General features: G+C 71.6%; 52 protein-coding genes (2 of these 52 only partly in view). 29 read left to right on the forward strand and 23 right to left on the reverse strand.

Annotation, left to right across the window (positions count from 1 at the left end):
* The 5 genes in view from BJY16_RS20990 to BJY16_RS21010 are tightly spaced (each overlapping or abutting the next) and all read right to left on the reverse strand, a layout consistent with a single transcriptional unit that may run on beyond the window.
* Positions 1-409, reverse strand: the start of a protein-coding gene (locus BJY16_RS20990) for an alpha/beta fold hydrolase (RefSeq protein ID WP_185041290.1). The gene continues 431 nt to the left of window position 1, outside the view; only the first 409 of its 840 coding nucleotides appear in the window; its start codon is at positions 407-409; its stop codon lies off the left edge, out of view.
* Positions 406-1275 (reverse strand): SDR family NAD(P)-dependent oxidoreductase, encoded by an 870-nt coding sequence (locus BJY16_RS20995; protein WP_185041291.1) that lies wholly within the window; start codon positions 1273-1275, stop codon positions 406-408. The genes BJY16_RS20990 and BJY16_RS20995 overlap by 4 nt, the downstream gene beginning before the upstream one ends.
* Positions 1272-2732: a flavin-containing monooxygenase gene (locus tag BJY16_RS21000; protein WP_185041292.1), complete on the reverse strand. Its 1461-nt coding sequence runs from the start codon at positions 2730-2732 to the stop codon at positions 1272-1274. Before BJY16_RS21000 ends, BJY16_RS20995 begins: the two co-directional genes overlap by 4 nt.
* Complete coding sequence (locus BJY16_RS21005; protein ID WP_185041293.1) at positions 2725-3027, reverse strand: DUF4873 domain-containing protein; 303 nt, start codon at positions 3025-3027, stop codon at positions 2725-2727. The genes BJY16_RS21000 and BJY16_RS21005 overlap by 8 nt, the downstream gene beginning before the upstream one ends.
* Positions 3024-3707 carry a TetR/AcrR family transcriptional regulator gene (locus tag BJY16_RS21010; RefSeq protein ID WP_185041294.1) on the reverse strand — a complete coding sequence of 228 codons (684 nt, stop codon included), beginning with the start codon at positions 3705-3707 and terminating at the stop codon, positions 3024-3026. Before BJY16_RS21010 ends, BJY16_RS21005 begins: the two co-directional genes overlap by 4 nt.
* Positions 3708-3760: 53 nt before the next feature.
* Between BJY16_RS21010 and BJY16_RS21015 the strand changes: the two genes are divergently transcribed.
* The 11 genes from BJY16_RS21015 (at position 3761) to BJY16_RS21065 (ending at position 15867) form a co-directional block, all read left to right on the forward strand.
* Entirely contained in the window at positions 3761-4663 is a 903-nt protein-coding gene (locus BJY16_RS21015) for an AurF N-oxygenase family protein (RefSeq protein ID WP_185041295.1), read from the forward strand.
* Between the two features lie 293 nt (positions 4664-4956).
* Complete coding sequence (locus tag BJY16_RS21020) at positions 4957-5484, forward strand: hypothetical protein (RefSeq protein WP_185041296.1); 528 nt, start codon at positions 4957-4959, stop codon at positions 5482-5484.
* On the forward strand, positions 5474-5677 hold the full coding sequence (locus tag BJY16_RS21025; protein WP_185041297.1) for a hypothetical protein: 204 nt from the start codon (positions 5474-5476) through the stop codon (positions 5675-5677). The genes BJY16_RS21020 and BJY16_RS21025 overlap by 11 nt, the downstream gene beginning before the upstream one ends.
* A gap of 367 nt (positions 5678-6044) precedes the next feature.
* Positions 6045-6278 (forward strand): hypothetical protein, encoded by a 234-nt coding sequence (locus BJY16_RS21030; RefSeq protein ID WP_185041298.1) that lies wholly within the window; start codon positions 6045-6047, stop codon positions 6276-6278.
* 646 nt (positions 6279-6924) lie between these two features.
* Positions 6925-8025, forward strand: a complete 1101-nt coding sequence (locus BJY16_RS21035) for a uroporphyrinogen-III synthase (RefSeq protein WP_185041299.1) — start codon at positions 6925-6927, stop codon at positions 8023-8025.
* A 199-nt stretch (positions 8026-8224) separates the two neighbouring features.
* Positions 8225-8908, forward strand: a complete 684-nt coding sequence (locus BJY16_RS21040; protein ID WP_239177864.1) for a sirohydrochlorin chelatase — start codon at positions 8225-8227, stop codon at positions 8906-8908.
* A 95-nt stretch (positions 8909-9003) separates the two neighbouring features.
* A complete protein-coding gene (locus tag BJY16_RS21045; protein ID WP_185041301.1) occupies positions 9004-11091 on the forward strand; it encodes a molybdopterin oxidoreductase family protein in 2088 nt (695 codons plus the stop codon).
* On the forward strand, positions 11088-13550 hold the full coding sequence (nirB, locus tag BJY16_RS21050; protein WP_185041302.1) for a nitrite reductase large subunit NirB: 2463 nt from the start codon (positions 11088-11090) through the stop codon (positions 13548-13550). The genes BJY16_RS21045 and nirB overlap by 4 nt, the downstream gene beginning before the upstream one ends.
* Positions 13547-13858, forward strand: coding sequence for a Rieske (2Fe-2S) protein (locus BJY16_RS21055; protein ID WP_185041303.1), 312 nt, complete (start codon positions 13547-13549; stop codon positions 13856-13858). Before nirB ends, BJY16_RS21055 begins: the two co-directional genes overlap by 4 nt.
* 1 nt (position 13859) lies before the next feature.
* Complete coding sequence (locus BJY16_RS21060) at positions 13860-15209, forward strand: MFS transporter (protein ID WP_185041304.1); 1350 nt, start codon at positions 13860-13862, stop codon at positions 15207-15209.
* A 259-nt stretch (positions 15210-15468) separates the two neighbouring features.
* Positions 15469-15867, forward strand: a complete 399-nt coding sequence (locus BJY16_RS21065) for a hypothetical protein (protein ID WP_185041305.1) — start codon at positions 15469-15471, stop codon at positions 15865-15867.
* A gap of 199 nt (positions 15868-16066) precedes the next feature.
* Here BJY16_RS21065 and BJY16_RS21070 read toward each other — a convergent pair whose 3' ends face one another.
* Together BJY16_RS21070 and BJY16_RS21075 are read right to left on the reverse strand one after the other, a co-directional pair.
* On the reverse strand, positions 16067-17917 hold the full coding sequence (locus tag BJY16_RS21070; protein WP_185041306.1) for a hypothetical protein: 1851 nt from the start codon (positions 17915-17917) through the stop codon (positions 16067-16069).
* Positions 17914-18675: an ABC transporter ATP-binding protein gene (locus BJY16_RS21075; RefSeq protein WP_185041307.1), complete on the reverse strand. Its 762-nt coding sequence runs from the start codon at positions 18673-18675 to the stop codon at positions 17914-17916. The genes BJY16_RS21070 and BJY16_RS21075 overlap by 4 nt, the downstream gene beginning before the upstream one ends.
* 149 nt (positions 18676-18824) lie before the next feature.
* Here BJY16_RS21075 and BJY16_RS21080 point away from each other — a divergent pair, with 149 nt between their 5' ends.
* The 4 genes from BJY16_RS21080 (at position 18825) to BJY16_RS21095 (ending at position 26026) form a co-directional block, all read left to right on the forward strand.
* On the forward strand, positions 18825-21707 hold the full coding sequence (locus BJY16_RS21080; protein WP_185041308.1) for an FtsX-like permease family protein: 2883 nt from the start codon (positions 18825-18827) through the stop codon (positions 21705-21707).
* Complete coding sequence (locus BJY16_RS21085; RefSeq protein WP_185041309.1) at positions 21704-24346, forward strand: FtsX-like permease family protein; 2643 nt, start codon at positions 21704-21706, stop codon at positions 24344-24346. The genes BJY16_RS21080 and BJY16_RS21085 overlap by 4 nt, the downstream gene beginning before the upstream one ends.
* Positions 24343-25275, forward strand: coding sequence for an ABC transporter ATP-binding protein (locus tag BJY16_RS21090; protein ID WP_185041310.1), 933 nt, complete (start codon positions 24343-24345; stop codon positions 25273-25275). Before BJY16_RS21085 ends, BJY16_RS21090 begins: the two co-directional genes overlap by 4 nt.
* 73 nt (positions 25276-25348) lie before the next feature.
* On the forward strand, positions 25349-26026 hold the full coding sequence (locus BJY16_RS21095) for an ABC transporter ATP-binding protein (protein WP_185041311.1): 678 nt from the start codon (positions 25349-25351) through the stop codon (positions 26024-26026).
* A gap of 233 nt (positions 26027-26259) precedes the next feature.
* Here BJY16_RS21095 and BJY16_RS21100 read toward each other — a convergent pair whose 3' ends face one another.
* Positions 26260-26631: a MerR family transcriptional regulator gene (locus BJY16_RS21100; RefSeq protein ID WP_185041312.1), complete on the reverse strand. Its 372-nt coding sequence runs from the start codon at positions 26629-26631 to the stop codon at positions 26260-26262.
* 64 nt (positions 26632-26695) lie between these two features.
* Between BJY16_RS21100 and BJY16_RS21105 the strand changes: the two genes are divergently transcribed.
* Positions 26696-27316: an NADPH-dependent FMN reductase gene (locus BJY16_RS21105; RefSeq protein ID WP_185041313.1), complete on the forward strand. Its 621-nt coding sequence runs from the start codon at positions 26696-26698 to the stop codon at positions 27314-27316.
* A complete protein-coding gene (locus tag BJY16_RS21110; protein WP_185041314.1) occupies positions 27316-28896 on the forward strand; it encodes a DHA2 family efflux MFS transporter permease subunit in 1581 nt (526 codons plus the stop codon). The genes BJY16_RS21105 and BJY16_RS21110 overlap by 1 nt, the downstream gene beginning before the upstream one ends.
* 95 nt (positions 28897-28991) lie before the next feature.
* Here the strand turns inward: BJY16_RS21110 and BJY16_RS21115 are convergent, their stop codons facing one another.
* From BJY16_RS21115 to BJY16_RS21130, 4 genes are all read right to left on the reverse strand, one after another.
* Positions 28992-29903, reverse strand: a complete 912-nt coding sequence (locus BJY16_RS21115) for a carbohydrate ABC transporter permease (RefSeq protein WP_185041315.1) — start codon at positions 29901-29903, stop codon at positions 28992-28994.
* The gene (locus BJY16_RS21120; RefSeq protein ID WP_203759184.1) at positions 29903-30844 is read right to left on the reverse strand and encodes a carbohydrate ABC transporter permease; all 942 of its coding nucleotides are present in this window, start codon (positions 30842-30844) and stop codon (positions 29903-29905) included. The genes BJY16_RS21115 and BJY16_RS21120 overlap by 1 nt, the downstream gene beginning before the upstream one ends.
* A 132-nt stretch (positions 30845-30976) precedes the next feature.
* Positions 30977-32350 carry an ABC transporter substrate-binding protein gene (locus tag BJY16_RS21125; RefSeq protein ID WP_185041317.1) on the reverse strand — a complete coding sequence of 458 codons (1374 nt, stop codon included), beginning with the start codon at positions 32348-32350 and terminating at the stop codon, positions 30977-30979.
* 354 nt (positions 32351-32704) lie between these two features.
* Complete coding sequence (locus tag BJY16_RS21130; RefSeq protein ID WP_185041318.1) at positions 32705-34069, reverse strand: UDP-glucose dehydrogenase family protein; 1365 nt, start codon at positions 34067-34069, stop codon at positions 32705-32707.
* A gap of 332 nt (positions 34070-34401) precedes the next feature.
* Here BJY16_RS21130 and BJY16_RS21135 point away from each other — a divergent pair, with 332 nt between their 5' ends.
* The 4 genes from BJY16_RS21135 (at position 34402) to BJY16_RS21150 (ending at position 42485) form a co-directional block, all read left to right on the forward strand.
* Entirely contained in the window at positions 34402-37053 is a 2652-nt protein-coding gene (locus tag BJY16_RS21135) for a cellulose binding domain-containing protein (protein ID WP_185041319.1), read from the forward strand.
* 30 nt (positions 37054-37083) lie between these two features.
* On the forward strand, positions 37084-39999 hold the full coding sequence (locus BJY16_RS21140) for a glycoside hydrolase family 48 protein (protein ID WP_239177863.1): 2916 nt from the start codon (positions 37084-37086) through the stop codon (positions 39997-39999).
* 4 nt (positions 40000-40003) lie between these two features.
* Positions 40004-41077, forward strand: coding sequence for a lytic polysaccharide monooxygenase auxiliary activity family 9 protein (locus tag BJY16_RS21145; protein ID WP_185041320.1), 1074 nt, complete (start codon positions 40004-40006; stop codon positions 41075-41077).
* 100 nt (positions 41078-41177) lie between these two features.
* Positions 41178-42485, forward strand: a complete 1308-nt coding sequence (locus BJY16_RS21150; RefSeq protein WP_239177862.1) for an SGNH/GDSL hydrolase family protein — start codon at positions 41178-41180, stop codon at positions 42483-42485.
* Positions 42486-42501: 16 nt separating this feature from the next.
* On the opposite strand, the gene BJY16_RS21155 is transcribed toward BJY16_RS21150, so the two are convergent.
* The gene (locus BJY16_RS21155; protein ID WP_185041321.1) at positions 42502-43125 is read right to left on the reverse strand and encodes an L-threonylcarbamoyladenylate synthase; all 624 of its coding nucleotides are present in this window, start codon (positions 43123-43125) and stop codon (positions 42502-42504) included.
* A gap of 56 nt (positions 43126-43181) precedes the next feature.
* Between BJY16_RS21155 and BJY16_RS21160 the strand changes: the two genes are divergently transcribed.
* Entirely contained in the window at positions 43182-43631 is a 450-nt protein-coding gene (locus BJY16_RS21160) for an NUDIX hydrolase (protein ID WP_185041322.1), read from the forward strand.
* A gap of 824 nt (positions 43632-44455) precedes the next feature.
* Here the strand turns inward: BJY16_RS21160 and BJY16_RS49130 are convergent.
* Complete coding sequence (locus tag BJY16_RS49130) at positions 44456-45355, reverse strand: NAD(P)-dependent oxidoreductase (protein WP_486303883.1); 900 nt, start codon at positions 45353-45355, stop codon at positions 44456-44458.
* A gap of 60 nt (positions 45356-45415) precedes the next feature.
* Between BJY16_RS49130 and BJY16_RS21170 the strand changes: the two genes are divergently transcribed.
* The gene (locus BJY16_RS21170) at positions 45416-46843 is read left to right on the forward strand and encodes an NAD-dependent succinate-semialdehyde dehydrogenase (protein ID WP_203759183.1); all 1428 of its coding nucleotides are present in this window, start codon (positions 45416-45418) and stop codon (positions 46841-46843) included.
* Position 46844: 1 nt separating this feature from the next.
* On the opposite strand, the gene BJY16_RS21175 is transcribed toward BJY16_RS21170, so the two are convergent.
* The gene (locus BJY16_RS21175) at positions 46845-47474 is read right to left on the reverse strand and encodes a Uma2 family endonuclease (protein ID WP_373873479.1); all 630 of its coding nucleotides are present in this window, start codon (positions 47472-47474) and stop codon (positions 46845-46847) included.
* Between the two features lie 40 nt (positions 47475-47514).
* Between BJY16_RS21175 and BJY16_RS21180 the strand changes: the two genes are divergently transcribed.
* The 4 genes from BJY16_RS21180 to BJY16_RS21195 all read left to right on the forward strand — a co-directional run bounded on the left by BJY16_RS21180 (position 47515) and on the right by BJY16_RS21195 (position 51174).
* A complete protein-coding gene (locus tag BJY16_RS21180; protein ID WP_185041325.1) occupies positions 47515-47898 on the forward strand; it encodes a GntR family transcriptional regulator in 384 nt (127 codons plus the stop codon).
* An 8-nt stretch (positions 47899-47906) separates the two neighbouring features.
* Positions 47907-48773, forward strand: a complete 867-nt coding sequence (locus tag BJY16_RS21185) for an ABC transporter ATP-binding protein (RefSeq protein WP_373873478.1) — start codon at positions 47907-47909, stop codon at positions 48771-48773.
* On the forward strand, positions 48770-49786 hold the full coding sequence (locus BJY16_RS21190; protein ID WP_185041327.1) for an ABC-2 membrane transporter-related protein: 1017 nt from the start codon (positions 48770-48772) through the stop codon (positions 49784-49786). Before BJY16_RS21185 ends, BJY16_RS21190 begins: the two co-directional genes overlap by 4 nt.
* A 248-nt stretch (positions 49787-50034) precedes the next feature.
* Entirely contained in the window at positions 50035-51174 is a 1140-nt protein-coding gene (locus tag BJY16_RS21195) for a sugar ABC transporter substrate-binding protein (protein WP_185041328.1), read from the forward strand.
* Here BJY16_RS21195 and BJY16_RS21200 read toward each other — a convergent pair whose 3' ends face one another.
* The 3 genes from BJY16_RS21200 to BJY16_RS21210 are packed head-to-tail and all read right to left on the reverse strand — an operon-like array spanning position 51175 to position 52689.
* Entirely contained in the window at positions 51175-51909 is a 735-nt protein-coding gene (locus BJY16_RS21200) for an alanyl-tRNA editing protein (protein WP_185041329.1), read from the reverse strand.
* Positions 51910-51920: 11 nt separating this feature from the next.
* A complete protein-coding gene (gene smpB / locus BJY16_RS21205) occupies positions 51921-52400 on the reverse strand; it encodes an SsrA-binding protein SmpB (protein WP_185041330.1) in 480 nt (159 codons plus the stop codon).
* A 16-nt stretch (positions 52401-52416) separates the two neighbouring features.
* A complete protein-coding gene (locus tag BJY16_RS21210) occupies positions 52417-52689 on the reverse strand; it encodes a hypothetical protein (RefSeq protein WP_185041331.1) in 273 nt (90 codons plus the stop codon).
* A 173-nt stretch (positions 52690-52862) separates the two neighbouring features.
* On the opposite strand from BJY16_RS21210, the gene BJY16_RS21215 reads away from it, so the two are divergent.
* Together BJY16_RS21215 and BJY16_RS21220 are read left to right on the forward strand one after the other, a co-directional pair.
* Positions 52863-54980 carry an MMPL family transporter gene (locus BJY16_RS21215; RefSeq protein ID WP_185041332.1) on the forward strand — a complete coding sequence of 706 codons (2118 nt, stop codon included), beginning with the start codon at positions 52863-52865 and terminating at the stop codon, positions 54978-54980.
* Positions 54981-55283: 303 nt separating this feature from the next.
* Positions 55284-55610 (forward strand): putative quinol monooxygenase, encoded by a 327-nt coding sequence (locus BJY16_RS21220; protein WP_185041333.1) that lies wholly within the window; start codon positions 55284-55286, stop codon positions 55608-55610.
* Here the strand turns inward: BJY16_RS21220 and BJY16_RS21225 are convergent.
* The 5 genes from BJY16_RS21225 to BJY16_RS21245 form a co-directional block, all read right to left on the reverse strand.
* On the reverse strand, positions 55607-55972 hold the full coding sequence (locus BJY16_RS21225; RefSeq protein ID WP_185041334.1) for a hypothetical protein: 366 nt from the start codon (positions 55970-55972) through the stop codon (positions 55607-55609). The genes BJY16_RS21220 and BJY16_RS21225 overlap by 4 nt on opposite strands.
* A 1-nt stretch (position 55973) precedes the next feature.
* Positions 55974-56702 (reverse strand): hypothetical protein, encoded by a 729-nt coding sequence (locus tag BJY16_RS21230; RefSeq protein WP_185041335.1) that lies wholly within the window; start codon positions 56700-56702, stop codon positions 55974-55976.
* Positions 56703-56704: 2 nt separating this feature from the next.
* Positions 56705-57040, reverse strand: coding sequence for a type VII secretion target (locus BJY16_RS21235; RefSeq protein WP_185041336.1), 336 nt, complete (start codon positions 57038-57040; stop codon positions 56705-56707).
* Positions 57037-57363, reverse strand: coding sequence for a hypothetical protein (locus BJY16_RS21240; protein WP_185041337.1), 327 nt, complete (start codon positions 57361-57363; stop codon positions 57037-57039). The genes BJY16_RS21235 and BJY16_RS21240 overlap by 4 nt, the downstream gene beginning before the upstream one ends.
* A gap of 112 nt (positions 57364-57475) precedes the next feature.
* Positions 57476-57671: the final stretch of a cellulose binding domain-containing protein gene (locus BJY16_RS21245; protein ID WP_185041338.1), read on the reverse strand. It continues 872 nt past the right edge of the window; the window shows 196 of its 1068 coding nt (coding positions 873-1068); its start codon lies beyond the right edge, outside the window; its stop codon occupies positions 57476-57478.

The raw sequence follows: 57671 nt of genomic DNA on the forward strand, positions 1-57671 counted from the left end.
GCGCCAGCACGCGCAGCGCCCAGGTCACCTCCTTGCCGAACCCGGCGCTGTTCACCAGGGTCAGCGTCGACACCCGCTCGGGCGCCGAGGCCAGCATGGTCATCGAGACCGCGCCGCCCAGCGAGTTGCCCATCAGGTGCACCGGCCGGGTCTCGCCGAGCGCGTCCAGCGTCGCCCACACCCCGTCGGCCAGCACCGGCAGCGTGGTCGGCGCCGGCATCCGCTGGGACAGCCCGAAACCGGGCATGTCCAGGCTGATCACCCGGTACTCGTCGTCGAACCGGGAGTGCTGCAACGACCAGTCCTCCAGGCTGCGGCCGATGCCGTGCAGCAGGAGCACCGGCGGGGCGGCCGGGTCACCGGTCTCGTGGAAGCGGATGCGGTTGCCGCGTACCGTCACGTAGTTCATCGCCCCGCACCCACCTTCTGCCGCGCCGCGGCCTTGACCGTGGCGGCGGTCAGCGACCGCAGCACGTTGGCGGTGATGACCGGCGCGAGCCGGGCGAAGAGGTCCGGTCCCTTCGCGTTCGCCGCGATCAGCAGCCGGGCCTTGCGGCGCGCGACCGCCCGCAGGATCTGCTCGGCGGCCTTGTCGGCGGGGTAGCTGAGCAGCGAGGCGAACAGCTTGCGGGTCGGCGCGACGTCCGACTCGGGCACACCGGTGCCGATCAGCGCGCTCTCCGCGATCCGGGTCCGGATCCCGCCCGGGTGCACCGTGGTGACCCCGATCCCGTTCTCGAACAGCTCGCCGCGCAGCGACTCGCTCAGCCCGCGCAGCGCGAACTTGCTGGCGCAGTAGGCGCTCTGCCCGGGCGGCGCGATCAGCCCGAACAGGCTAGACACGTTCACCAGGTGACCGCCGGCGTCCAGGCTGGGCAGCAGCGCGTGGGTGAGCAGCAGCGGCGCCCGGAAGTTCACGTTCAGCACCTGCTCGAACTGCTCCATGCTGACCTGGTCGAAGCGGCCGCCGAGGGCGATCCCGGCGTTGTTGACCAGCAGGCCGATCGACGGGTGCTCGGCGCGGATCCGGGTGGCCAGCGCCTCCACGGTGGGCCGGTCGGCGAGGTCGGCGACGATCGTCCGCACGTCGAGGCCGGGGTGCGCGCCGCGGATCCGGGACGCGACCGGGTCCAGCCGGGCCGCGTCGACGTCGACCAGGACGAGGTGGCTGCCGCGCTGGGCCAGGCCGTAGGCGAGCTGTTCGCCGATGCCGCTGGCCGCGCCGGTGAGCACGGCGGTGCGACCGGCGAACCGGTAGGGATCAAGACGGGTCATCGGACCACCTCGGTGTCGGGGACGGGAGTGGGAGCGGTGTGCCGGGCGAAGGTCATGTCCTGAGTGACGTCGGCGCGCGGGGTGGCGACCACGTCACGCAGGTAGTTCTGCCGGACCAGCCACGGGTCCCGGTCGCCCTGCCGGGGGAACTTGTCCAGCGCGCGCTGGACGTAGCCGGAGGAGAGGTCGAGCAGCGGGCGGCCGGAACCGGACGGCCGGGTCGGGGTCGCCACCGCGTAACCGTGGCGTTCCATGTGGTCGAGCAGTTTGAGCACGTACCGGGTGGAGAGGTCGGCGCGCAGCGTCCAGGACGCGTTGACGTAGCCGATGCAGTACGCCAGGTTCGGCACTCCGGAGAGCATCAGCCCGCGGTACGCGGAGAGCTGCCCCAGGTCGACCGGGGTCCCGTCGACGCTGACCCGCACCCCGCCGACCGGCAGCAGCGACAGCCCGGTCGCCGAGACCACCACGTCCGCCTCCAGGACCCGGCCGGACCTGAGCCGGATGCCCTCCGGGACGAACGTGTCGATGTGGTCGGTCACCACCGACGCCCGGCCCTCGGTGATCACCTTGAACAGGTCGCCGTTCGGGATCACGCAGAGCCGCTGGTCCCACGGCTCGTAGTGGGGCTTGAAGTGCTCCTCGACGTAGCCCGGGTTCTTCAGGAACCGGCCGGCCAGGCCCTGCAGCACCTTGCGGACCTGCTTCGGGCGCTTCCGGGCGACCTGGTAGAAGACCTGGGTGACCAGCACGTTCTTGGCGCGGGCCACCCGGTTCGCGGCGCGGGCCGGCAGGACGCGGCGGGCCACGTTCGCGATCAGGTCCTTGTTCGGCAGCGGGATCACGTAGGTGGGGGAGCGCTGCAGCATGGTGACGTGGGCGGCGTCGGCGGCCATCGCCGGGACCAGGGTGACGGCGGTGGCGCCGCTGCCGATCACGACGACGCGCTTGCCGGTGTAGTCCAGGTCGGCCGGCCAGAACTGCGGGTGGACGAGGCGCCCGGTGAAGTCGTTCAGTCCCGGGAAGTCGGGCTGATAGCCCTCGGCGTAGCTGTAGTAGCCGGCGCAGGCGTACACGAACTTGGCCGTGAAGATCTCGCCGTCAGCGGTCGTGAGCGTCCATCGATCGGCCGCCCAGTCGGCACTGACGACCTTCTTCCCGAACCGGATGTTCCGCGAGATACCCGCCTCGGCCGCCGTCTCCTCGATGTACCGGCGGATCTTCTCGCCGGACGCCAGGGACTCCGGCTCCCGCCACGGCCGGAACGGATACGACAGCGTGAACATGTCCGAATCGGATCGCACCCCGGGATAGCGGAACAGGTCCCAGGTGCCGCCGATCGCGTCCCGCGCCTCGAGGATCGCGTAGCTGTCCCGCGGCCGCTGCTGCTGCAACCGCCACGCCGCGCCGATCCCGGACAGGCCGGCGCCGATGATCAGGACGTCGAAGTCAGGCACCGGCCACCTCCGGGAACCACGGGGGCGTGCCGGCCCCGGTGATCCGGACGCCGCCCCACGGATCCGGCTCGCTCAGCTTGACCGCCGTCTCCGGTGCCCCGGGGATCGCGATGGTCGCCTTGCGCAGCCCGCCGCTGACACGTTCCCGCAGGTCGTCGACCGGGTTGGTGCGACCGGCCCAGCGGAACCGGCCCTCGATCGGCTCGAAGTGCGCGGACATCCGCACCTCCACCGCGACCGGGCCGTCGTCCAGCATCAGCGTGGCCGGTCCCCGGTACTCCTCCTCATCCGTCACGCGCTTGCCCACCCTTCTTGTTGAGCCGCCAGGCCGCCGGGCATGTCCGCCGCGCGGCTGATGCCGGCGACGCCGCCCCAGAGGAACGTGGTCAGGTACTCGCCGAGCGCCTCGCGGCTGATCGGCTGCTGCTGCCGGAGCCACCAGTCGCCGACCGACTGGACGTAACCGACCACCCCGTAGGCCCACGGCAGCGAGGCGCCGGAGTCCAGCCCGCGGGCCCGCAGCCGGTCGCCGAAGATCCGGGCCAGGCCGCTGGCCACGGTGTCCATCACGTCGGCGACCACGTCCCGGCCCCGGGTGATGTCCGGCTGGTGCACCACGAACCGGTACAGGTTCAGGTCGGCCTCGATGTGCGCCAGGTAGACGTCGATGGCGGCGGCGATCGCGGCCCGCTCCTCGCGCACCGACGCGACCGCCGGGATCATCGCCTCCAGGACCATCGCCCCGGCCGCCTGCCCGACCGCCAGCCACAACTCGGACTTGTCGGCGAAGTACCGGTAGAGGATCGGCTTGCTGACGCCGGCGTGCGCCGCGATCGCCTCCATGCCGATCTCCGGCCCGTGCTGCCGGATCGCCTCGATCGCGGCCGCGGTGAGTTCGGCGCGACGCTGCTCGCGATGGCCGTCCCATCGATTGCGGCGACCGTCGGTGTTGACGGGGGGAGTGACCGAGTTCATAGTACTAGAAGTAACTGTTACCGCCGGTAACGTCAAGCCTTTCGGAGGGCGCGATGACGACTGTGACCCCGCCTGACCGGGACCGCACCGCCACGAGGCTGCTGCGATCCTCGGCCGAGCATTCCTACGACCCGGAGATCGAGATCGACTGGGAGGCCCCGTTCGTCGAGGGGAAGTACTTCGTCCCGGCCCACCGCTCCAGCCTCTACGGCACCGCGCTCTGGGACCGGCTCACCGAGGAGCAGCGGATCGAGCTCACCAAGCACGAGGTGGCCAGCATCGCCGGCCTCGGCGTCTGGTTCGAGACGATCCTGATGCAGCTGCTCATCCGCGGGTACTTCAAGCAGGACCCGACCGCCCCGCACGCGCAGTACGGGCTCACCGAGATCGCCGACGAGTGCCGGCACTCGATCATGTTCGGCAAGATGATCGCCCGGCTGGGCACCCCGGTCTACCGCCCGCACGGCATCGACCAGCTGCTCGGCAACTGGATCGCGCACACCGCCACCGGCCCGCGGATGTTCGCCGCCATCCTGATCGCCGAGGAGATCCTGGACACCCTGCAGCGCGAGGCGATGGCCGACGAGACCGTCCAGCCGCTGGTCCGGATGGTCTCCCGGATCCACGTGGTGGAGGAGGCCCGGCACGTCCGCTTCGCCCGCGAGGAGCTGGCCCGCCAGATCAAGGTCGCCGGCAAGTCCCGGCTCGCCTTCGACAAGCTGGTCATCGGCCGCGCCGCCTACCTGACCGGCACCCGCCTGGTCGACCCGCGCGTCTACCGCGCCGTCGGCATCGACCCGGAGGAGGGCCGCCGGGCCGCCCGCGCCAACCCCTACCACCGCGAGACCATGCGCTGGGCCGGCGAACGCATCGTCGCCTACCTGTCCGACCTGGACCTGATCGGCGGCGGCCCGGCCAAGACGCTCTGGAAGGCCAGCGGCCTCCTGTCCCGCTGACCGTTCCCGCCGCTCTTCTCGGAGCGCGGCCCACTCACGGCCCGCGCTTGCTCCCGACGGCTTTCCCCGCCCTGATCGTCCCGGGTGACCGGTCCGGGGCGCGTCCGGCCCGCGTCCTCCGAAGGCGCGGGCCGGCGCTGTTCCCACCCCACGACCCATCTTCAGGTACGCGGGTCCGCTCGGGTGCGGACCGCATGCTCCCGCGCCGGCCTCGTCACGGTCCGCGTGTGGTCGCCGGCAACCGCCGGAAAATGGCGCGCGTCGCCGAGCCGCACCAGCCAAGATCCACGAGCATGGAAGAGCTGACGTACGGCCGGGCCGCGCTGCTCCACGCCTTCCTCGCCGCGGACGGCGGGAACGGGCTCGGCGACTACTCGTTCTGGTCGGGTGCCTACCACCGCGCGCTGCAGGCGCACCACCAGGCGATGCTCGGTGCTCTGCAGCGGCTCTTCGCGATCGAGCTGACCTTCGAGGGGATGCCGGACAGCTCGCGCCGGGCACTGTTCATGCTGGTCCGGTCCACGGCCGCCTCGCTGCACCAGCTGACCACGCCGTGGTCCGGCTACCGGGAAGCCGGGCTGCTTCTCCGGCATCTGGAGGAGACCGGCGACGTCGGCGTCCGGGTTCACGAGGCGAGCCACCGGATCGCCACCCGCAACGACGAGAACCGGCAGGACCACCTGGCCATCCTCGACGACCTGCTCACCGTCATCCTCGGCGACCGCGCCGAGTCCCGGTTCACCGAGGCCGACCTGCGCGCGCTCGGCGTCGATCCGGAACCGCCCAGCCTGGCCGACTTCGACGACCTTGATGACTACTGAGCGGCCGGTCAGCGTCGGCAGCAGGTGGCTGGCGCGGTTGCTGGCGCATCGCGGGGTGGCGATGCCCGCCGAGGTGACCCCGGAGGAGCTGCGGCGGCTCGCGGCGGTGCCCGGGTGGCCGGCGGCGGATGCCGCTTCCTGCCCCCAGCGGATGGCCACCGTCGTGGACCCCGGACGGTCCGCGACCACCTGATCACCACGATGGAGACCGGCCCCACCGTGCCCCGGATCTGCGCCGCCCGAGCCTGGCCGGGGATCCCCGGCGCCCCACCCGACGACCTGCTGGCCCGCTCAGCACCGCGCCGCTCGCCGGAGCGGACCGGCGTCGCCCGGCCGCTCGCCGGGGCTGACCCGCGCTGCCGAGCCCACCGCGGTCCACCGACGTGAGCGACGTCGCTCGGGTGCGGGACGGTTTCAGCTTGGTTGCCGGTTGGCGGCCGACGAGCGGAGGACCGGCCCCGGCCGACGGGCGGACCGAAGGGGGCCGAAGAGCGGTGGGCCGGGCGTGCGGCGGCGTGCGAGATTGTCGCCCGACGTATGCCGTACGGGGAGAGGGATCGATGGACGACGCGCTGGTGGCCTACAACGCCGGACGGGTGGATGGCGCCGCCGGATTCCGCGACCCGCAGATCGCCGAGGACCCGGAGGTCGGCGCCGACTACCGGGTCGGCATCCTGGACGGCCGGATCGCCGCCTTCCACATGCTCAACGAACTCCGCGAAGTCCTCGGCGTCACCGGCCCCCTCTTCGACCACCCCACCGACCGAACCGAAAGCCCCGACGACCCGCGCTGAGCCGGCGGGCCGACGACCCGCGCCGAACCGGCGGGCCGACGATCCGCGCTGAACCGGCGAGCCGACGATCCGCGCCGAGCCAATCGGTGTGCGGGCCAGGCCCCGGAGTCGCCCCGCACGGCTGCGGCCGCCGCTCACGGCCCGTGGCTGGCTTCCACGGGTGTCTCGAGGCTGTCGAGACACCCGTGGAAGCCAGCCGAGTACCTGGAGCCCGCGCTGAGGCCCGTTCAGGGCGGTCTCCTCGCCCTCGTCGTCCCGGAACGGCATGCGGTATTCGTACCGTTGCGGCCTCTCGCCGCAGAGGAGTCGGGCCGGCGCCCGGTCGCCGGCATCACCTGCCGCGCCGCGCGCCGGGCCGGCAGCAGCTCGGCCGGATCGGCCTCGCTGATGGCCAGCGCGCGTGCCGGGCCTGGGCGGGCCGTTGGGGGCGGGGCGTGGTTCACGTGTCTGGGCGGGGGTGGGGGAGGAGCATGGGGTGTGGCAAGGGCCACTGCTCAGGGGTGCCGAGCGGGAGATGATCTAGAAGCACACGGTCAGCGACGCGGAAGTGAGCGGCCGTTATCAGGCCGGAAACATTCGGGTGCCGGTCTTGAAATCAGGTCTGGAGACTCTTGCAGCGGAAACGGTGACACAGGATGGAGACCGGATGACCGAGGGTGCATTGGCCGGCTTCACCGTGGCGGTCACCGCGGAGCGGCGCCGCAGTGAGATGGCCGCGCTGCTGGAGCGGCGCGGCGCCCGCGTCATCAGCGCGCCGGCGATCACCATCGTGCCGCTGATCGACGACGAGGCGCTGCGCGCGGCCACCGAGGCCTGCATCGGGCTGGAGCCGCATCTGGTGGTCGCGACCACCGGGTTCGGGTTCCGCGGCTGGCTGGAGGCGGCCGAGGGCTGGGGCCTGGGTGACACGCTGCGCGCCTCGCTGCGCGGCGCGAAGATCATCGCCCGGGGGCCGAAGCCGTGCGGGGCGATCCGGGCGGCCGGGCTCACCGAGGACTGGGCGGCCCAGACCGAGGCTTCCGAGGAGGTGCTGGAGCGGCTGCTCAGCGACGGCGTGGCCGGGCAGCGGATCGTGGTGCAGGAGCACGGCGAGCCGCAGACCGAGTTCGTGGCGGCGCTGCGCGCGGCCGGGGCCGCCGTGGTGGAGGTGCCGGTCTACCGCTGGGCGCTGCCGGCCGACGTCACCCCGGTGCGCCGGCTCACCGAGCAGGTCGCCGCCGGGCAGATCGACGCGGTCACCTTCACCAGCGCGCCCGCGGTGAAAGCGTTCCTGCAGATCGCCGCCGAGGTCGACGCCGACGTGACCGGCGCGTTCCGGGACCGGACCCTGGCCGCCTGCGTCGGGCCGGTGACCGCGGCGCCGCTGGCCGCCCTGGACGTCCCGGTGGTGATGCCGGAGCGGTTCCGGCTCGGCGCGCTGATCAAGACGGTCACCGACGAGCTGCCCCGGCGGGCGGTGAAGCTGGCCGTGGCCGGTTGCACGCTGGAGGTCCGCGGGCACGCGGTGCTGATCGACGGTGTCCCGCACGGGCTCGCGCCGGCCGCGATGGCGATCCTCACCTCGCTGGCCCGCCGGCCGGGCGCGGTGGTCTCCAAGGATCACCTGGCGGCCGCCCTGCCGCGCGGCAACGACGGGCACGCGGTGGATGTGGCGGTGGCCCGGCTGCGGGCCGCGCTCGGCTCCGGCAAGCACATCGAGACGGTGATCAAACGCGGCTACCGCCTCCGGGTGGACGAGGCCGTCTGACCGATCGCGCCGCGGGACGCTCTCCCGCGCCTTTCACGGCGGCGCCCCGATGACCATGCCGGGGCCGCCGGGACATACGGCGAGCCTGATGACCGATGCCGGGCCGCCGTTCCCCTCCGGCGACGAGGCCGGCCGCGCATTCCCGAGAAGCGCGAGAACCAGAAACCACAGGACCCTTTCCCGTACGAAGGAGAGCGCCGTGTCCGCACCCACTCTTGTCGCCGTCGCCCATGGCACCCGCTCGGCCACCGGACGGCGGGAGTTGCAGGAGCTCGCCGCCGCGGTCGCGCGCCGCCGGCCCGGCCTGGACGTCCGGCTGTGTTACGTCGACGTGCAGGACCCGAAAGTCGCCGACGTCGTGCCGACCGTGTCCGACGCGGTCGTGGTGCCGCTGCTGCTGTCCTGCGGCTATCACGTCCGGGTGGACATCGCCGAGGCCGTGGCCGGCACGGACATCCCGGTGACCGCCCCGCTCGGGCCGGACCCGGTGCTGCTCAGCAGCCTGATCCGGAATCTGCCGGAGGCCGACGCGGTGGTGCTGGCCGCCGCCGGTTCGTCCGACCCCGGATGGCGCGCCGATGTGGAGGGTGTCGCCGCGCGGCTGCCCGGCCGGGCCCGGGTCGGCTACGTCTCCGGCACCGGGCCACGCGTCCCGGACGTCGTCGCCGAGCTGCGGGCGGCCGGTGCGAAGCGGGTCGCGATCGCCGCTTACCTGCTGGCCGACGGGCTGTTCTACCGGTCCCTGCAGAACGCCGGCGCGGACTCGGTGACCCCGCCGCTGTGCCACGATGGCGCGGTCGCCGACCTGGTCCTGAGTCGGTTCGATGGCCAGTTGGTGAACGGCGGGAAACAGGTTCTCACAACCGCCGGTAGCGGTTTGTAGTCACATCGGTGCCGATCCGGTTGTAGGGATTTCCGAACAACAGCGTCACCGCAAGTGGTCCTCCGGGTTAACGCCGGGCCGACAGAGTTCCTCTCGTGACGGCGACCCAGACGCATTGCCCCTACTGCGCTTTGCAGTGCGGGATGACGCTGACGCCCGGAATCCCCCGGGTGCGGCTCGAGCCGGCCGACTTCCCGGTCAACCGGGGCGGCCTGTGCGCCAAGGGCTTCACCGCGGCGGACCTGCTGGACCATCCGGACCGGCTGCTGACGCCGCTGGTCCGCAAGGAGCCCGGCAACCGGGAGTCGCCCCTGCGGGAGGCGTCCTGGGAGGAGGCGTATGACCGGATCGTCACGGCGATCCGGGACAGCCGGGACCGGTACGGCAACGACAGCGTCGGCGCCTTCGGCGGTGGCGGGCTGACCAACGAGAAGGCGTACGCGCTCGGCAAGTTCGTCCGGGTCGCGTTGCGCTCCTCGGCGATCGACTACAACGGCCGGTTCTGCATGTCGTCGGCGGCGACCGCGGCGAACCGGGCCTTCGGCATCGACCGCGGCCTGCCGTTCCCGCTGGAGGACCTGGCCGGGGCGCGGACCGTGCTGCTGGTCGGGGCAAACCCGGCGGACGCCATGCCGCCGTCGATGCAGTACCTGGACGCCGGCCGGGCGAACGGCGCCAAGCACATCGTGGTCGACCCGCGCCGCACGAACACGGCGAACGGCGCGCACCTGCACCTGCAGCCGCTGCCCGGCACGGATCTGGCGCTGGCGAACGGCCTGCTGCACATCGCGGTCCGTGCGGGACACCTCGACGAATCGTTCATCGCAAGCCGCACCGAGAACTTCGCGGCGGTCAGGGCGGCGGTCAACTCCTACTGGCCGGAGCGGGTCGAGCGGATGACCGGCGTCCCGGAGGCCCAGCTGCGGGAGACCGTGCGCCTGCTGGCCGACGGCCCGTCGATGATCCTGACCGCGCGCGGCACCGAGCAGCACAGCAACGGCACCAACACCGCGCAGGCCTGGATCAACCTGGCGCTCGCGCTCGGCCTGGTCGGCAAACCCTTCTCCGGGTACGGCACGATCACCGGCCAGGGCAACGGGCAGGGCGGCCGGGAGCACGGGCAGAAGGCCGACCAGCTGCCCGGATACCGGCGCCTCGACGATCCGGCGGCGCGGGCGCACGTCGCGGCGGTGTGGGGCGTGGACCCCGCGGAACTGCCGCAGCCGGGGCGTTCGGCGTACGAAATGATCTCCGCGATCGGCGAGGAGGGCGGCGTCCGGGTTCTCCTGGTGCTGGCCAGCAACCTGGTGGTGTCCGCCCCGCACACCGCCAACGTGGTGGACCGGCTGCGCGCCCTCGACTTCCTGGTGGTCTCGGACATCTTCCGGTCGGAGACCGCGGAGCTGGCCGACGTCGTCCTCCCCACCGCCCAGTGGGCGGAGGAGGAGGGCACGATGACCAACCTGGAGGGGCGGGTCATCCGGCGCACGAGGGCGCTGCCGCCGCCGCCGATGGTCAAGACCGACCTCACCGTGCTGACCGACCTCGCCGGGCTGCTCGGACGCGGCGAGTTCTTCACCGACCAGCCGCGCGCGGTCTTCGAGGAGCTGCGCCGCGCCAGCGCCGGCGGCGTCGCCGACTACGCCGGGATCAGCTACGAGCGGATCGAGTCGGAGGACGGCGTCTTCTGGCCGTGCCCGAGCGAGGACCACCCGGGCACGCCCCGGCTGTTCACCGAGTCGTTCCCCACGGCCTCCGGCCGGGCCAGGTTCATCCGGGTCGATCACCGCGACCCGGCCGAGGTTCCGGACCAGGCTTTTCCGTACGTCCTGACCACCGGCCGCAACATGCAGCAGTACCAGAGCGGCAACCAGACCAGGCGGGTGAAGGCGCTCACCGTGGCGCTGCCCGAAGCCCGCGCCGAGATCCATCCCGACCTCGCCCGCCGGCACGGCATCGCCGACGGTGACCTGGTCGAGCTCCGCAGCCGCCGAGGCGCCGCGACGTTGCGCGCCCGGCTCTCCGACGGCATCCGCCCGGACACGGTCTTCGCGCCGTTCCACTGGCCCGGCGCGAACGCGCTGACCGATCCGGCTCTGGATCCGCACTCCAAGATGCCCGCTTTCAAGGTGTGCGCGGTGGCCATCGCGCGTGCCGGCACACCGGAAGGGACCGACCAGTGACGCAGCGTCTAGTGGTAATCGGCAACGGCATGGCGGGCGCCCGCACGGTCGAGGAGATCCTCGCCCGCAACGGCGACTTCACCGTGACGATGTTCGGTGACGAGCCGTACGGCAACTACAACCGGATCATGCTCTCCAACCTGCTCGCCGGGGTGGAGACCGAGGAGGGCATCTTCCTCAACGATCTGGCCTGGTACCAGGAGAACGGCATCACGCTGAACGCCGGCGTCAAGGTGGAGCGGATCGACGCCCAGGCCAAGGTGGTGCACGACAGCACCGGGGTGGCCACCCCGTACGACAAGCTGATCATCGCGACCGGCAGCTACTCGTGGACGCCGCCGATGAAGGGCGTGCACCACCCGAAGCGCGGCTACCACCAGGGCGTCTTTGCCTTCCGCACGCTGGACGACACGCGCGGCATGATCCGCTACGCCCGGGACCACGAGCGGGCCGTGGTGATCGGCGGCGGCCTGCTCGGCCTGGAGGCGGCCCGCGGCCTGCAGAACCACGTCAGCCACGTGACCCTGCTGCACGCCATGGGCCACCTGATGGAGCGGCAGCTCGACCCGAAGGCCGGCCAGATGCTGCAGGCCAGCGTCGAGGGCAAGCTCGGCATCGAGGTGATCACCAACGCGATGACCACCGAGATCCTCGGCAAGGACCGGGTCACCGGGGTCAAGCTGAAGGACGGCACGGTCATCGAGTGCGACGTCGTGGTGATCGCCGCCGGCATCCGGCCGAACACCGAGATGGTGGCGAACAGCGGCCTGCCGGTGGAGCGCGGCATCGTGGTCGACGACCAGATGCGGGTCGAGGGCCACCCGGACATCTACTCGGTCGGCGAGTGCGCCCAGCACCGCGGCAACCTCTACGGCCTGGTCGCGCCGCTGTGGGACCAGGCGAAGGTGCTCGCCGACCACATCACCGGCCGCAACCCCGACGCGGCGTACCACGGCTCGAAGCTCTCCACCAAGCTCAAGGTGGCCGGCATCGACGTGGCCTCGATGGGCCTGATCGCCCCGGAGAGCGACGACGACGAGGTGATCGTCTACAACGAGCCGAAGAAGGGCGTCTACAAGCAGCTGATCATCCGCGAGGACGTGCTGGTCGGCGCGGTGCTGGTCGGTGACAACAGCAAGGCGGCGTCGCTGATCCAGCACTTCGACCGGGGCACCGCCCTGCCCGAGGAGCGCGCCGAGCTGATCTTCGACATCGGCGGTCCGGCCGGCGAGGTGTCGCCCGCCGAGATGGCCGACGACGCGCAGGTCTGCAACTGCAACGGGGTCAGCAAGGGCGCCATCTGCGGCGCCGTCTCGGCCGGCTGCAAGACGGTCGGCGGGGTGATGGACAAGACCCGGGCCGGCAAGGGGTGCGGCACCTGCAAGCCGCTGGTCCAGCGGATCGTCGAGTGGGCCAACGGCGGCGCGGCCGAGGAGGACCCGGCGGCGTCCTGGTACGTCCCCGGCGTCCCGATGCCCAAGCCGGAGCTGATGGAGGCGATCCGGAGGTACGAGCTCAAGAGCGTCTCGGCGGTCTTCGACAAGCTGGTCCCCGGCGGCGAGCACGACGCGAAGAGCAAGATGGGCCTCGCGTCGCTGCTCAAGATGATGTGGGCGGACCAGTACATCGACGAGCGTGACGCCCGCTTCATCAACGACCGGGTGCACGGCAACATCCAGAAGGACGGCACCTTCTCGGTGGTCCCGCAGATGAAGGGCGGCGTCACCACCCCGGCCGAGCTGAAGCGGATCGCCGAGGTCGCCGAGAAGTACCGGGTGCCGATGGTCAAGCTGACCGGCGGCCAGCGGATCGACCTGCTCGGGGTGCCCAAGGAGCAGCTCCCGGCGATGTGGGCGGACCTGGACATGCCGTCCGGCTACGCGTACGCCAAGAGCTTCCGCACCGTGAAGACCTGCGTCGGTTCGGACTTCTGCCGGTTCGGCGTCGGTGACTCCACCGCGCTGGGCATCGCGATCGAGGAGCGGTACCAGGGTCTCGAGGGCCCCGGCAAGATGAAGCTCGCGGTCACCGGCTGCCCGCGGAACTGCGCCGAGGCGTACGTCAAGGATCTGGGTGTGGTCGCGATCGACGGCGGCAAGTGGGAGATCTATGTCGGCGGCGCGGCCGGCGCCCACATCCGCAAGGGCGATCTGCTCACCACGGTCGGCTCGGCCGACGAGGTGATCCGGCTGACCGGCCGGTTCCTGCAGTACTACCGGGAGAACGCCAACTGGCTGGAGCGGACCTACGCGTTCGTGCCGCGGATCGGCATCGACCGGATCCGGGAGATCGTCGTCGACGACGCGGACGGCATCGCGGCCGCCCTGGACGCGGCGGTCGACGAGGCCGTGCAGGCCTACAAGGACCCCTGGAAGGAGCGGGCCGAGCCGGTCACGCCCGGCCAGTTCCGTACCTCCCTTCCCCTGACCGTTCTCCCCCAGGTTCCGGTGCGCGCGTGAAAACTCTGACCCCCACTGTCCTCGGCCCTCTGTCGGACATTCCCCCCGGAGAGGGACGGACCTACGCCGTCGACGGCGAGATGATTGCCGTCTTCCGGCTGCGGGACGGTTCTCTCCGAGCGGTCTCGGCGGTCTGCCCGCACAAGGGCGGCCCGCTGGCCGACGGGCAGATCGACAACTCGATCGTCGTCTGCCCCCTGCACCTCTTTGCCTGGGACCTCGCCACCGGGTGTTCCCAGTCCGGACAAGCCCCGATCAACGTCTACCCGGTCCGGGAAGACGAGGGTCAGATCCTTCTGGGAGAGTGACATGACCGCGACTGTTCCGACGATTGAGGCCACCCGACCGGCCGCCCGGACCCTCAGGGGCCACTGGATCGACGAGTGGAACCCCGAGGACCGCACGTTCTGGGCGAACGGCGGCGAGAAGATCGCCAAGCGGAACCTGTACTTCTCGATCTTCTCCGAGCACATCGGCTTCTCCGTGTGGTCGCTGTGGTCGGTGATGGTGCTCTTCCTGGGCCCGGCCTACGGCTTCGACCCGGCGCAGAAGTTCCTGCTCACCGCGGTGCCGACGCTGATCGGCGCGATCCTGCGGATTCCCTACACGTTCGCCGTGGCCCGGTTCGGCGGCCGGAACTGGACCATCATCAGCGCCACGATGCTGCTGATCCCGGCGGTGCTCGCGGCGTTCATGATCAAGCCGGGCATCGAGTTCTCCACGCTGCTGCTGATCGCGGCGACCGCCGGTGTCGGCGGCGGCAACTTCGCCTCCTCGATGGCGAACATCAACGCGTTCTTCCCGGAGCGCCGCAAGGGCTGGGCACTCGGCTTCAACGCGGGCGGCGGCAACATCGGCGTCGCCACCGTGCAGCTGGTCGGCCTGTTCGTCCTCGCGGTCTTCGGGTCCGGCAACCCGGGCATCGTGGCCGGCATCTACATCCCGTTCATCGTGATCTCGGCGGTCTGCTCGGCCATCTGGATGGACAACCTGTCCCAGGCCCGCAACGAGAAGCGCGGGATGCGCGACGCCCTCCGGGAGTCGCACACCTGGGTCATGTCGCTGCTCTACATCGGCACCTTCGGGTCGTTCATCGGCTTCGGCTTCGCCTTCGGCCAGGTGCTGCAGGTGCAGTTCGCCACCCAGTTCAACACCCCGATCAAGGCGGCCTACCTGACCTTCCTCGGCCCGCTGCTGGGCTCGCTGATCCGGCCGCTGGGCGGGGCGCTGGCCGACCGGCTGGGCGGCGCGAAGGTCACCTTCGTCAACTTCATCGCGATGGGGCTGGGCGCCACCGTGGTGCTGATCGCGGCGCAGCAGCGGTCGCTCCCGCTCTACATCGCCGGCTTCATCACCCTGTTCATCCTCAGCGGCCTGGGCAACGGCTCCACCTACAAGATGATCCCGGCGATCTTCAGGTCGAAGTACTCCGGCGACGACCACCAGGCGCGGCGGATCTCCGGCGCGGTGATCGGCATCGCGGGCGCGGTCGGCGGCATCGGTGGCGTGCTGGTCAACCTGGCCTTCCGGCAGTCCTTCCTGACCTACAAGGACGCGGACGCGGCGTACCTCGGCTTCATCGCCTTCTACGCGCTGTGCGTGCTGGTGACCTGGGTGGTGTACCTGCGGCCCGCTGCTCGCCAGAAGATCGCTGTCTGATCTCCCCGGCTCCCTGATCTTCCCGGTGTCTCCGCGGCCCGGCGCGCTCGCGCCGGGCCGCACTCGTTGTCCGCCGGATTGCTTGACGCCCGGAAAGTATTGAATGAGCTGCGGAAATGCCGGGATTGCCGGCATCCATCGAAGATCGAATTTATCCCGGCATCACCCGATCGTGTTTGTGTGTCGCCAACCCGAAAGCCGCGCGATCCATATGATCAGTTTGTCCGAAATTACCTTTCTTACCGAAAAGGTGATCCCTATGAACAAGCTGATGCGCGGTCTTGCGATGACCGGCTTCGCCGTCGCCGCCGGCCTGGCGATCAGCGCCGGCCCGGCCGCCGCCTCCGACGCGGCGCCGCAGCCGACCGCCAAGGCCTCGGCGAACGCCCACGTCCGGGACCGCATCGTCGACTTCTACCGCAGCCCGATGGCCTGCCACCGGGCCGGTCGGATCGGCGAGTGGCGGGACCGCTGGGAAGACCACGACTGCATCCCGATCCGGCACGGCTTCCGCCGCGGCTACTGGGCGCTGAAGGTCTACTACGGCTGGGCCGGCCCGGGTGGTTTCCACGACCGTGACGACCACCGCGGTCCGGGCGGCTTCCACGACCACGACGACCACGACGGTCCGGGCCACGGCCCGTGGAAGAAGAACTGAGCAGCGCTTTTCCCGGCCGAGGGCCGCATCCTTAGGGGTGCGGCCCTCGGCCATTTCTCAAGACCTTTTCCGGTACGCGGAAAGCGAGCCGATCCCCGCCGTTTAAAGCAGCCGAATCCGGAAATATAGTACTTTCTCTTGTCATTCCTGACCGAATGGCCGATGGGGTATCCGCCGCCTGTATCCTGTTGTGGGCAGATCATCGCAACGGGCGGCGGCCCCACAGCACCAGGCCGGTCAGCAGCATGCCGGCGCCGAGCGCGACCATTCCCAGCGCCACCCCGGTCCGGACCCCGCCGGTCAGGTGCGAGGCGACGATCCAGCCGCCGTGCACGTCCAGCACCAGCACCAGCAGGCCCTGCGGCAGCACCGGCAGCCATCCCACGGTCAGCAGCACCAGGGCCCAGGCGGTGGCCCGGTTCTCCCGGTACCACCCCGGGTCCCAGGTGAGCGGCACCGCCGGCGGTGGCGGCGCGCTGCGGTCACCGGCCGCCGCCAGCACCTCGGTGCCGCGCTGCGCGAGCCGGTCGTCGGCCAGCCACAGCGCGCCCCGGCCGACCGCGAACCCGGTGAGCAGCCCGGCCACCGGGGCGAGCCAGCGCAGGCCGTCCGGCCCCCAGACCGCCAGGGCGAACGCCGGCGCCGCCGCGACCAGCGGACCGGCCAGGGCGAGCAGCACGCTGACGATGTCGGTCGGATTGTCGGCGGCGGTCGGATGCCGGGCGTCGCGCACCGGCCTCACCCGGAGCAGCGCGACCCAGACCGGCGTGGTCGCCCCGGCGCCGAGCAGAGCGGGCAGCACGGCGATCGCCGGCAGCGGGTCGACGCCGGGCGCGACCAGGATCCCGGCGACCGTCAGCAGCAGTCCGACCGGCAGCGCCAGCAGCAGCCAAGCCAGCGCCCGGCCGCGGGTCTCGGCGGCCTCCCCGGACGGGGTGAGCAGCGGGATCCAGAGCGCCGTGCCGTCCAGGCCGACCAGGCTCGCCGCCATCGCGGACGCCCAGAGTACGGCGAGCGGGCCGGCCCACGGCGCCAGCAGGTCGACGTGGGCCAGCAAGGGGAGCAGGGCCAGCAGCGAGCCGTAGACGACGGCGAAGGTGAGGTACTGGAGGCGGAGCGGGTGTCGTACCCAAGAGATCAGCTCGCGGACGGCGACCGCGCGCAGCGGGCCTGGCACCGGGTGGCGCGGTCGTGCGGTCGTGCGGCCCGGCGTGCCCTCGGAGCCCCTCCCCGCACCCCGCCGCCGCCGGAACGGCGTCCCCGCCGACACCACCCGCCGGACCTGCACCCCATATCCCGCCAGCAGCGCCCCGACCAGCCCCGCCAGCCCCGCCAACAGCCCGGCCGCCGCCCCGGGAGCCGCCGCGGCCGCCGCCAGGGGCCAGTCACTCGGCACCCTCGCCAGCACCTCGACGACCGACGGCGGCGGCCCGGTCACCAGCAGCGTGCCGATCCACGGCGCCACCGCCCACACCGACCCGGTCACCCCCATGACCGCACCGGTGAAGGTGCCGGTGAGGATCGCCCCGACCGGCCCGGCCGCACGTCCGACCGCCTCCACCGCGACCGCGGAGCCGGTCAGCCCGACCAGCCAGAGCAGCAGCGCGCCCACGGCGGCGAGCACCGCCGCCCGGAAGCCGTGCTGGACCGCGGCGTGCACCGGCAGCGCCGCGAGCGCGAGCAGCGACACCGCCGGGCCGATGCCGACCGCGGACGCGGCGAGCAGGCCGGCGGTCATCGGGCCGGGGGTGATCGGTTCGAGGCGGAGCTGGGTGGGGCGCAGCCGGCCGCGGGTGCCGCCGAGCAGCAGGGGCAGCACGATCCAGCCGAGGACCCAGGCGCCGGCCAGGATGCCCAGGGTGTGCGGGTTGCCGCGGACCGCGTACCGGATCAGCCAGGCGGCGGCGAGCAGGCCGGCGACCGCGGCCACCAGCGGCGCGGGATTCTCCCGCAGCGCCCGCCGCAGCATCGTGGCCCGCATCCGGACCAGGGTGGCGACCGCCGCGGCCGGCGGCGTGCTCGCCGGCGCGGCGTCGATCGTGGCGGTCATCCGGCGATCAGCCAGTCCAGGTCGGCGGTGCCGGGCGCGTCCGCGCCGACCAGCTCGACGAAGCGTTCCTCCAGGCCGGCGTCGCCGGCCACCTCGGCGACCGGGCCGGCCGCCACCACCCGGCCCCGGTGGATCACCGTGAGGTCGTCGCACATCTGCTCGACCAGCAGCATCGAGTGGGTGGAGAGCACCGTGGTGCCGCCGCCGGCGACGAACCGGCGCAACACCCGGCGGATCGCGGCGGCGGACACCGGGTCGACCGCCTCGAACGGCTCGTCGAGCACCAGCAGCCGCGGCGCGTGCAGCAGCGCCTGGGCCAGCCCGACCTTCTTGCGGGTGCCGGTGGAGCAGTCGGCGAGCGGGGTGGCGGCGCCCTTGGCCAGGCCGAGCACCTCGATCAGCTCGGCGATCCGGCTCTCCGGGGAGGTGACGCCGCGCAGCCCGGCGCAGTAGCGCAGCAGCTCGGCGCCGGTGAGCCGCTCCGGGAAGTCCAGGCCGTCGGGCAGCACGCCGGTCAGCGCCCGGGCCCGCGGCCGGTCGGCGAGCGCGTCGCCGCCGAGCAGCCGGATCGTTCCGGCGTCCGGGGTGATCAGGCCGACCGCCATGCCGATCGTGGTGGACTTGCCGGCGCCGTTCGGTCCCACGATCCCGTGGAACGTGCCCGGCCGTACGGTGAGATCGACGTGGTCCACTGCCCGGTAGGACCCGAAGGTCTTCGTCAGGCCACGGATCTGGAGTGCCGGTTCATTCACGGCCATCACCTTAGGGAAAACGGCGTTCCCGCGATGTCCCGCGCGGCGGTGCGAACCGGCGCAACCGTAGCGATATGCGGGCGTGGCCCGGGTGCGGGACCGCGCATCCGTTTCCCATCTGGCAAGATCCCGCCCATGCTCGAACCGGGGCGCCGATGGCGCTGATCCTCCGGCGTGCGGCGGCAGCTCGGGGACTGCTCGCCGCGGCGGCCGCGGTCATGTTGGCCGCGGTGCTCCTGCTCACGGGGCTTGCCGCGTACGCCACCGCCTCGGCCGGCGCGGGTTTGCGCGCCGCGGTGTCGGTCGCCGATCCGGACGAACGGTCGGTGCTGGTGCGCGGGGCGCTCGGCGCCGAGCCGGCGGCCCGGGACGCGGCGGTCCGGCGGGCGTACGCCCCGGCCACGGTCAGCTCCGCCCGGTACGGCTCCGGCTGGGCCGTGCAGGGCGCCACCGGTACCGCGGCGCCGGACGCGGACGGCATCGTCTACGCCTCCCTGGTCCAGCTCGCCGACCTGTCCGAGCACGCCGACCTGGTCAGCGGCGCCTGGCCGGCCGGGAACGGCGACGTCGCGCTGGCCGAGCCGGCCGCCACCGCGCTCGGGCTGCGCAGCGGGGCGACCCTGCGGCTGCTCGACCGGAACACCAAGCGGACGGTGGCCCGCAAGGTCAGCGGGGTGTGGCGGCCGCGGGACACGGCCGACCCGTACTGGCTGCTGGTCCCGGACGTGTTCGCCGGCCGCCTGCCGCAGACCTCGACGTACGGCCCGATCGTCGCCGCCGACCCGGGCTTCTTCGCCGGCGCCTCCGGCGGCTGGCTGATCCGGCCGGACCTCGCCGACCCGACCATGGCGTCGGTCCGCCGGGCCGCGGACCGGGCCGCCGCGATCGGCAAGGCCCTGCCGGAGACCTCCGGCATGGGCACCTCGGCGACGGTCAGCACCGGCCTGCCCGACCTGGTCGACCGGCTGACCAAGGCCGACCTGGTCCGCCGCTCCACGTTGGTCACCCCGGTGCTGCTGGTCGTGGTGCTCGGCGGGTACGCGCTGTCGCTGGTCGCGGTGCTGCTGGCCGAGTCCCGGCGGAGCGAGACCGCGCTGCTGCGCGCCCGCGGCGCGTCCCGCCGGCAGCTCGGCGGGCTGGCCGCGATCGAGGCGCTCGGCCTGGTGCTGCCGGGGGTGCTGCTCGGCCCGCCGCTGGCCGTGGCCCTGGTCCGGCTGCAGGCCGCCGAGGCCCGGCTGGACGCCGGGGTCTGGCTGGTCGCGGCCCTGGTCGGGGTGGGCGGCGTGCTGGCCCTGAGCGCCCCGGCGGTGCGCCGCGGCGGCACCTACGTCGCCGAGACCGCCGGCCGCAAACGCCTGTCCATGGTCCGCCGGGCCGGACTCGACCTGGTCGTGGTCGCCTTGGCGGTGCTCGGCTGGCTGCAGCTGCGGCAGTACTCGGCGCCGACCGGCGCCGGCGGCCTCGGCATCGACCCGCTGCTCGCCGCCGCGCCCACGCTGGGCGTGCTGACCGGCGCGGTGCTGGCGATCCGGCTGCTGCCGCCGGTGGCCCGGTTCGCGGCCGGCCGGCTGGACCGGGGGCGGGCCCGCTCCGCGCTGTTCGGCACCTGGCAGGCCGGCCGGCGCTCGCACGCCGGCCCGATGGTGATGGTCGCCCTCGCGGTCGCCGCGGCCACCGTCTCCTGGTGCCTGGCCGCCACCGCCCAGCAGTCCCGGGTCGACCAGGCGGTCCAGCTGGCCGGCGCGGACCTGCGGCTGGTGGAGAGCGCCGGGCTCGCCCCGGTCGGCCGGGCCGAGCAGCTGGCCGCGCTGCCCGGGGTGCGGACCGTGGTGCCGGCCTGGCGTGACTTCGTACCGCTGACCGCCGGCGAGGACCCGGCCGAGCTGGTCGCCATGGACGCGGCCGCGGCCCGGGACGTGGTGCAGGCCCGCGACGACGCCTTCGGCGGCCCGCCCGCCGACCTGCTCGATGAGCTGGCCGCGGCCGGCGGCCCGGGGGAGACCGGCACCCTGCGACCCGGCCGGATCGTCAGTTCGGCGCCGCTGCGCACGATCGCCGTGTTCACCGGCGGGCGGCGGGTCGACCTCGGGCTCAGCGACCGTGGCCGGCCCCGCGACTTCACCACCAGCGGTCCCGGGCTGCTCGGCTTCAAGGTCGAGGGCACCGGCACCTGGAAGATCACCGGTCAGGAGGGCACCTTCCAGGTCACCGACCGGGCTCACTCGCTGGTCGCCACGGATCACACCGGCGCCTACCCGGTCAACGGCGGGATCCAGATGGCGATCCAGTCGGCCTGGGACCCGGTGCCGATCGCGATCACACCGGCGGTCGAGGAGGCCCTCGGCGAGATCAGGTTCCTCAACGTCGGCGCGGTCGGCGTACCGGTGAAGGTGATCGCGGTGATCGACCGGATGCCCGGCACCGAGGGTGGGGCGGCGATCCTGGCCGACCGGGCCGCGCTCGACGCCCGGCTGTTCGGCGGTTTCGGCATCGTCCGGGACACCGGCGAGTGGTGGCTGAGCGGCACCGACCCGGGCGTGGCCGGCCTCTCCGGCCTGCGGGTCGTGGACCGGCAGCAGCTGGCCACCACCGGCGACGCGTTCGGGACCGCCGCCCGGATCGCGCTGTTCGGCGCCGCGCTCGGCGCCATGCTGCTGGCCGCGGCCGGGATCGCGGCCGACGCCCGGGCCACCGCCCGGCACCGCTCGGTGGAGCTCGCCGTGCTGCACACGCTGGGCGCCGGCCCGCGCCTGCTGGCCCGCTCGCTGATCATCGAGCAGGCGCTGCTGGCCGGCCTCGGCGCGCTGGCCGGCCTCGGCGTCGGCCTGCTGGTCGCCGCCGCGATGGCCCCGCTGCTGGTGCTGACCCCGGCGGCCGGGCGACCGCAGCCGGAGGCCTGGCTGGAGATCCTCTGGGGCCGCACCCTGGGCAGCGCCGGGTTGCTGGTCGCGATCGCCCTCGCGGTCAGCGCCACCACCGCGCTGTCCGCCACCCGCCGCCTGCCGGCGACCCGTCTGCGCCTGGGGGAGGACCGATGAGCGTGCTCCACCGGGTCCGCGCGTTCGCCGGTCAGCTCATCCTGCTGGCCGTGCTCGGCGCGCTGGCCGCCTTCCTGGTCTCCGGGCCGGTCCGGCTGGCCAACGGGCACACCGACGACGGCCTGCGCGGCGACATCAACAAGCTGCCCGCGGCCAGCCGGGACCTGACCTACTCCGGCGTCCAGTCGGAGGGCCGGCCGAACAAGGCGGCGGGCGCCGGCCGGCTGGACCAGATCCGCGGCGAGCTGCCCGCCCCGCTGCCCGACATGATCAGCGGCGCCTGGTACATCGCCGAGACCGACCTGTCCTCGATCCGCCCGGCCGGGGTGCCGGCCGGCGAGTGCCCCAACCTGGTCCGGGTGCGCTGGCAGACCGGCACCGAGGGGACCGTCACCATGGTCGACGGCCGGTCGCCGCGGTCCGGCACGGCGCCCGAGCTGATGGTCGGGAAGGACGCGGCCGCCGCGCTCGGCCTCAAGGTGGGCGACCGGGTCAGCCTGGGTTCCCGGGACGGCGTGATCGAGGCGGCCGTCGTCGGCGTGTTCACGCCGGTCGATCCGGCCGCCCCGATCTGGTCCGACCAGGAGCTGCTGCCCGGCGCCTGCCCGGACCCGCGGGAGGGCCAGCGGACCGAGGCGGTGCTGCTCACCGATCAGCGCGGCGCGGTCGCGCTCGGCGAGGCGCTGTTCAACCTCGGCGAGCGGTGGCGCTTCCGGCTGGACGAGCAGCGGATCACCGCGGACCGGGTGGACGAGCTGACCAAGGCGGTCGCCGCGGCCCGCCGCCTCACGCCGGAGAGGACCGCGCTGCAGAGCAGCGTGGACACCACGCTCAGCAAGTTCGGCGAGCAGGTCGTCGCGGTGCAGGCGCTGCTCGCCGTGGTGCAGGCCGGCATCCTGGCCACCGCGGCCGGGCTGATCCTGCTCGCCGCGCGGCTGATGGCCGACCGGCGGCGGGCCGAGTTCGCGCTGGTCCGGGCCCGGGGCGGGGCGGTCCGTACGGTAGCCGGCCGCACCCTGCGGGAGACCCTGACCGTGGTCCCGATCGCGGTGCTGGCCGGCTGGCTGGCCGGGATCGTGCTGCCCGGCCGGGCGAGTGCCGGCGAACCCCTGCTGGTGCTGGCCGTCCTGCTGGTCGCGGTGCTGGCCGCGCCGGTCTACGCGGCGCTGGTCGCCTGGCATCCGGCGTTCTCCGGGCACCGCTCGGACGTGGCGTCGCTGCGCCCCTCGCCGCGCCGGCTCACCGCCGAGGCGTTCCTGGTGCTGCTCGCGGCCGGCGGGATCTTCCTGCTCCGGCGGCGCGGGCTGGACGCCGGGGCCGGGGTGGACCCGTACCTGATCACCGCGCCGGTGCTGCTCGCCGTGGCCGCCTCGGTGGTGGCGCTGCGCCTGGTGCCGTTCCCGCTGCGCTGGGCCGGCAACCTGGCCGCCCGGGCGCGCGGCGCGATCGCCTTCCTCGGGCTCAGCGGCGCGGGCCGGGCCCCGCTGCACTCCGGGCCGCTGGCGGTGCTGGTCGTGGCGATCGCCACCGGCCTGTTCACCGGCACCGTGACCAGCACCGTCGACGCCGCCCGGGACCGCGCCGCGGAGCTGGCCGTCCCGGCCGACGCGACGGTCAGCGGCTTCCGGTTCGCCCCGGACACCGCCGCCAGGATCGCCGGGCTGCCGCACGTCGACCGGACCACCGCGATGCTGCTCTACCAGGGCGCCACGGTGCGCGGCGACACCACGCCGCTGCTCACCCAGACCCAGGCGATGGTGCTCGACACGGCGACCGCCGGACTCGACCTGCCGGCCGCGCTGACCGCCGCGCGACCCGGCGGCGACGCGGTCCCGGCGATCGTCTCGCCCCGGCTGGCCGCGCAGCTCGGCGGCGGCGGGCGGGTCGAGGTGCAGGGCCGGGAGTACCGGTTCACCGTCGCGGCGGTCCAGGCCAACGTGCCCGGCCTGAGCAGCGACGCCCGGGACTTCATGGTGCTGCCCCAGCAGGCCATGCCGATCCCCGACTTCCAGCCGATCCTGCCGAACCGGATCCTGGTGGCCGGCGACGGGTTCGACCCGGAGCAGGTCCGGCTGGCCGCCGACGACGGGCAGCGCGCCCAGCTGGCCGCGCTGACCGGCGGCGAGCAGAAGGAGGGGCAGCTGGCACTGCCCGCGGTGGTCACCACCCGGACCGCCTACCGCACCTCGCTGGAGGAGCGCGGCGTGGACGGCGCGCTCAGCTTCACCTTCGCGGCCGGCATGGTCGCCGCGGCCGCGCTGGCGCTGACCGCGGTGGCGCTGGCCGTGCTGACCGGCGCGCCGGCCCGCGGCCGGACGCTGTCCCGGCTGCGCACCATGGGCCTGTCCGCGCGGCAGGGCCGCCGCCTGCTGATCTACGAGATCCTGCCGCTGATCGGGGTGGCCGTGCTGGCCGGTGGCCTGGCCGGGTTCGTGCTGCCCGCGCTGATCGGCCCGGCGCTGGGCCTGGGCGGCTTCACCTCCGGGGTGGCCGCCGGGATCACCCTCGATCCGTGGTTCGCCGGCGGGGTGCTGGCGGTCGCGGCGGTCGCGGTGCTGGCCGCGCTCGCCGTCGAGAACGTCGCCAACCGGCGCCTGCGCGTGGGCACGGTGCTGAGGTTGGGAGAGGAGCAGTCATGACCGATCTGGCTGATCTGGAGCGGAGGGCGGCGGAACGCGCCGCGGCCCGGGCCGGCGGTCAGGACCGGCTCAGCGGGCACATCGTCTGCGACGGTCTGGTCCGGATCTTCCGGACCGAGGGTGTCGAGGTGATGGCCCTGCAGGGGCTGGACCTGGTGGTCGACCGCGGGGAGTTGCTGGCCGTCGTCGGCGCCTCCGGCTCCGGCAAGTCGACCATGCTGAACATCCTGTCCGGACTGGACGAGCCGACCGCCGGCATCGCCAAGGTGGCCGGTTTCGATCTGCTCGGCATGACCGCCGCGAAGCGCCTGGAGTACCGGCGGAAGATCGTCGGGTTCGTCTGGCAGCAGACCGCGCGCAACCTGCTGCCGTACCTCACCGCCCGGGAGAACGTCGAGCTGCCGATGCGGCTGGCCGGCAACCGCCGGAAGAAGCGGGCCGAGGAACTCCTCGACATGGTCGGGGTGGCCGACAAGGCCGGCCGCCGACCGGCCGAGATGTCCGGCGGCGAGCAGCAGCGCTGCGCGGTCGCGGTGGCCCTGGCCAACGACCCGGAGGTGCTGTTCGCCGACGAGCCGACCGGTGAGCTGGACGAGGCCACCGCGGACGAGGTGTTCGGCGCGCTGCGCACGGTCAACGCCGAGCTCGGTGTCACCGTCGTGGTGGTCACCCACGACCGGAACGTGGCCGAGCAGGTCCGCCGCGCGGTCGCGATCCGCGACGGCAAGACCGCCTCCGAGGTACGCCGGTCCGCCCGCCGCGCCGCCGACGGCACCGAGCAGCACGTCACCGAGGAGTACGCGGTGCTGGACCGGGCCGGCCGGCTGCAGCTGCCGGCCGCGTTCGTCGAGGCGCTCAGCCTGCGCGACCGGGTCCGCCTCAACCTCGAACCCGACCACGTCGAAGTCCGCCCGGGAGAGTCAGCATGAGCGAACTTGCGAGCGCCTCAATCAGCTCAGTCCTCACCTCGTGCCGGCACCGGAACGCGGCGGAGGTGGCGGCATGAGCGTCGTCGAGGTCTCCGGCCTGTCCCGCGACTACGGCACCGGCGAGCGGGTCGTGCACGCGCTGTCCGCCGTCTCGTTCAGCGCCGAGAAGGGTGAGCTGGTCGCGGTCCGCGGCCGCTCCGGCGCCGGCAAGACCACCCTGCTCAACCTGATCGGCGGCCTGGACCGGCCGACCGCCGGCAGCATCGCGGTGGCCGGCCGGGACGTCGCGGCCGCCTCCGAGGCGGACCTGCTGGAGCTGCGCCGCGACACGATCGGCTTCGTCTTCCAGTCGTTCGGCCTGATCCCGATCCTGTCCGCGGCGGAGAACGTCAGCATCCCGATGCGCCTGGCCCAGCGGGACCCAGCCGAGCGGGACGAGCGGGTGTCGGTGCTGCTCGAACTGGTCGGCCTCGGCGGCCAGGCCAACCAGCGGCCCGGCGAGCTCTCCGGCGGCCAGCAGCAGCGGGTGGCGCTGGCCCGCGCCCTGGCCAACGACCCGGACCTGCTGATCGCCGACGAGCCGACCGGTCAGCTGGACTCGGACACCGGCCGGGCGATCATGGATCTGCTCCGCGCCATCGTCGACGCCCGCGGGATGACCGCCCTGGTCGCCACCCACGATCCCAGCCTGATCGACCGGGCCGATCGCGTCCTCACCCTCCGAGACGGCCGCCTGATCGAATCTCTCTGAGACCCGATTCCGGTACGGGCGACGTGCGACCCCGGCCCGCGGCTGGTTGCCCGAGGTGATCCCCCTGGTCAACGCCGTGTGCCCGGTCCGCCACTTCCCAGTCCCCGCCCACCCAGGGGGCCTGCCCGATGACAGTGTCGCGCGGAAACGTGATCGGCCGCGGCCACGTTGTGGACAGCGTGCTGGTGTGGACAGACCCGCCACCGTGTCGGCAGCGGGCGCCCCGCATCGGATCAGAGCTCGCAGAGCCGGGCGCCGGAGTTCATCTCGGCCAGCTGGAGCTTGAGGGCGGCGACGCGGGCCTCCGCCTCGGCGATCAGGGTCTCGGCGATCCGCCCCCAGTCGGCGCAGGCCGGATCGTCCGGCAGGTCGGCGAGGACGTCGGCGATCTCGCGCACCGTCAGGCCGACGCGCTGGGCGAGTTTCGCCACCTTGATCCGGCAGGCCGCGGCGGCGTCGAAGCGCCGCTGGTCGCCCGAGGTGCGCTCGGCCCGGATGACGCCGTGCTGCTCGTAGAAGCGCACCGCGGACGGCGCGACCCCGGCCGCCGCGGCCACCTCGCTGACGGTCAGGACGAAGCCGGAGGGTGCCTGCGTGACGGTCATCGCCCCATCCTGCCCCGAGCCCGGGCTTGACTTCAACATATGTTGAAGGTCGAGCGTGGTCCGCATGACCGAAACGAACCTGGCCACCCGGCCCACCGTCCCGACCGGCGCCGACTCCGGCAGCGCCGAGCCACTGCACCTCGCGGTGATCGCCGGCAGCGTCCGCGACCAGCGGATGAGCCGCGCGGTCGCGGAGTGGGCGGCCTTCCGCGCGGCCACCGGCGCCGTCGAGGTCGACCTGATCGACTGCGCCGAGGCCGACCTGCCGGACGACGGCGCGCTGCGCCCCGGCGGCGGCGAGACGTCCACGGTCGCCGGCCGGATCGACGCCGCCGACGCCTTCGTGATCGTCACCCCGGAGTACAACCACAGCTACCCGGCCGGCCTGAAGCGCCTGATCGACTGGCACTACCGCGAGTGGATGTTCAAGCCCGCCACCATCCTGTCCTACGGCGTGCAGGGCGGCCTGCTCGCCGCCGAACACCTGCGTGGCGTCTTCGCCGAACTGCACGTGGTCACCACCCGCCGCGTCGTCGGCCTGTCCCGCCCGTGGGAGCACCTGGGTGCGACCGGGTTCCAGCCGCCCGCCCCGGTCGGCGAGGCCTTCGACGCCGCCCTGCACGAACTCGCCTGGTGGGCCACCACCCTCCGGGCCGCCCGCCGCGACCGCCCCTACGCCCGCTGATGCCCGCGGACGCCCGGCGGATCGGCCTGACCCTGGCCCTCGGCACCCTGCTGGTCGTGATCGACACCACGGTCACCGTGGTCGCCGTCCCGGCCATGGTGACCGGGCTGGACACCACGCTGCCCGCGGTCGGCTGGGTGACCACCGCCTATCTGCTCGGCATCGTGGCGGTCATCCCGCTGGCGACCTGGTCGGCGAACCGGTTCGGGGCCCGCCGGGTCTACCTGGCCGCCCTGCTGGTCTTCGTCGCCGGCTCGATCCTGGCCGGCCTGGCGACGACCGTGACCGCCCTGGTCGCCTGCCGCGCCGTGCAGGGTCTCGGCGGCGGCTTGCTCAACCCGGTCGGCTCGGCGATCGGACTGCGCGCGGTCGCCCGGGAACACCGGGGCCGGCTGATGAGCTTCCTGGCGCTGCCGCTGGTGATCGGCCCGGTCTGTGGCCCACCGCTCGCCGGCTGGCTGATCGAGGTGACGTCGTGGCGATGGATCTTTCTGATCAACGTGCCACTCGGGCTGCTGGCCCTGCTGGTGTCCGCCCGGGCGCTGCCCGCCGATCCGGCGCCCGGCGCGGCGCGGGAGCGGATCGACGGGGTCGGGCTGGCGCTGCTCTCCGGCGGGGCGGTGCTGGTCGTGCTGGGCGGAACCCTGCTGGACGGGGTGCGGCGGGCGGCCGGGGCCGGTCTTCTGGTCGCCGGGCTGGTGCTGCTGGCCGGATTCACCCGGCGGGCGCTGCGGGGGACCGGGAGCCGGGACCGGCCGCCGCTGGTGGACCTGTGGCTGCTCGGGCGGCCCCCGTTCGGGGCCGGGGCGGGGGTGCTGGTGTGTTTCGGGGCGGCCTACTTCGGCACGATGGCGGTGCTGCCGCTCTACGCCCAGGGGGTGCGCGGGGACTCGGTCGCGGTGGTCGGCGCGCTGAGTCTGCCGCAGGCGGTGGCGGTGGGGGTGACCGCGCAGGTGGCGACCCGGCTGGTGGACCGGCTGCCGGCGCACCGGATCGTGCTGACCGGCACGGTGCTCGGACTGGCCGGGGTGCTGGGGCTGTTCGCGGCCACCGTGGCCGACGCCGGCTATCCGCTGGTACTGGCGGCGTCGGTGCTGGTCGGCGCGGGGTCCGGGGCGACCCTGATGCCCGCGATGACCCTGGTGCTGCGTGACTTGGACCAGGCCGAGACGCCGCGCGGCACGACCCTGCTGAACCTGTTGCAACGCCTGTCCGCCGCCCTCGGCGTCGCCGCCGTCGCGGTGGTGCTCAACGTCCTGGTCGGCCTGCGGCTGCCGGGTGGCGTAGCGGCGATGCTGGTCCTGGACGCGCCGAGCCGGTCGGCCGCGCGGGCGGACCTGGCCGCGGCGGTCGGCGGGAGCTACCTGATCGCGGTGGCGCTGATCGCCGCCAGCGTGGTGATCGCTCTTCGGGCGCTGCCCGGGACGCGGGCTCGGGTTCCGGCGGATCGTGGCCACCCGCGGGCGTCGCCCTTGCGGGCCGGGCGTTCTGGCCGCGCCAGCGGCCTGCCCGGCCCGGAAGGGTCCCTGGCGGGAGCGGCGATCAGTGATCAGCGCGGATCCGAGTCAGGAAGATCTTGACCGTGAAGTTGATCTTCTAGGGGTGCTTCAGGCAGACGAGGACGGGGCCGCACCAGAAGGTGCGGCCCCGGGTGAAGCAGATGAAGCAGATGAAGCTACCCCTTGACGCTGCCGGCCAGCAGGCCGCGCACGAAGTAGCGCTGGAGCAGGAGGAACACGGTGACCGGCACGATGATCGAGACGAACGTGCCGGACGCCAGCAGGTGCCAGGCGGTGCCGCGGGTGCCGGTGATGTTGGCCAGCTGCAGGGTGATCGGGGCGACCGCGTCGCCGCCGCCGGCGAAGACCAGGGCGACCAGCAGGTCGTTCCAGACCCAGAGGAACTGGAAGATGCCGAAGGCGGCCAGGGCCGGCGCGAGCAGCGGGAGCATCACCTTGAAGAAGATCGCGACGTGGCCCGCGCCGTCCACCCGGGCGGCCTCGATCAGGCCGGACGGGATCTCCCGCATGAAGTTGTGCAGCAGGTAGATCGCCAGCGGCAGGGCGAACGTGGTGTGCGCCAGCCACAGCGGCCAGAACGTGCCGGCGATCCCGACCTTCCCGAAGATGGTCAGCAGCGGGATCAGGGTGACCTGCAGCGGGACGATCTGGAGCGCGAAGACCGCGATGAACAGGATGTTCTTGCCGCGGAAGTTGACCCAGGCGAACGCGTACGCCGCCAGGGCCGCCAGCGAGAGCGGGATCAGCACCGAGGGGATGCAGATCATCAGCGAGTTGACGAAGTACGTCCCGAGGCTGATGCCGGTCTCGCTGTCGAAGACCGCGCGGTAGTTGTCCAGCGTGACCTCGGGATCGGTGAAGAACGTCCACCACCCGGTCCGCTTGATGGCCAGCTCCGGGCGGAACGACGAGAGCAGCAGGCCGAACGTGGGCAGGGTCCAGAGCACCGCGATCACGATCGCGGCCAGGGACGCCCACGGCGAGCTGAGCCGCTTCTTCGCGACCGCGGCGGCGCTCAGCTGAACCGGAGTGACGTCCGGTGTGGTCGTCAGCGGGGTGACCGTCATCATGCCTCCTGACGGACTTGGCGGATGTTGTACACGATGATCGGGATCACCAGGACGAACAGCACGACCGCGAGCGCGGCGGCGAGGCCCTGATTGTCCGCCCGGATCAGCTGGCTGTAGAACTCGTTCGCGATGACGCTGGTCCGGAAGTTACCACCGGTCATCGTGCGGACCACGTCGAAGACCTTGAGCGTGCCGATGGCGAGCGTGGTCAGCACCACGACGACGCTGGTCCGGACGCTGGGCAGGGTGATCCTGACGAACATCTGCCACGGGTTGACGCCGTCGAGGCGGGCGGCCTCCACGATCTCGTCCGGGATCGCCTTGATCGCCGCGGACAGGATCGTCATGGCGAAGCCGGCCTGGATCCAGATGAACACCACGATCAGCAGCAGCGTGTTCAGCTTCAGCGTGTCGGTGATCAGCAGCTGGACCGGCTCGCCGCCGAGCCAGACGATGATCTGGTTGATCAGGCCGATCTGCTTCACGGTCGCCTGGTCGGGGCGGTACTCGTACATGAACTTCCAGATGACGCCGGCCGCGACCATCGAGATCGCCATCGGCAGGAAGACCAGCGCCTTGGCGAACGACTCGAACCGGGACTTGTCCACCAGGATGGCGTAGACCAGGCCGATCGCGGTGGCCGCGAGCGGGACGATCAGCACCCAGACGACCGTGTTGCCCAGCACGCTGAGCAGGTCACCGTCGGTGAAGATGGCCTTGTAGTTGTCGGCGCCGATGAACGACACGCCCTGCGCGTCGAAGAACGAGTCGTAGACCGTGCGCAGGCCCGGATAGACCAGGCCGACCGCCAGCAGCAGGACGACCGGCAGCAGGTAGAGCCAGCCGATCATGGTGTCGGAGCGCTTGCCCCGGACCCGGCTGGCGAGGAAGAGGATGACACCCAGCACCGCTGCGAACAGCAGCAACGCGGAGAGCATCTGCACAAGCTTTTCTGGGGTGGTGCTCGCAGTTTGAAACACGCGGCCCGGACCTCCTTCGTGATTCCGAGGGGAAAGAGGGCGAGGGCCGGCCGGGACTGATGTCCCGACCGGCCTCGGAGATAACTCAGATCACTTCTTGGGCCATGCGGCTTCGATGTTGTTCACCGTGGTGGTGGTGTCCTGGCCGGTGATCCACGCGGTGGACTGCTTCCAGAACGCGTTCGACCCGATCGCGGCGGGCATCATGTCGGAACCGTCGAACCGGAACTGCGCGTTCGGGTCCTGCAGGATCTTCGCGGAGAGCACGTCGATCGGGTTCTTCAGGTTTTCGATCTTGAGACCCTTGTTGGCGCTCACCCAGCCGCTGGAGACCTTGGCCTTCTCGTTGGCCCAGGTGTCGGTGGACAGGTAGTACTGGAACGCCTTGACCTCCGGCCGGTCGGCGAAGGCCAGCACGAACTCGCCACCGCCGAGCACCGGCTTGGTGGTGGCGTCCTTGCCGGGCAGGTAGAAGGCGTAGACGTCGCCGTTCTCGGAGATGTCCGTGCCCTTGGTGAAGTTGGCCGCGTAGAACGAGGCCTGGCGGTGCAGCGAGCAGTTGCCCTCGAGGATCTGCAGGCCGGCGTCCTGGAACGTGGTGGAGGCGACGGACTTGACGTCACCCAGGCCACCGTTGACGTACTTGTCGTTCTTCAGGTAGCCGCCGACCGCGTCGAACGCGGCGGTGATCTCCGGAGCGTTGAACGGGATCTCGTGCTTGACCCACTTGTCGTAGGTCTCGGCGCCGGCGGTGCGGAGCACGAAGTCCTCGACCCAGTCGGTGGCCGGCCAGCCGGTGGCGTCACCGGAGCCGATGCCCGCGCACCACGGCTTGGCGCCGGTGGCGGCGATCTTGTCGCTGAGCTGCTTCAGCTCGTCCAGGGTGGTCGGGACGGTGTAGCCCTTGTCCTTGAAGTCCTTCGGCGAGTACCACACCAGGGACTTCACGTTGGCACCCAGCGGCGCGGCGTAGAACTTGCCGTCGACCGTGCCGTAGGCCTTCCAGTCCTTGCCGAAGAACTTGTCGGCGTTGTCGGCGACCTCCTTGGGGGCCTCGACGGCCTTGCCGGTGGCCACCAGCTGCTGCAGCAGGCCCGGCTGCGGCACGTAGGCGACGTCCGGCGGGGTGCCCGCCTTCGCCCGGACCAGGATCTGCGTCTCGAAGGACTTGTCACCCTCGTACTTGACCGTGACGCCGGTGCACTTCTCGAACGCCTCGTACGACTTCTTGTGCGGGGTGTCCTCCGGGGTCACGATGCTCGTGTAGAGCGAAACCGTCTTGCCCTTGAGGTCACCGAACGAGCTGAACTGCGAACAGTCGATAGCCGCTGCCGCCGTGTCGGTGGAACCGCTCGAGTCGTCGCTCTTGTCGCCACCACAGGCGGCCAGGCTGAAGACCAGCCCGACGCCGAGGGCACCCGCGAGCGCGACTCGGGATCGCGAACTCCCACGTAGACCGAACATGCTGCTCCCTATGTCTTGAGCGCCTCCGGCGTCTGGCGACGCCGCCGTCCGAAGCGCTTCTTGACCAACAGTCAAGAGGTAACCGCCACGTTGCGCAATGATTTCCGCGTGATCGAGTCGGTAACGATATCGCTGCGACGGGCCTGCACCTTAACCGGTTAAGAAGATTGGCGGAAGAGGCCGTCGCATCGCGATGCCTATAGCCCAATTTAACCGGACATAGCGGTCATGATACTGCGGGTGAGTCGGTTTTGTTGAGCTTCGCGGGAACCGGCAGAATCGGCCCTACTCCGCAAAAAGGAAACCGCCGTGGCGGCGGCCACGGCGGTTCCTGGTGCGAGAGGGGCGCGACGCTCAGCCCGCCACGGCGAGGTACTTGAAGCCCAGGCGGCGCATCCGGTCGCCGTCCAGCGCGTGCCGGCCGTCCAGCACCAGCGGGTTGCGCATCAGCCCGACGAACTTGCTCCAGTCCAGCTCCAGGTACTGCGCCCACTCGGTGACCAGGACGACCGCGTCGCAGTCGTCGAAGACGCCGTCCAGGGTCTCGCTCAGGTGCGGGGCCAGGTCCGGGTGCTCGCGGCGGAACCGCTCGCCGGCGATCGGGTCGTGCAGCCGCACCCGGGCGCCGCGGGCCAGCAACAGGTTCGCGATGTCCAGCGCCGGCGCGTCGCGCAGGTCGTCGGTGTTCGGCTTGAACGCCAGTCCGAGCAGGCCGATCTTGCGGCCCTTGAGGATGCGCAGCTCGTCCTGCAGCCGCTCCACGGCGATCGCCCGCTGCCGCTGGTTGACGTCGCGGGCCGCCTTCACGATCGGCATCTCGAGGTTGTACTCGCCGGCGGTGGCGACCAGCGCCTTGGTGTCCTTGCCGAAGCAGGAGCCGCCCCAGCCGACGCCCGGCTGCAGGAACCGGGAGCCGATCCGCTGGTCCAGGCCCATGCCGCGGGCCACCTCGGTGATGTCCGCGCCGACCTTGGCGGCCAGCTGACCGATCTCGTTCACGTAGCTGATCTTGAGGGCCAGGAACGCGTTGGCCGCGTACTTGATCAGCTCGGCCGAGGCCAGGTCGGTGGAGACCAGCGGGACCGCGGTGGCGTCCTCCGGGCGGGGCAGGAAGGTGGGCGGGGTGAAGGTCTGGTTGATGATCGGCCGGTAGAGCCGGTTCAGCACCTCGAGGCTGCGCGGGTTGTCCGAGCCGATCACGATCCGGTCCGGGAAGAGGGTGTCCGCGATCGCGTTGCCCTCGCGCAGGAACTCCGGGTTGGAGGCGACCGCGAACTCGACGCCGGCCGGGCGGTCGGCGCGCTGCGCGAACGAGTCGCGCAGGATCGCGTCCACCCAGTTGCCGCTGCCGATCGGCACGGTCGACTTGTTCACCACGACGGTGAAGTCGTGGTCCAGCGACTGGGCCACGCTCTCCGCGGCGGAGCGCAGGAAGCGCAGGTCCGGGCTGCCGTCGGCGGCCGACGGGGTCTGCACCGCCACGAACACCACGTCGGCGCCCGGCACGCCCTCGGCGTAGCTGGTGGTGAAGCTCAGGTTGGCCGCCGCCTCGGCGAGCAGCTCCTCCATCCCGGGCTCGTAGATCGGGCACTTCCCGGCGCGCAGCATGTCGACCTTGTGCTGGTCGAGATCCACGCAGGTGACCTCGTGCCCGAGGAAGGCGAGGCTGACTCCGGTGGTCAGACCGACATAACCGGTACCGACAACGCAAACCTTCATGCAATCTCCTCCACCGCTACGCCGGGCCGATGTCACGCCGTGTACCGGTACCTATCCCGCCGACTGCTCGCGGACCCGGTGTGCCAGCGTTGGCCCGCGCGTTCCGCCGAATGATACACAGCCGCCCCTCCCGCAACTTGTTGCTGCTCACGGCGCTCCCTCCGAGGTTTACCCGCGGCGATAAAGATCGAATCGCGTCGTTCGGCACATTGTCGCTCTCGGTAGTCGACCGGCGACGACTGCTGAATGTTTCCGGCTCTTGACAGACGGATGACGGCGACAGACGCTTTGGGAGCGCTCCCAGGTTTACGTACGTCAATGAAGGGTCCCCCATGCGCAGATCCCTCGGCGGCGCGCTCGCCGCCGCCCTGGTGGCCGCGGCCTCCGCGGTCGCCGTCGTGTCGCAGCCGATCTCGGCCACGGCTGCCGGCACCGACCCGTATGCCTGGAAGAACGTCCGGATCGACGGCGGTGGTTTCATCCCCGGCGTCGTCTTCAATCCCGGCGAGAAGAACCTGATCTACACGCGCACCGACATCGGCGGCGCCTACCGCTGGAACCAGAGCAGCCAGAGCTGGACCCCGCTGCTCGACTGGGTGGGCCAGGACGACTGGGGCCACAACGGCGTGCTGAGCATCGCCGCCGACCCGGTGGACACCGGGCGGGTCTACGCCGCGGTCGGGATGTACACCAACAGCTGGGACCCGAACAACGGCGCCATCCTGCGCTCCACCGACAAGGGCGCCACCTGGAAGCAGACCGATCTGCCGTTCAAGGTCGGCGGCAACATGCCCGGCCGGGGCATGGGGGAGCGGCTCGCGGTCGACCCGGCGAACCCCGAGAACGTCTACTTCGCGGCCGAGGGCGGCAACGGCCTGTGGCGCAGTACCGACTACGGCGCGACCTGGGGCAAGGTCAGCAACTTCCCGAACGTCGGCGACTACGTGCAGGACCCCGCCGACACCAACGGCTACCTGAGCCAGAACCAGGGCTTGACCTGGGTGACCTTCGGGCCGGCCGGCCGGATCTTCGTCGGCGTGGCGGACAAGGACAATCCGGTCTACACCTCCACCGACAGCGGCGCCACCTGGTCGCGGATCGCCGGCCAGCCGACCGGATACCTCGCGCACAAGGGCGTCGTCCAGGGCGACTACCTGTTCCTCGCGACCAGCGACACCGGCGGTCCCTACGACGGCGCGGCCGGCGAGGTGTGGAAATACCAGCTGAGCACCGGGACCTGGACCGACATCTCGCCCACCCCGGTCGCCGACCGCTACTACGGCTACTCCGGCCTGACCGTCGACCGCCAGCACCCGGGCACCCTGATGGTCGCCACCCAGATCTCCTGGTGGCCGGACGCGATCTTCTTCCGCAGCACCGACTACGGCGCCACCTGGACCCGGGCCTGGGACTGGAACGGCTACCCGAGCCGGACCAAGCGCTACACCCTGGACATCTCGGCCAACCCGTGGCTGGACTTCAACAGCACCGCGCAGGCGCCCGAGGAGAGCCCGAAGCTCGGCTGGATGAACGAGTCCCTGGAGATCGACCCGTTCGACTCGAACCGGCTGCTCTACGGCACCGGCGCCACGCTGTACGGCACCACCGACCTGACCAGGTGGGACTCCGGCGGCACGATCACGATCAAGCCGGCCGCCCGCGGCATCGAGGAGACCGCGGTCCTCGACCTGGCCAGCCCGCCCAGCGGCGCGCCGCTGGTCAGCGCGCTCGGCGACATCGGCGGCTTCCACCACGCCGACCTGAACACCGTGCCGGCCAGCTTCCACGACACCCCGAGCCTGGGCAGCAACACCAGCCTGGACTTCGCCGAGCTGAGCCCGTCGTTCTTCGTCCGGGTGGGCAACGCCGACGCGGCGCCGCACATCGGCGTCTCCACCGACGGCGGCAAGAACTGGTACCCGGGCCAGGAGCCGTCCGGGGTGACCGGCGGCGGCACCGTGGCGGCCGGCGCCGACGCCACCGCGGTGGTCTGGTCGCCGGCCGGGACCGGGGTGCACTACTCGACCACGCGGGGGAGCAGCTGGACCGCGTCGACCGGTCTGCCGGCCGGGGCGATCGTGGAATCCGACCGGGTCAACCCCAAGACCTTCTACGCGTACGCGAATGGCTCCTTCTACACGAGCACCGACGGCGGAGCGACGTTCGCGGCTCGATCGGTCGCCCTGCCGGCGAGCGGGCGCCTGCACGTGAAGGCCGTGCCCGGGATTGCCGGGGAGGTCTGGGTGGCCGCGAGCACCGGCCTGTTCCGCTCCACCGACTCGGGCACGAGCTTCGCCAAGGTCGCGGCGGCGGGGGAGAGCGTCAACGTCGCCTTCGGCAAGGCCGCGCCCGGCGCCGCTCATCCGGCGGTCTTCCTGGTCGGGGCAGTGGACGGGGTCGACGGGGTCTACCGCTCCGACGACACCGGCGCGACCTTCGTCCGGATAAACGACGACAAGCACCAGTACGGCAACATGGGCGACGCCCTGGCCGGCGACCCGCGCATCTGGGGCCGGGTCTACCTGGGCACCAACGGCCGGGGCATCCTCTACGCCGACCGGACCGGCCCGGTGCCGTCCGCGTCGAGCCCGTCACCGTCGAGCCCGTCACCGTCCAGCGCGTCGCCGTCCAGCCCGTCGCCGTCGGCCTCCTCCAGTTCGCCGGCGCCGACCGGCGGCTGCACCGCGACCTACCGGGTCACCGGCTCGTGGACCGGCGGCTTCCAGGGTGAGGTCACGGTCACCAACACCGGCAGCACCGCCACCACCGGCTGGACCGTCACGTGGTCCTACCCGGCCGGCCAGACCGTCACGCAGAGCTGGGGCGGCACCGCCACCCAGTCCGGCGCCGCGGTCACCGTCACCAACGCGTCGTACAACGGCGCCCTCGCGTCCGGGGCCTCCACCACGGTCGGATTCCTCGGCGGCACCACCGGCACCACGAACCCCGTCCCGTCTCCCGTCTCCTGCTCCCGCGTCCCCTAGGAGGACACCCCCGTGAGACCGTCCTGGTTTTTGAGAGGCAAACGCCTGCGACGCAGGCTGGCCGTCTTCAGCGCCGCCGTCCTCGGCGCCGGCGCGGTGTTCGTGGCCGGCGGCCCGCCGGCCTACGCCGCGGCCGGTTGCGCCGTGGTCTACAAGGTGCAGAGCCAGTGGACCGGCGGGTTCACCGGTGACATCGCGATCACCAACTCCGGCGACCCGCTGACGTCCTGGAAGCTCGAGTACGACTTCCCGGACGCCGCGCAGAAGGTCAGCCAGGGCTGGAACGGCAACTACAGCCAGAGCGGCAAGCGCGTCACCGTGACCAACGCGGCGTGGAACGGCACGCTCGGCACCGGCGCCACCACCAGCACCGGGTTCAACGGCACGTTCGGCTCGGCCAACCCGGTGCCGACCGCCTTCACCCTGAACGGGCAGCCCTGCAACGGCGCGGCCACCGCGCCGACCGTGGCGATCAGCAGCCCGGCGGCGAACACCCGGTACACCGCGCCGGCGTCCATCCCGATCAGCGCCACGGCCACCGCGGCCGGCGGGCAGAGCATCGCGAAGGTCGAGTTCTACCACGACGGGCTGCTGCTCGGCAGCGACACCAGCGCGCCGTACGCGTACACCTGGACCGGGGTGCCGGCCCAGACCGCGGCCTACCACCTGCAGGCCATCGCGTACGACGGGTCCGGCGCCAAGAGCAGCACCGCCGACGTGCCGGTCTTCGTGGACGCCGCGACCACCCCGGCGATCGTCGCCGACGCCACGTCGGCCACCCTCGAACCGGGCGCGAGCGGGTCGTTCAAGCTGGCCCTGAGCGCCGCGCCGAGCGCGAACGTGACGGTCGCGGTGGCCCGCAGCGCGGGCAGCACAACCGTCACCGCCACCCCGGCCACGCTCACCTTCACCCCGGCGAACTGGAACACCGGCCAGTCGGTGACGATCGCGGCCGCCAGCTCGGCGGCGGCCGGCGACACGGCCACCATCACGGCCACCGCCAGCGGTTACACCGCGGCCAGCGTCGCGGTGAACGTGGTCAAGGCCGGTGCGGTGGACGCCCGGTTCACCCAGATGTACAACGACATCAAGAACCCGGCGAACGGCTACTTCAGCCCGGAGGGCGTGCCCTACCACTCGATCGAGACGCTGATCGACGAGGCGCCCGACCACGGCCACGAGACCACCAGCGAGGCGTTCAGCTACTGGCTGTGGCTGGAGGCCGAGCACGGCCAGGTCACCGGGGACTGGGCGCCGTTCAACAGCGCCTGGTCGACGATGGAGAAGTACATCATCCCGTCGCACGCCGACCAGTCGACCAACGTCAACTACAACCCGGCGAAGCCGGCCACCTACGCGGCCGAGCACCCGCTGCCCTCGCAGTACCCGTCGCAGCTGGACAGCAGCGTGTCGGTCGGGACGGACCCGCTGGCCGCGGAGCTGAAGAGCGCCTACGGCACCGACGACATCTACGGCATGCACTGGCTGCTGGACGTGGACAACACGTACGGCTTCGGCCACTGCGGTGACGGGACGAGCCGGGTCACCTACATCAACACGTTCCAGCGCGGCCCGCAGGAGTCGACCTTCGAGACGGTGCCGCAGCCGTCCTGCGACACCTTCAAGCACGGCGGCCCGAACGGCTTCCTCGACCTGTTCACCAAGGACTCGTCGTACGCCAAGCAGTGGAAGTACACCAACGCGCCGGACGCCGACGCGCGCGCGGTGCAGGCGGCCTACTGGGCGAACACCTGGGCGACCGCGCAGGGCAAGGCGTCGCAGCTGTCCACCGCCGTGGCCAACGCCGCGAAGATGGGCGACTACCTGCGGTACTCGTTCTACGACAAGTACTTCAAGCAGCCCGGCTGCACCTCCACCTCGTGCCCGGCCGGCACCGGCAAGAACGCCTCGAACAACCTGATGTCCTGGTACTACGCCTGGGGCGGCGCGTACGACACGTCGGCCGGCTGGGCGTGGCGGATCGGCTCCAGCACCAGCCACTTCGGGTACCAGAACCCGATGGCCGCCTACGTGCTCTCCAACGTCAGCGCCTTCAGCCCGAAGTCGCCGACCGCGAAGTCCGACTGGCAGGCCAGCCTGAACCGGCAGCTGGAGTTCTACCAGTGGCTGCAGTCCAGCGAGGGCGCCATCGCCGGTGGCGCGACGAACAGCTGGAACGGCAACTACTCGGCGCCGCCGGCCGGCACGCCGACCTTCTACGGCCTGGCCTACGTCGAGGCCCCGGTCTACGCCGACCCGCCGTCCAACCAGTGGTTCGGCATGCAGACCTGGTCGCTGGAGCGGCTGGCCGAGTACTACTACACGACCGGTGACGCCAAGGCCAAGTCGGTCCTCGACAAGTGGGTCACCTGGGCGCTGGCCAACTCCACCATCACCGCGACCAGCTTCGAGATCCCGTCCGACCTGACCTGGACGGGCGCGCCGGCCACCTGGAACCCGTCCAGCCCGGCGGCGAACACCAGCCTGCACGTCACGGTCAAGTCCAAGGGCACCGACCTGGGCGTCGCCGGCTCGTTCGCGAAGCTGCTGGCCTACTACGCGGCCAAGTCCGGCAACACCGCGGCGAAGACCGCGGCGAAGAACCTGCTCGACGCGATCTGGACGCACAAGGACGCCAAGGGCGTCTCGGTGACCGAGACCCGCGCCGACTACAACCGGATGGACGACACCTACGACGCCAGCACCGGTCAGGGCATCTACATCCCGAACGGCTGGACCGGCAAGATGCCGAACGGCGACGTGATCAAGCCCGGGGTGTCGTTCCTCGACATCCGCTCCTTCTACAAGAACGACCCGGACTTCCTCAAGGTCCAGGCGTACTTGAACGGCGGAGCCGCACCCACCTTCAACTACCACCGGTTCTGGGCCCAGGTCGACGTCGCCACCGGCTACGCCGACTACGCCCGGCTGTTCCCGAACGGGTGATCGCATGCGACTTGTCCGAATGATCGCGGCGCTGGCCCTGGCCACGGCGGCGGGCGTGCTCGCGCTGCCGGCCGGCGCGCAGGCACACGGGGCCATCCAGGTCCCCGGCAGCCGTACCTGGTTCTGCTACCAGGACGGCCGCAACCCGACGACCGGCGCGATCGAGCCGAAGAACGCGGCCTGCGCCGCGGCGGTCGCGCAGAGCGGCGTCACGTCGCTGTACAACTGGTTCGCCGTGCTCCGCTCGGACGGCGCCGGGCGGGTCTCCGGGTTCATCCCGGACGGCCAGCTGTGCAGCGGCGGGACCGGCGGCCCGTACAACTTCACCGGGTTCAACCTGGCCCGGACCGACTGGCCGGCCACGCACCTGACGGCCGGCGCCACCATGGAGTTCCGCTACAACGACTGGGCCAAGCACCCGGGCACCTTCTCGCTCTACATCACCAAGGACGGTTACGACCCGACCAAGCCGCTCGCCTGGAGCGACTTGGAGCCGACGCCGTTCGACCAGGTGACCAACCCGCCGGCGAACGGCGGGCCGGGCACCGACGACGGGCACTACTACTGGACCGGGAAGCTGCCGGCGAACAAGACCGGCAAGCACCTGATCTACTCGGTGTGGTCCCGCTCGGACAGCACGGAGACCTTCTACGGCTGCTCCGACGTGGTGTTCGACGGCGGCAACGGTGAGGTCACCGGGATCGGCACGGTGCCGACGACGACCTCGCCGACACCGCGGCCGTCGGTCTCCACCTCCACCACCCCGAACCCGGGCAACGGCGGCTGCACCGCGATGTACAACGTCGTCTCCTCCTGGAGCGGCGGGTTCCAGGGCCAGGTGATGGTGCACGCCGGGACCACCGCGATCAACGGCTGGAAGGTCGGCTGGACCTGGCCGGGCAGCCAGACCCTGGCCTCGGTGTGGAGCGGCAAGGGCACCGCGAGTGGCTCACTGGTCACGGTGAGCAACGAGACCTGGAACGGTACGGTCGCTGCCGGCGACTACACCACATTCGGGTTCCTCGGTTCCGGCTCGGCGCCCGCGAGCGTGCAGAATCTAGCCTGCACGACCGGGTGACCCGTCGATCCCGGAAGGTGACGTCACGTCACCTTCCGGGATCGGATCCCCGACGGTGGACTTGACGGCACTTGCGTGGGTTTTCTACGTTGCGCGTATCTTGCGACGAGATCTTCTCCCCGACCTGGGGCGCGCCACCACCCGGCGCGCCCTGATCTTCGGCGGTGCCGCGGCGGCCGCACTGGTGGCCACCCCCGGCATCGCCGGTCCGCTGCTGCCGGCCCGCGCCCGGCAACGCTGGACCGGCACCTGGGCCACCGCGAACACCGCGACCGAGCGCGGCGAGAAGCTGCTGCCGGCCGACCGGACCGTCCGTCAGGTGGTGCACCTGAGCGTCGGCGGCGTCCAGCCCCGCCTCAGACTGTCCAACGAGTTCGGCGCCACTCCGGTACGCCTCGGCGAGATCTGGACCGGCCTGCGCGCCGGCGGCCCGGACAGCACCGCGTTCCAGCCGGCCACCATGCGCCCGGTCACCTTCGGCGGCCGGGCCGGCGTCCTGCTCCCGGCCGGCGGCGCCCTGGTCAGCGACCCGGTCCCGGGCCTGACCCTGCCACCCGGCGCCGACCTGGTGATCACCTACCACCTGCCCGAGGCGACCCGGATCGGCACCGTCAGCACCCACGCCTACCAGCGCAACCGGATCCTGCCGGGCAACGTGGCGGCGGTCGCCGATCCGGCCGGCGGCAAGGTCAGCAAGCGCTATCTGCTGCTCGGCGGGGTCAGCGTGCGGACCGCCGGGCCGAGCGCCGCGGTGGTCGCCTTCGGTGACTCGATCACCTGCGGCGCGTCCACCACGCTCGGCGCCAACCACCGCTGGCCGGACCACCTGGCCGCCCGGCTGCGCGCCGCCGGGCTGCCGCTCGGCGTGCTGAACGCCGGGATCAACGGCAACCGGCTGCTGGTCGGCCCGGACATCCCGGTCCCGGCCGGCGGCGGCGGATCCGGCGCCGGCGCGCCCGGCCGGGCGTTCCCGCTCAGCATGGGCCCGGCCGGGCTGCGCCGCCTCGACCGGGACGCGCTGGACCAGCCCGGCGCCCGCTACCTGATCACGCTGATCGGGGTGAACGACATCGGGCACGGGACCGCGGCGGCGCCGATGATCGCCGGGCATCTCCAGCTGATCGCCCGGGCCCGGCAGGCCGGATTCACCGTGATCGGCGGCACCCTGCTGCCGTTCGGCGGCAGCGTCGCCGACGCCCCGGCGACCCGGCTCGCCCGGAGCACCCTCAACGACTGGATCCGGCGCAGCGGCGAGTACGACGCGGTGATCGACTTCGACGCGGCGGTCCGCGACGGCGCGTACCCGGAACGGCTGTGGCCCGGTTACGACAGCGGCGACCACCTGCACCCGAACGACGCCGGCATGCTGGCCATCGCCTCGGCGGTCCCGCTCGGCTGGTTCCGGTAGCGGACCCGTCGGCGCCTCAGTCGCTGAACCGCGTCGGGTCGCCGGCGCCGACCCGCAGCACCTCCGGCTCGCCCTCGGACAGGTCGATCACCGTGGTCGGCTCGGTGCCGCACTCGCCGGAGTCGACCACCGCGTCCACCGCGTGGTCGAGCGCCTCCTTGATCTCCCAGCCCTGGGTCATCGGCTCCGGCTCGCCGGGCAGCAGCAGCGTGCTGGAGACCAGCGGCTCACCCAGCTCGGCGAGGATCGCCTGGGCGGTGGTGTGCGCGGTGATCCGTACCCCGACGGTCTTCTTCTTGGGGTGCAGCAGCCGGCGCGGCACCTCCTTGGTGGCCGGCAGGATGAACGTGTACGGCCCCGGCGTGCTCGCCTTCACCGCCCGGAACAGGGCGTTGTTGATCTGCACGAACTGCCCGAGCTGCGCGAAATCGTGACACATCAGGGTGAAATGGTGCCGGTCGTCGAGATGCCGGATCGCCCGGATCCGGTCCAGCCCGTCCTTGTTCCCCATCCGGCAGCCGAGCGCGAAGCACGAGTCGGTCGGATAGGCGATCAGCCCGTCCTCCCGGATCAGCCCTGCGATCTGCTGGATGCTGCGCGGTTGCGGATTGTCCGGGTGCACGTCGAAGTACTTCGCCACTCCTGGCAGCCTATGCCTGCCCGATCAGCCTCCAGCCCGCGGCCTAGGGTCGGGGGATGGAGATCGTCCACCGCCCCGCGGTCCGCATCGTCTGCTTCGACGCGGACGGCCGTGTCCTGCTGCTGAACTGGGAGGACCCCACCGACGGGCACCGCCTCTGGGAGCCGCCCGGCGGTGGCATCGACCCGGGCGAGACGCCGCTGGAGGCGGCCCGGCGCGAGCTGACCGAGGAGACCGGCCTCGACCCGGACGCGATCCACCCCGAGTTCGTTCTGGTCGAGCGCGAATGCGTGTGGAAGGGCCGCCGCATGGTCGGCCCCGAACAGTTCTTCACCGCCCGCTTCCCCGGATCGCAGCCGGCGATCGGACGGGACGGCCTGCTCCCCTACGAGCGGGCGGAGCTGCTCGGTGTCGCCTGGGTCCACCCGGACGACTTCCCCAGCCTGCCGGACGTCCTGGAGCCCCCGTCGCTGCCAGACCTCTGCCGCACTCTCGCCACCAGCTGACCGCTGCTCACCTGCGGTTTCCCCCATTTGCGGTACGCCCACAGCACCGTCCAGCCCGAGCCGCACCGTCCCGAGCCTCCCGAGCCGCACCGTCCTGAGCCGCACCCTGCCCGAGCCGCACCGCCCCGAGCCTCCCGAGCCGCACCGCCCCGAGCCTCCCGAGCCGCATCGTCCCGAGCCTCCCGAGCCGCATCGTCCCGAGCCTCCCGAGCCGCATCGTCCCGAGCCTCCCGAGCCGCACCGTCCTGAGCCGGACCCTGCACAAGCCCGGCTCCACCCGTGCCCGGACCTGCCGAAGCCCGGACCCACCCGAGCCGGACCTGCCCGAGCCGGATCCACCCGGGCCGGACCCGCTCGGGTTCCGCTCGCCCAAGACCCCGCCTGCCCGGGTCCGCTTGCCCCAGACGCGGCTCCGCGAGTGGCGCATGCCGGAGTTTCGCCTGGTCAGGCAGCGATATCCCGAACGCAATGGCGCGAAACGCGACCGTCAAGCCCCACTCGTCAAGCCCTACTCGCCGAGACCCGCCCACCCTGGGGGAGCCCCCGCTGAGCAGTGTGGCGCGAAGTCGCGGCCTCCGCGGGGCGGCCTGTGGACGACGCGCTGCTGTGGAGAACTCCGGCTGACGGTGGGCGTGCTGACCGCCGTACCGAAAACCGCTCTGACGGTGGGCGTGCTGACCGCCGTACCGAAAACCGCTCTGACCCCGGAGCGAGCGGCGGCCGCCGCGGCAGACGCATGGTGTGAAGCGGCGCGGTCGGCCGGGGCACGGATCAGCCGGAGCGGGACTCATGGTGTGAAGCGGCGCGGTCGGCCGGAGCACGGATCAGCCGGAGCGGGACTCCAAAGCGTGGATCACCGCGGCCATGTCCTCGCCCGCGTGACCACCCGACGACGTCTCCGCGTAGAGCTCCAGGCACGTGTCGAGCAGCGGCGACGAGATGCCGGCGGTCTCGGCGGCCTCGACGATCAGGTGGTTGTTGTAGAGGACGTCGCGGATCGAGGCCTGTACCGAGAAGTCGCGGTCGAGCAGCTTGCGGGCCTTGATCCGGGAGACCGCGCTGGCCATCGGGCCGGCGTCCAGCGCGGCCAGCAGGGTGGCCTGGTCCAGCTTGTGGCGGGCGGCGAAGTGGAACGACTCGGCCAGGCCGGTCACCATGCTGATCAGGAAGGTGTTGACGGCCAATTTCATCAGCAGGCCGTTGGGGACCGGGCCGCACCGGACGGTTTCCCGGCACATCGGCGCCAGCAGCGGCGCGACCCGGTCGAGGTCCGGATCGGTTCCGGCCAGCATGGCGACCAGCTGGGCGGTCTCGGCGGGCACCCGGGATCCCGACACCGGGGCCTCGACGTAGTGGCCGCCGGCGTCCCGGATCTGCTCGTCGAGCCCGCGGGACCAGGCCGGCGAGGTGGTGCCCATGTGCACCAGCGTGCGGCCGGCGACCAGCCGCTCGAAGCCGGGCGCGTCGCGGTCCAGCACCCGGTCGGCGACCCGGTCGTCGGCCAGCATCATGAACACCACGTCGGCACGCGCGAACAGGTCGGCGACGTCGGTGGCGACGGCGGCGCCGGCCTCCCGGAGCGCCTCGGCGGCGGCCGCCGACCGGTTCCAGACCACCAGGTCGGTCCCGGCCCGGGCCAGGTTGAGCGCCATCGGCCGGCCCATCACGCCCAGCCCGAGAAATCCCACGGTCACCCGGCTCACGCTAGACGCCGCCGGGGTCACGTGAGGGGTCCAATCGGCGAAGCGTGGCGGCTCGTCCGGATCCGGAGAATGCTGGGGCCCATGGAGACTGAACTTTTCCTCGGCGGCAAATGGGTGCCCGCGTCCTCCGGCAACCGTTTCGACGTGCTGGACCCGGCGACCGGCGACACGATCGCCTCGGTGGCCGACGGCGCGGAGGTGGACGCGATCGCCGCGGTGGACGCGGCGGCGGCCGCGGGCCCGGGCTGGGCCGCGACACCCCCGCGGGTACGCGGTGAGGTGCTCCGCAAGGCGTTCGAGCTGATGACCGAGCGGGCCGCCGACCTGGCCGAACTGATCAGCCTGGAGAACGGCAAGGCGCTCACCGACGCCAAGGGCGAGGTGACCTACGCGGCCGAGTTCTTCCGCTGGTTCGCCGAGGAGGCGGTGCGGATCGACGGGAACCTGACCGGGGCCCCCGGCGGGACCAACCGGATCCTGGTCACCCGCCAGCCGGTCGGCGTCTGTGTGCTGGTCACGCCGTGGAACTTCCCGGCCGCGATGGCCACCCGCAAGATCGGCCCGGCGCTCGCGGCCGGCTGCACGGTGGTGCTCAAGCCGGCCAGTGACACCCCGCTGACCGCGCTCGCGATGGCCGCCATCCTGGCCGAGGCGGGCGTGCCGGAGGGCGTGGTGAACGTGCTGCCCTCGCGCAGCTCCGGCAAGGTCGTCTCGACGATGCTGCGCGACGCCCGGGTCCGCAAGCTCTCCTTCACCGGCTCCACCGAGGTCGGCCGGATCCTGCTCGCCCAGGCCGCGGAGAACGTCGTGAACACCTCGATGGAGCTGGGTGGCAACGCCCCGTTCGTGGTCTTCGCCGACGCCGACCTGGACGCCGCGATCGAGGGCGCGATGCTCGCCAAGATGCGCAACGGCGGCGAGGCGTGCACCGCGGCGAACCGGTTCTTCGTCGAGGCGGGCATCGCCGACGAGTTCTCCCGGCGGCTCGCCCAGCGGATGTCGGCGCTGGTCGTCGGCCCGGGCACGGACGAGAAGACGCAGGTCGGCCCGCTGGTCAACGAGGACACCGTGGCGAAGGTCGACGATCTGGTGAAAGGCGCGCTGGCGGCCGGGGCGGAGGCGGTCACCGGCGGCAGCCGGCCGGCCGGGAAGGGCTTCTACTACCCGCCGACCGTGCTGACCGGTGTCGGCGCCGACGCGGCGATCCTGCGCGAGGAGATCTTCGGCCCGGTCGCCCCGATCGTCACCTTCACCGGTGAGGACGAGGCGGTCCGGCTGGCCAACGACACCGAGTTCGGGCTGGTCGCCTACGTCTACACCGGCGACCTGGCGCGCGGCCTGCGGGTCAGCGAGAGGATCGAGGCCGGCATGGTCGGGCTGAACCGCGGCCTGGTCAGCGATCCGGCCGCCCCGTTCGGCGGGGTGAAGCAGAGCGGCATCGGCCGGGAGGGCGGCCACGAGGGCCTGCTGGAGTACCTGGAGTCCAAGTACATCGCGGTGAACTGGTAGATCAGCGGCGGCGCAGCAGGGACGCGGCGTCGAGCTCGAAGGGGAACGGCTCGGTGGCGAGGAGTCGTTCCCCGCGTGCCTGCTCCCTGTAGTGGCCGCTGTCGAGCTGGAGCAGGCGCAGATCGAGCGTGTGCCCGTTCGGTTCGACCAGCAGGTACCACTCGATCCGGGCGGCGGCGTAGAGCGCCATTTTCAGCACCCGGTCGTTACCGGCGTTTCCTGGTGAGACGATCTCGGCGACCAGGCGAACCTGATCCGCCTCGAGGACGGAGACATCCTCCAGGGGGGATACGGCCACGTCCGGGATGAAGAGCCGACCGGCCTGCAGCCTCACGTTGACGGCTTCGTACACCCAGAGATCCGCATCGTCGGCTCCTGGCTCCAGAAGGTTCGCCAGCTTGCGGGAGATGTTCTGGTGGCGCGTGGTCGGTGCCGGGCTCACCAGCAGACTCCCGTCGAAAAGCTCGATCCGGTTCGTGGTCTCGCCGAGGGCCAGGTAGTCCTCCTCGGACCAGGGCCCCACGTGTTCTGTCACGGCGACGCTCATGTCGTCCAGCCTGCCATGCGCGCCGCCTGCCGGGCCACGGTCGTCAACCGGCTGGGGTCGTCCCTTTTCCTCGTGGAGGTTCATCGCTATTGTGCTAGGTAACTAGTAGAATGGTGGTGGTGAGGTGATCGAGTTTCACCTGGACACGCGGTCCGGGGTGGCGCCCTACATGCAGCTCATCCAGCAGGTGCGGCACGCGCTGCGGCTGGGCGTGCTGAAGGAGGGCGACAAGCTGCCCACCGTCAAGGAGGTGGTGGGCCGGATCGCGATCAACCCGAACACGGTGTCCAAGGCGTACCGCGAGCTGGAGTACGCGGGCCTGGTCGCGGCCCGGCCGGGCGTCGGCACGTTCGTCACGAAGACGCTCGGCTCGCTCGGCGAGCACGAGCCGCTGCGGCAGGGCCTGCAGCGCTGGCTCGCCGAGGCCCGGGAGGCCAGCCTCGACAACGAGAGCATCGAGGCCCTCTTTCTCAGCACTTTTCGGGATTTTTCGGAGGCACGGGCATGACTAGCGCGATGCACACCGAAGAGCTCACCCACCGGTACGGCCGCCGCACCGCCCTCTCCGGCTGCACCCTGGACGTCCCGGCCGGCCACGTGGTCGGCCTGGTCGGGCCGAACGGCGCCGGCAAGTCCACCCTGCTCCAGCTCGCCTGCGGGCTCCTCGATCCGACCGCGGGGCGGATCGAGGTGCTCGGCGAGCGGCCGGTCAGCGGGTCGCCCCGGGTCGGCTTCGTCGCCCAGGACACCCCGGTCTACGCCGGTCTGACCGTCGCCGAGCACCTGACGCTCGGTGCCCGGCTCAACCCGGCCTGGGACGACGGGCTGGCCCGGCGGCGGATCGCCCAGGCCGGCCTGGATCCGGCGCAGAAGGCCGGCAAGCTGTCCGGCGGCCAGCGCGCCCAGCTGGCGCTGACCGTGGCCGCCGCCAAACGGCCCGAGCTGCTGCTGCTCGACGAGCCGGTGGCCGCGCTCGACCCGCTGGCCCGCCGGGCCTTCCTGCAGAGCCTGATGGAGCTGGCCGCCGAGCACGGGATGAGCATCGTCATGTCCTCGCACCTGGTCGCCGACCTGGAACGGGTCTGTGACCACCTGATCGTGCTGGTCGGCTCCCGGGTCCGGGTGGCCGGTGACGTGGACGAGCTGCTCGCCGGCCACCACCGGCTGGTCGGCCCGCGCCGCTCCGCGGAGTCCCTCGGCGCCGGCCGGGACGTGATCGAGGAGCGGCACACCGACGTGCAGTCGACGCTGGTGGTGCGCAGCACCGCGCCGATCGACGACCCGTCCTGGCAGGTGGACTCGCTGAGCCTGGAGGACCTGGTGCTGACCTACATGAGCGAGGGCCAGCCGGCCGGCTCCCGGGTGCTGGAGGGACAGCGATGATCTGGTTGACCTGGCGGCAGTTCCGCACCCCCGCGCTCACCACCGGCGCGGTCCTGCTGGTGTTCCTGGCCGGTCTGGCGCTGACCTGGGCGCAGGTGGGTGACCTGGCGTCCGCGGCGGGCTTCACCGGGTGCCGGGGTGACGCCTGCACCGCCGCCGCCGACACCTTCCTCACCTCGCTGTACGGCGGGTGGGCGCGCCAGCTCTACAACGGCGGCATGGTGGCCATGGCCCTGTTGCCGGCGCTGCTCGGGATCTTCTGGGGCGCGCCGCTGGTGGCCCGGGAGCTGGAGACCGGCACGTACCGCATGGTCTTCAGCCAGTCGATCGGGCGGCGGCGCTGGCTGCTGGTCAAGCTGGGGCTCGGTGGCGCCGCCGGCGCGTTCGGCACCGGCCTGGTCAGCCTGGTGTTCAGCGCCTGGGCGCGCCAGATCGACGCGGCCGCGGGGGACCGGATCACCCCGCTGATCTTCCAGGCGCGGGGGATCGTGCCGGTCGGCTACGCGGCGCTGGCGTTCGTGGCCGGGGTGACCGCCGGGCTGCTGCTGCGCCGGACGGTGACCGCGATGGCGGTGACCCTGCTGCTGGTCGCCGGGCTGCAGATCGCCGTGCCGCTGCTGGTGCGCCCGTGGCTGGCCCAGCCGGTCACCACGGTCACCGCGCTGGATCCGACCCAGCGGATGGGGATGTCGTTCAGCATGGAGACCAAGGAGATCCGGCTGGAGCCGGTTCAGGAGATGAAGAACGCCTGGATCATGGACAGCTCGGTGATCACCGCGTCCGGGGCGGAGTTCCGTGGCCCGGCGGACACCACCAAGTGCGGTCCGGAGGCGCCCGCCGAGCGGCAGACGTGTCCGGAGTGGCTGCGGGCGCAAAATCTGAGCACCAAGCTGACCTATGTGCCGGACGCCAAGTTCTGGACCGTTCAGTGGCGTGAGTTCGGCCTTCTGGTGGCCCTCAGCCTCGCCCTTTCGGCCTTCTCGCTGTGGTGGATCAGGCGCGGTTCGATCTGAGAGGCGATTCACGGCGGCCCGCTCGGCGGGCCGCCGTGCCTTGTTACGGCCCGGTTTCGCGGTTTCGGAAAAAGGAAGTTGTCAATACAGTCCGTGATGCCTTGCCGGTGACGCGGGGCGAAGTGAATAATCTTGCACTCAGGCCTACACCCGATGTTGCGGCCGAGGCGCGTTGGCCGATACTTGGCGGGCTTCCCGGCAACCCCCCACGCAGGTCGGGATCCACCCCTGAGAGGACTTCTACTGCCATGCGCAAGGCACTGTTCGCACTTGTCGCCGCCGGCCTGATGACGTCGGTCACGCTTACGGCCTGTGATGACGGCGGGGACGGCGGTGACTCCGGCGACAGCAGCACCACGACGTCGAACGCGACCTCCTCGGGCAAGGGCAAGAACGGCGTCGGCGTGATCCTGCCGGACTCGAAGAGCTCCACCCGGTGGAAGAACGACGACCCGAAGTACCTCGAGGCCGCGTTCAAGGGCGCCGGGGTGCCCTTCGAGATCCAGAACGCCGAGGGCGACAAGGAGGCGTTCAAGGGGATCGCCGACGCCATGATCAGGAGTGGCGTCAAGGTCCTGATGATCGCGAACCTGGACTCGGTCAGCGGCAAGGCCGTGATCGACAACGCCAAGTCGAAGAAGATCCCGGTGATCGACTACGACCGGCTCACCCTCAACGGCGGCGCCGACTTCTACGTCAGCTTCAACAACGAGGAGGTCGGCCGGCAGCAGGCGAACGGCCTGATCAACTGCCTGAAGGCGAAGGAGCTGTCCTCGGCGCCGGTCATCGCCGAGCTGAACGGCTCGCCGACCGACAACAACGCCACCCTGTTCAAGAGCGGCTACGACTCGATCCTGCAGCAGCAGTACGACAACGGCGCGTACCTCAAGGGCCCCGACCAGTTCGTCCCGGAGTGGGACAACGACGAGGGCAAGGAGATCTTCGCGCAGATGCTCAAGCAGTGGCCGAACATCGGCGGCGTGCTCTCCGCCAACGACGGCCTCGGCAACGCGGCGATCCAGGTGCTCAAGGAGAAGGGCCTGAACGGCAAGGTCCCGGTCACCGGCCAGGACGCCACCGTCGAGGGCCTGCAGAACATCATCGCCGGCGACCAGTGCATGACCGTGTACAAGTCGATCAAGCAGGAGGCCGGCGCCGCCGCCGACCTGGCGATCCAGCTGGTCAAGGGCCAGAAGAAGGCGGTCAAGGACAAGGTCAAGGACCCGGAGTCGGGCGCTTACATCGCCTCCGTGCTGCTCACCCCGAAGCCGATCACCGCGGACAACATCCTCAGCGACGTGGTCGCCGACGGCTTCGTCACCACCAAGGACATCTGCACCGCCAAGTTCGCCAAGGCCTGCAAGCGGTACGGCCTGCAGAACAAGTGATCACGAGCGGGGGCCGGTGATCCGGATCCGTACCCGCCGGTTCTGCCGGCCCTTGCTCTCCACCTTCACCACCTCGACCCGGCCGACCTGAGCGGTCGAGGCCACGTGGGTGCCCCCGTCGGCCTGCACGTCCAGGCCGACGATGTCGATCACCCGGATCTCCGGGTTCTCCAGCGGCGGCAGCGCGTCCTGGGTGCGCACCAGCGTCGGGATCAGCAGCGCCTCCTCCCGGGGCAGCACCCGGGCGACGATCTTGCGGTCCGCGGTGATCTCCGCGTTGACCGCGTCCTCCAGCGCCTGCTTGAAGCCGGCCGGGACCTCCGGCAGGTTGAAGTCCATCCGGGCCTCGCCGGGCTGCATGATCCCGCCGGTCACCAGCGCGCCGAAGTCGCGGAACACCGCGCCGCAGAGGATGTGCAGGCCGGAGTGGGTGCGCATCAGGCTGCTGCGGCGCTCGTCGTCGAGCGCGCCGCGCACCGTGGTGCCGGCCGCCGGGACCGGGTCGCCGGGCGCCGGGATCAGGTACTGATCGTCGCCCTTGCGGGTGTCCACGATCCGGGTCTGCACGCCCTCCCAGAGCAGCACCCCGTGGTCCGGCGGCTGCCCGCCGCCGCCCGGGTAGAACGCCGAGCGGTCCAGGACGATCCCGGCCTCCGGGTCGGCCGGGTCGGACCAGAGCACCGTGCAGTCCCACTCGCGCAGGGTGGGATCGATCCAGTCGAGGCGTTCGGTCACCCGCTGATTATCTAGCGGCGGCCCTTCAACCGGCGGCCCATCTCCCGGGCGATTTCCTTCTTGGCGTCCCGCTCGGCCATCACCTGGCGCTTGTCGTACGACTTCAGGCCCCGGGCGATGCCCAGCTCGACCTTCGCCCAGCCGTCCTTGAAGTACATCGACAGCGGCACCAGGGTGAGCCCGGTGCCGTCGCCCAGCGTGTTCAGGATCTTGATGATCTCGGTCTTGTGCAGCAGCAGTTTCCGGGTGCGGCGCGGGGCGTGGTTGGTCCAGCTGCCGAAGCCGTACTCGGCGATGTGCAGCCCGTACAGCATGATCTCGCCCTCGTGCTCCTGGGCGAACGCGTCGACCAGCGACGCGCGGCCCAGGCGCAGCGACTTCACCTCGGTGCCGGCCAGCACCAGGCCCGCCTCGTACGTCTTGAGGATCGCGTAGTCGTGCCGCGCCTTCTTGTTCGAGGCGATCAGCTTGGTCCCGGTCTCCTTGGCCACCCTCAGAGACTAGCGATCACTCGACGGACGGGATCGGGCGGCGCATCGAATAGGTCACGCTGCTCAGCCGATGGGGCTCGCCCTGCACGTGGATCACCGAGCGCTCGTAGGCCTGCCACCCGGCGGCGCCCGCCCGGTTCAGATGGCGCAAATCATCGAACCGCTCGTCGGTGCCCCAGCGCAGCACCCCGCCCGGGTGATGGAACGTCGCCGTCCAGTCCATGAACCGGTCGGTGCCCAGCGTGCCCGCCGCGCGGTACTCCAACCGCGCATACTCCCAATTGGTCACCCGAACGATTATGCCGCCATCTCGGGTACGCCGTCGTCCGTACTGGACACTCTCGTTCGTACTCCCGGTGGCGCAGCTCACCCCTGAGGTAACCCTGATTCGTCCGCCCCGGGGGTTCTGATGGATCTATGAGCGTGCTTACGCTCCGCGGGTCGAATTGTTGGGGGGAAACGATGACGACCGGATCCTTCGCTCGGTGGGTCTGCGGACGCCGCACCAAATGGGTGGTGCTGGCACTGTGGATCGCGATCCTGGTGTTCGCCGGCTCGCAGGCCGGCAAGCTCGGCAGCGTCGAGAAGAACGACAACGCCTCCTGGCTGCCCGGCGACGCCGAGGCAACCCAGGTGGCTGACCTGCAGAAACAGTTCCAGCCGGACGACATCGTGCCGGCCATCATCGTCTACGAGCGGCCCTCCGGGATCACCCCGGCCGACCAGCAGAAGGCCGCCGCCGACGCCCAGGCGATCGCTTCGGTGCCCGGCGTCTCCGGGAAGGTGCAGGGGCCGTTCCCGTCCGAGGACAAGGCCGCGCTCCAGGTGATCGCGCCGATCAAGGTGGACGCCGACGGCTGGGACAAGATCGCCGGCACGGTCGACCAGATCAAGACCATCACCGGCCCGGGCACGGACGGGCTCGGCATCCATCTGACCGGCCCGGCCGGGGTGGCCGCCGACTCGGCGAGCGCCTTCGAGGGCATCGACGGCACGCTGCTCTACACCACGCTGATCGTGGTCGCGGTGATCCTGCTGGTCACCTATCGCAGCCCGGTGCTCTGGCTGCTCCCGATCATCACGGCCGGCGTCGCGCTGACCACCGCCCAGGCGGTGATCTACCTGCTCGCCAAGCACGCCGGTCTGGTGGTGAACGCGCAGAGTGCCGGCATCCTGACCGTGCTGGTCTTCGGCGCCGGCACCGACTACGCGCTGCTGCTGGTCGCCCGCTACCGCGAGGAGCTGCGCCGGCACGCCGACCGGCACGAGGCGATGATCTTCGCGCTGCACCGGGCCGGTCCGGCGATCATCGCGAGCGCGGCCACCGTGGCGATCGGCATGTCCTGTCTGATGCTCGCCGAGGTCAACTCCACCCGTGGCCTCGGCCCGGTCGCCGCGATCGGCATCGTGGTCGGCCTGATCGCCATGATGACCCTGCTCCCGGCCATGCTGGTGATCTGCGGCCGGTGGCTGTTCTGGCCGGTCAAGCCGCGCTACGGCACGCCCGAGCCGACCGCCACCGGCATCTGGGCCCGGATGGGCAACCGGATCGCCCGCCGGCCGCGGATCGTCTGGGTGACCACCACCGTGGTGCTCGGCGCGATGGCGCTCGGCCTGCTCCAGCTCAACGCGAACGGGCTCAGCCAGGAGGACTCGTTCACCAGCGACCAGCCGTCGGTGACCGGCGCCCAGGTGCTGGCCAGGCACTTCCCGGCCGGACAGGGCCAGCCGGTGGTGGTGATCGCGAACGCGCCGCAGCAGCAGGCGGTGCACGACGCGTTCGCCGCGGTGCCCGGCATCACCGAGGTCAGCGAACCGGTGGTGAAGAACGGCCTGGTCCAGTTCGAGGGGACGCTCAAGGACGCGCCGGACAGCCCGGCGGCCGAGGACACCGTGATCGCGGTCCGCGACGCGGTCCATCCGATCCCCGGCGCGGACGCCAAGGTCGGCGGCTTCACCGCGCTGACCCTGGACATCAACGAGGCCAACAAGCACGACAACCGGCTGATCATCCCGCTGGTGCTGCTGGTCGTGCTGATCATCCTGGCCGTCCTGCTGCGCTCGCTGATCGCCCCGATCCTGCTGATCGCCACCGTGGTGCTGTCCTTCGCGGCGGCGCTCGGGGTCAGCGCGCTGATCTTCCGGCACGTCTTCGGCTTCGCCGGCGAGGACACCGCGTTCCCGCTGTTCGTCTTCGTCTTCCTGGTCGCCTTGGGCATCGACTACAACATCTTCCTGATGACCCGGGTCCGCGAGGAGACCCGCGAGCACGGCACCCGGCGCGGCGCGCTGATCGGCCTGGCCGCCACCGGCGGCGTGATCACCTCGGCCGGCATCGTCCTCGCCGGCACGTTCGCGGCGCTCGGCAGCCTGCCGCTGGTCGCGTTCGCCGAGATCGGCTTCGCGGTCGCCTTCGGCGTGCTGCTGGACACCCTGGTGGTCCGCTCGGTGCTGGTCACCGCGCTCACCCTGGACGTCGGCCGCTGGATGTGGTGGCCGAGCGCGCTGTTCCACCACGACGCGTCGGTCAACGCCCCGGTGTCGCCGGCCCCGGCCGTCCTCACCCCGCATTCCGACTGACCCGGTATCCCGCCTGACTCCGTATTCCGACCGGCTCCGCCTTCCGATTGACCGCGCATTCCGACTGACCTCGGGACTGCGGGCATGCTCGAGGTCCGCTCCGGCTTCCGGCCGCCGCTTTCCGGTACGACGCTCCCGTCGTACCGGAATCGGAACGGTCGAACGCCGGCGCGGACCTTTCGCGTGCCCGCGGTCGTCGGGCTTGATCCGCCGCGTGGTCACCGTCGGAACGCGCCACTTCGGACGGCGTCCGGGGCGATGATGAGGGAACCCGGGCAACCACCAGCGCGAGAGGACACCGCGATGATCTTCATTACCGCCAAGTTCCTGATCAAGCCGGAGCACGCCGACGACTGGCCGCGGATCGCCGCGCCGTTCACCGAGGCGACCCGCGCCGAGCTGGGCTGCCTGTGGTTCGAGTGGTCCCGCAGCGTCGACAACCCGCAGGAGTACGTCCTGGTCGAGGCGTTCAAGGACGGCGCGGCCGGCGCCGAGCACGTCGGGTCCGCCCACTTCAAACAGGCCCAGCAGGACCTGCCCCGCCACTTGATGGCCACCCCGAAGATCGTCAGCCAGTCGGTGGACCAGGACGGCTGGTCAGAACTGGGCGAGATGCGCGTCGAGGGCTAGTCGTCCGGCCATAGCCCGGTCGGTCGATGGATCGGGTCGTGACGGTGGTCGCTCAGGTCCGCGCCGAAGCGTGCACGGATCTGAGCGCCGAAAGTCTCACGTTGCTCCGGAGTCAGCTCCGCTTCCCACTGTCGGTACCGCTCGACGCCGGTCATCAACGGACCGGCGTACACCGAGGTGGTGGCGAGGTCGCGCAGGCGGACACGCCCGGCCAGCAGATCCTCCGCCATCTCGGCCAGTTCCGGGCCGGCCGCGCCGCCCCTCATCCGGCCCAGGGCGTCCTTGACCTCCCGGGCCAGCGCGGCGCTGCCCGCCATGGCCTCCAGCTCGCGGTCGATGGGGTCTTCCCCGCGGTGGTCCACGTCAGGCTCCCGGAGGGGTGTACGGCGCACCGGGCAGCGGGATGTCGTCGAGGCTGCCGCCCTGGTAGGCGACGTCCATCGCGGTGCCGAAGAAGCCGAAGATGCCCATCATGGCGGTATTGATGACAGTGGAGATCTTGTTGCAGAGGGACACCATCCGGGCGACGATCAGCGCCAACGCCGCGTATCCGGGCGCTCCCACGGCGGCCCCGACGCCGGTCGACATCAGCGCTGTGCTGCCGCCGGCGATGACACCCGCGAGGATTGCGCTGTCCACCAGGTTCTGGATCAGGTTCCCGAGCTGGTTCGCCAGACCCCACGCCCCGTTCGCGGCCTTGTGGTACGCCTCGCCGACCTCATTCAGCCTGGTCCGGAGCAGGTTCAGCGACGAGGACAGCGACGTGAAGTAGTTGTACGCCGCGTCGTTGGCGTTGCCGTCCCAACGCGAGTCGAGCCGCAGCATGCCCTGCTGGAGGTTGACGGCGAGCTGGTCGGTGCACTCCCCGATGTTGGTCAGGGCGTCCCCGAACTTCCAGATGGCAGCCCAGTCGCCGCCCACCCACTCCGTGCAGTAGCCGATGGCGTTGAAGTCGGTCAGGCTCTCGATGATCGCGTTGATCCAGGCGGTGGGCGACACCCAGTTGAACAGCATGCCGGGATCGGGGAAGCCGTTGGTGGCGGAGGTGTCCGGTTCTTCCGGCGCCACCAGCGCTGCGGTCGGATCGGCCATCATCAGCTCCCGGCGGAGGTGATGGGCCGCTGCGCCGGCGGGTAACCAGCGTCGATCTCGGCCGCGGACCGGGCGTCGGTGTGCTCGTAGGCAGCGGCCACGTTGTCCATGTTCCGCGCCGACGTGTCCAAGATGAGCGCCAGCTTGGTCAAGGTCTCGTCGAGGTCAGTCAGGAAACGGGTGTGCCGGCGGGTCAACTCGCCGAGGATGCCGCTCTCGTGCGGCGTGAAGGATCCCCACCTGTCGGCATAGCCCCGAGTCTCCTCGGCGACGCCCGAGCCGTCCGTCAGCTCAGCCGCGTACTGTCTCAGCGCACCGGGAACGACGTGGAACGTCATCCGTTGATCCCTCCTGTCACCAGTGAGGCGACCACCAGCAGGACCATCCCGGTCACGGCCAGGACGCCGCATCTCTTCCAGAGCTTGCTGAGCCGGTCCGGGTCCTGAGTCCGGTGCAGATTGACGGCATCGATGACGGCCGGGACGAACGCCACGCCGGCCGGAATCAGCAGGATCCAGGTGGTCACGGGCACCTCGTCGCCCTGAAGGAGCGTGACGACGCCGGCGAACAGCGCCAGGAGGTAGACGAAGGCGAAGAGCAACGCGAACTTGCCCACCACTCTGCGAAGGGTCAGCTTGGCTTCCTCGACACCGCTGTCCATCTCGCTCCCCAGTCATTCCGGCGGCGAAGCCTGACAGCGGTATGAACGCCCGCCCATCGCGCCAGGTTCAATCGGGGTGTCCGGCCGGGCCTGGCAGGCCCGGCTGGAACGGTCAGGAGAGGGCGGCGGCGAGGGGCGGGTACCAGCGGTTGGCGAGTTTGGTGTTGCCGGCGTCGTTGGGGTGGACGCCGTCGTAGGTGTCGGTGGCGGTGTCGAAGCCGGTCCACTGGTCGACCACGGTGATCGGGGAGGTGGCCGTGGTGAGGCCGGCGGCCCAGGCCGGGATGGCGGCGTTCAAAATGGTCACG

Source organism: Actinoplanes octamycinicus (assembly GCF_014205225.1).
GTDB lineage: Bacteria > Actinomycetota > Actinomycetes > Mycobacteriales > Micromonosporaceae > Actinoplanes > Actinoplanes octamycinicus.

Bases quoted from the DNA above. Each gene is read 5' to 3' on its own strand.
- BJY16_RS20995 (WP_185041291.1), bottom strand. From the start codon at position 1,275: ATGACCCGTCTTGATCCCTACCGGTTCGCCGGTCGCACCGCCGTGCTC.
- BJY16_RS21010 (WP_185041294.1), bottom strand. From the start codon at position 3,707: ATGAACTCGGTCACTCCCCCCGTCAACACCGACGGTCGCCGCAATCGA.
- BJY16_RS21015 (WP_185041295.1), top strand. From the start codon at position 3,761: ATGACGACTGTGACCCCGCCTGACCGGGACCGCACCGCCACGAGGCTG.
- BJY16_RS21020 (WP_185041296.1), top strand. From the start codon at position 4,957: ATGGAAGAGCTGACGTACGGCCGGGCCGCGCTGCTCCACGCCTTCCTC.
- BJY16_RS21025 (WP_185041297.1), top strand. From the start codon at position 5,474: ATGACTACTGAGCGGCCGGTCAGCGTCGGCAGCAGGTGGCTGGCGCGG.
- BJY16_RS21030 (WP_185041298.1), top strand. From the start codon at position 6,045: ATGGACGACGCGCTGGTGGCCTACAACGCCGGACGGGTGGATGGCGCC.
- BJY16_RS21035 (WP_185041299.1), top strand. From the start codon at position 6,925: ATGACCGAGGGTGCATTGGCCGGCTTCACCGTGGCGGTCACCGCGGAG.
- BJY16_RS21060 (WP_185041304.1), top strand. From the start codon at position 13,860: ATGACCGCGACTGTTCCGACGATTGAGGCCACCCGACCGGCCGCCCGG.
- BJY16_RS21065 (WP_185041305.1), top strand. From the start codon at position 15,469: ATGAACAAGCTGATGCGCGGTCTTGCGATGACCGGCTTCGCCGTCGCC.
- BJY16_RS21070 (WP_185041306.1), bottom strand. From the start codon at position 17,917: ATGACCGCCACGATCGACGCCGCGCCGGCGAGCACGCCGCCGGCCGCG.
- BJY16_RS21075 (WP_185041307.1), bottom strand. From the start codon at position 18,675: ATGGCCGTGAATGAACCGGCACTCCAGATCCGTGGCCTGACGAAGACC.
- BJY16_RS21080 (WP_185041308.1), top strand. From the start codon at position 18,825: ATGGCGCTGATCCTCCGGCGTGCGGCGGCAGCTCGGGGACTGCTCGCC.
- BJY16_RS21085 (WP_185041309.1), top strand. From the start codon at position 21,704: ATGAGCGTGCTCCACCGGGTCCGCGCGTTCGCCGGTCAGCTCATCCTG.
- BJY16_RS21090 (WP_185041310.1), top strand. From the start codon at position 24,343: ATGACCGATCTGGCTGATCTGGAGCGGAGGGCGGCGGAACGCGCCGCG.
- BJY16_RS21095 (WP_185041311.1), top strand. From the start codon at position 25,349: ATGAGCGTCGTCGAGGTCTCCGGCCTGTCCCGCGACTACGGCACCGGC.
- BJY16_RS21100 (WP_185041312.1), bottom strand. From the start codon at position 26,631: ATGACCGTCACGCAGGCACCCTCCGGCTTCGTCCTGACCGTCAGCGAG.
- BJY16_RS21105 (WP_185041313.1), top strand. From the start codon at position 26,696: ATGACCGAAACGAACCTGGCCACCCGGCCCACCGTCCCGACCGGCGCC.
- BJY16_RS21110 (WP_185041314.1), top strand. From the start codon at position 27,316: ATGCCCGCGGACGCCCGGCGGATCGGCCTGACCCTGGCCCTCGGCACC.
- BJY16_RS21115 (WP_185041315.1), bottom strand. From the start codon at position 29,903: ATGACGGTCACCCCGCTGACGACCACACCGGACGTCACTCCGGTTCAG.
- BJY16_RS21120 (WP_203759184.1), bottom strand. From the start codon at position 30,844: ATGCTCTCCGCGTTGCTGCTGTTCGCAGCGGTGCTGGGTGTCATCCTC.
- BJY16_RS21125 (WP_185041317.1), bottom strand. From the start codon at position 32,350: ATGTTCGGTCTACGTGGGAGTTCGCGATCCCGAGTCGCGCTCGCGGGT.
- BJY16_RS21130 (WP_185041318.1), bottom strand. From the start codon at position 34,069: ATGAAGGTTTGCGTTGTCGGTACCGGTTATGTCGGTCTGACCACCGGA.
- BJY16_RS21135 (WP_185041319.1), top strand. From the start codon at position 34,402: ATGCGCAGATCCCTCGGCGGCGCGCTCGCCGCCGCCCTGGTGGCCGCG.
- BJY16_RS21145 (WP_185041320.1), top strand. From the start codon at position 40,004: ATGCGACTTGTCCGAATGATCGCGGCGCTGGCCCTGGCCACGGCGGCG.
- BJY16_RS21160 (WP_185041322.1), top strand. From the start codon at position 43,182: ATGGAGATCGTCCACCGCCCCGCGGTCCGCATCGTCTGCTTCGACGCG.
- BJY16_RS21170 (WP_203759183.1), top strand. From the start codon at position 45,416: ATGGAGACTGAACTTTTCCTCGGCGGCAAATGGGTGCCCGCGTCCTCC.
- BJY16_RS21175 (WP_373873479.1), bottom strand. From the start codon at position 47,474: ATGAACCTCCACGAGGAAAAGGGACGACCCCAGCCGGTTGACGACCGT.
- BJY16_RS21185 (WP_373873478.1), top strand. From the start codon at position 47,907: ATGCACACCGAAGAGCTCACCCACCGGTACGGCCGCCGCACCGCCCTC.
- BJY16_RS21190 (WP_185041327.1), top strand. From the start codon at position 48,770: ATGATCTGGTTGACCTGGCGGCAGTTCCGCACCCCCGCGCTCACCACC.
- BJY16_RS21195 (WP_185041328.1), top strand. From the start codon at position 50,035: ATGCGCAAGGCACTGTTCGCACTTGTCGCCGCCGGCCTGATGACGTCG.
- BJY16_RS21215 (WP_185041332.1), top strand. From the start codon at position 52,863: ATGACGACCGGATCCTTCGCTCGGTGGGTCTGCGGACGCCGCACCAAA.
- BJY16_RS21220 (WP_185041333.1), top strand. From the start codon at position 55,284: ATGATCTTCATTACCGCCAAGTTCCTGATCAAGCCGGAGCACGCCGAC.
- BJY16_RS21230 (WP_185041335.1), bottom strand. From the start codon at position 56,702: ATGGCCGATCCGACCGCAGCGCTGGTGGCGCCGGAAGAACCGGACACC.
- BJY16_RS21235 (WP_185041336.1), bottom strand. From the start codon at position 57,040: ATGACGTTCCACGTCGTTCCCGGTGCGCTGAGACAGTACGCGGCTGAG.
- BJY16_RS21240 (WP_185041337.1), bottom strand. From the start codon at position 57,363: ATGGACAGCGGTGTCGAGGAAGCCAAGCTGACCCTTCGCAGAGTGGTG.